General features: G+C 59.0%; 50 protein-coding genes and 2 tRNA genes. 36 read left to right on the top strand and 16 right to left on the bottom strand.

The window, feature by feature from the left end:
* Positions 1 to 290: 290 nt before the first annotated feature.
* The 5 genes from NT137_04175 to mvk all read left to right on the top strand — a co-directional run bounded on the left by NT137_04175 (position 291) and on the right by mvk (position 5,929).
* Complete coding sequence (locus NT137_04175) at positions 291 to 1,994, top strand: FAD-binding protein (protein ID MCX6652535.1); 1,704 nt, start codon at positions 291 to 293, stop codon at positions 1,992 to 1,994.
* Complete coding sequence (locus tag NT137_04180) at positions 1,991 to 3,535, top strand: succinate dehydrogenase/fumarate reductase iron-sulfur subunit (protein MCX6652536.1); 1,545 nt, start codon at positions 1,991 to 1,993, stop codon at positions 3,533 to 3,535. Before NT137_04175 ends, NT137_04180 begins: the two co-directional genes overlap by 4 nt.
* A gap of 5 nt (positions 3,536 to 3,540) precedes the next feature.
* Entirely contained in the window at positions 3,541 to 4,314 is a 774-nt protein-coding gene (rnc, locus tag NT137_04185; protein MCX6652537.1) for a ribonuclease III, read from the top strand.
* A 70-nt stretch (positions 4,315 to 4,384) separates the two neighbouring features.
* Positions 4,385 to 4,933 carry a hypothetical protein gene (locus NT137_04190; GenBank protein ID MCX6652538.1) on the top strand — a complete coding sequence of 183 codons (549 nt, stop codon included), beginning with the start codon at positions 4,385 to 4,387 and terminating at the stop codon, positions 4,931 to 4,933.
* 66 nt (positions 4,934 to 4,999) lie between these two features.
* Positions 5,000 to 5,929 (top strand): mevalonate kinase, encoded by a 930-nt coding sequence (mvk, locus tag NT137_04195; protein MCX6652539.1) that lies wholly within the window; start codon positions 5,000 to 5,002, stop codon positions 5,927 to 5,929.
* A 75-nt stretch (positions 5,930 to 6,004) separates the two neighbouring features.
* Here mvk and NT137_04200 read toward each other — a convergent pair whose 3' ends face one another.
* The 3 genes from NT137_04200 to NT137_04210 are packed head-to-tail and all read right to left on the bottom strand — an operon-like array spanning position 6,005 to position 8,927.
* Positions 6,005 to 7,192, bottom strand: a complete 1,188-nt coding sequence (locus NT137_04200; GenBank protein MCX6652540.1) for an NAD(P)/FAD-dependent oxidoreductase — start codon at positions 7,190 to 7,192, stop codon at positions 6,005 to 6,007.
* Positions 7,189 to 7,380: a 4Fe-4S binding protein gene (locus tag NT137_04205; GenBank protein ID MCX6652541.1), complete on the bottom strand. Its 192-nt coding sequence runs from the start codon at positions 7,378 to 7,380 to the stop codon at positions 7,189 to 7,191. The genes NT137_04200 and NT137_04205 overlap by 4 nt, the downstream gene beginning before the upstream one ends.
* Positions 7,377 to 8,927 carry a radical SAM protein gene (locus NT137_04210; protein ID MCX6652542.1) on the bottom strand — a complete coding sequence of 517 codons (1,551 nt, stop codon included), beginning with the start codon at positions 8,925 to 8,927 and terminating at the stop codon, positions 7,377 to 7,379. The genes NT137_04205 and NT137_04210 overlap by 4 nt, the downstream gene beginning before the upstream one ends.
* Before the next feature lie 77 nt (positions 8,928 to 9,004).
* Here NT137_04210 and NT137_04215 point away from each other — a divergent pair, with 77 nt between their 5' ends.
* From NT137_04215 to NT137_04230, 4 genes are all read left to right on the top strand, one after another.
* Entirely contained in the window at positions 9,005 to 9,763 is a 759-nt protein-coding gene (locus NT137_04215; GenBank protein MCX6652543.1) for a hypothetical protein, read from the top strand.
* 190 nt (positions 9,764 to 9,953) lie between these two features.
* A complete protein-coding gene (locus tag NT137_04220; protein ID MCX6652544.1) occupies positions 9,954 to 14,156 on the top strand; it encodes a lamin tail domain-containing protein in 4,203 nt (1,400 codons plus the stop codon).
* A gap of 80 nt (positions 14,157 to 14,236) precedes the next feature.
* Positions 14,237 to 15,571, top strand: coding sequence for a mechanosensitive ion channel (locus tag NT137_04225; GenBank protein ID MCX6652545.1), 1,335 nt, complete (start codon positions 14,237 to 14,239; stop codon positions 15,569 to 15,571).
* A 74-nt stretch (positions 15,572 to 15,645) separates the two neighbouring features.
* The gene (locus NT137_04230) at positions 15,646 to 16,854 is read left to right on the top strand and encodes a cation:proton antiporter (GenBank protein ID MCX6652546.1); all 1,209 of its coding nucleotides are present in this window, start codon (positions 15,646 to 15,648) and stop codon (positions 16,852 to 16,854) included.
* A 10-nt stretch (positions 16,855 to 16,864) separates the two neighbouring features.
* Here NT137_04230 and serS read toward each other — a convergent pair whose 3' ends face one another.
* Genes serS through NT137_04245 form a run of 3 tightly spaced genes read right to left on the bottom strand, consistent with a single transcriptional unit; the run spans position 16,865 to position 18,750 of the window.
* Positions 16,865 to 18,127, bottom strand: coding sequence for a serine--tRNA ligase (gene serS / locus NT137_04235; protein ID MCX6652547.1), 1,263 nt, complete (start codon positions 18,125 to 18,127; stop codon positions 16,865 to 16,867).
* Positions 18,128 to 18,140: 13 nt separating this feature from the next.
* On the bottom strand, positions 18,141 to 18,428 hold the full coding sequence (locus NT137_04240; protein MCX6652548.1) for a YhbY family RNA-binding protein: 288 nt from the start codon (positions 18,426 to 18,428) through the stop codon (positions 18,141 to 18,143).
* On the bottom strand, positions 18,400 to 18,750 hold the full coding sequence (locus tag NT137_04245; protein MCX6652549.1) for a hypothetical protein: 351 nt from the start codon (positions 18,748 to 18,750) through the stop codon (positions 18,400 to 18,402). The genes NT137_04240 and NT137_04245 overlap by 29 nt, the downstream gene beginning before the upstream one ends.
* Before the next feature lie 237 nt (positions 18,751 to 18,987).
* Here NT137_04245 and NT137_04250 point away from each other — a divergent pair, with 237 nt between their 5' ends.
* The 10 genes from NT137_04250 to NT137_04295 all read left to right on the top strand — a co-directional run bounded on the left by NT137_04250 (position 18,988) and on the right by NT137_04295 (position 27,857).
* Positions 18,988 to 19,506 carry a 50S ribosomal protein L16 gene (locus NT137_04250; protein ID MCX6652550.1) on the top strand — a complete coding sequence of 173 codons (519 nt, stop codon included), beginning with the start codon at positions 18,988 to 18,990 and terminating at the stop codon, positions 19,504 to 19,506.
* A 44-nt stretch (positions 19,507 to 19,550) separates the two neighbouring features.
* Positions 19,551 to 20,537 carry a diphthamide biosynthesis enzyme Dph2 gene (gene dph2, locus NT137_04255; GenBank protein MCX6652551.1) on the top strand — a complete coding sequence of 329 codons (987 nt, stop codon included), beginning with the start codon at positions 19,551 to 19,553 and terminating at the stop codon, positions 20,535 to 20,537.
* A gap of 65 nt (positions 20,538 to 20,602) precedes the next feature.
* A complete protein-coding gene (mtxX, locus tag NT137_04260; protein ID MCX6652552.1) occupies positions 20,603 to 21,367 on the top strand; it encodes a methanogenesis marker protein Mmp4/MtxX in 765 nt (254 codons plus the stop codon).
* 25 nt (positions 21,368 to 21,392) lie between these two features.
* Positions 21,393 to 21,866 (top strand): 6-pyruvoyl tetrahydropterin synthase family protein, encoded by a 474-nt coding sequence (locus NT137_04265; protein MCX6652553.1) that lies wholly within the window; start codon positions 21,393 to 21,395, stop codon positions 21,864 to 21,866.
* A 4-nt stretch (positions 21,867 to 21,870) separates the two neighbouring features.
* Positions 21,871 to 22,557: a 7-cyano-7-deazaguanine synthase QueC gene (queC, locus tag NT137_04270; GenBank protein MCX6652554.1), complete on the top strand. Its 687-nt coding sequence runs from the start codon at positions 21,871 to 21,873 to the stop codon at positions 22,555 to 22,557.
* Complete coding sequence (locus NT137_04275) at positions 22,554 to 23,183, top strand: radical SAM protein (protein MCX6652555.1); 630 nt, start codon at positions 22,554 to 22,556, stop codon at positions 23,181 to 23,183. Before queC ends, NT137_04275 begins: the two co-directional genes overlap by 4 nt.
* A 215-nt stretch (positions 23,184 to 23,398) precedes the next feature.
* The gene (locus tag NT137_04280; GenBank protein ID MCX6652556.1) at positions 23,399 to 24,988 is read left to right on the top strand and encodes a 2-isopropylmalate synthase; all 1,590 of its coding nucleotides are present in this window, start codon (positions 23,399 to 23,401) and stop codon (positions 24,986 to 24,988) included.
* 6 nt (positions 24,989 to 24,994) lie between these two features.
* Positions 24,995 to 26,254 (top strand): 3-isopropylmalate dehydratase large subunit, encoded by a 1,260-nt coding sequence (locus NT137_04285; GenBank protein MCX6652557.1) that lies wholly within the window; start codon positions 24,995 to 24,997, stop codon positions 26,252 to 26,254.
* A gap of 5 nt (positions 26,255 to 26,259) precedes the next feature.
* Complete coding sequence (locus tag NT137_04290) at positions 26,260 to 26,757, top strand: 3-isopropylmalate dehydratase small subunit (protein ID MCX6652558.1); 498 nt, start codon at positions 26,260 to 26,262, stop codon at positions 26,755 to 26,757.
* A gap of 2 nt (positions 26,758 to 26,759) precedes the next feature.
* Complete coding sequence (locus NT137_04295; protein ID MCX6652559.1) at positions 26,760 to 27,857, top strand: isocitrate/isopropylmalate family dehydrogenase; 1,098 nt, start codon at positions 26,760 to 26,762, stop codon at positions 27,855 to 27,857.
* A 45-nt stretch (positions 27,858 to 27,902) separates the two neighbouring features.
* On the opposite strand, the gene NT137_04300 is transcribed toward NT137_04295, so the two are convergent.
* On the bottom strand, positions 27,903 to 29,741 hold the full coding sequence (locus NT137_04300; protein MCX6652560.1) for a threonine--tRNA ligase: 1,839 nt from the start codon (positions 29,739 to 29,741) through the stop codon (positions 27,903 to 27,905).
* A 121-nt stretch (positions 29,742 to 29,862) separates the two neighbouring features.
* On the opposite strand from NT137_04300, the gene NT137_04305 reads away from it, so the two are divergent.
* The gene (locus NT137_04305; protein ID MCX6652561.1) at positions 29,863 to 30,780 is read left to right on the top strand and encodes an FKBP-type peptidyl-prolyl cis-trans isomerase; all 918 of its coding nucleotides are present in this window, start codon (positions 29,863 to 29,865) and stop codon (positions 30,778 to 30,780) included.
* A gap of 64 nt (positions 30,781 to 30,844) precedes the next feature.
* Here NT137_04305 and NT137_04310 read toward each other — a convergent pair whose 3' ends face one another.
* Positions 30,845 to 31,435 carry a hypothetical protein gene (locus NT137_04310; GenBank protein MCX6652562.1) on the bottom strand — a complete coding sequence of 197 codons (591 nt, stop codon included), beginning with the start codon at positions 31,433 to 31,435 and terminating at the stop codon, positions 30,845 to 30,847.
* Positions 31,436 to 31,549: 114 nt separating this feature from the next.
* Here NT137_04310 and NT137_04315 point away from each other — a divergent pair, with 114 nt between their 5' ends.
* A complete protein-coding gene (locus tag NT137_04315; protein MCX6652563.1) occupies positions 31,550 to 32,722 on the top strand; it encodes a glycosyltransferase family 4 protein in 1,173 nt (390 codons plus the stop codon).
* Position 32,723: 1 nt separating this feature from the next.
* Here NT137_04315 and NT137_04320 read toward each other — a convergent pair whose 3' ends face one another.
* Both NT137_04320 and thiD read right to left on the bottom strand, forming a co-directional pair.
* Positions 32,724 to 33,887, bottom strand: a complete 1,164-nt coding sequence (locus NT137_04320) for a glycosyltransferase (protein MCX6652564.1) — start codon at positions 33,885 to 33,887, stop codon at positions 32,724 to 32,726.
* 12 nt (positions 33,888 to 33,899) lie between these two features.
* On the bottom strand, positions 33,900 to 35,210 hold the full coding sequence (gene thiD, locus NT137_04325) for a bifunctional hydroxymethylpyrimidine kinase/phosphomethylpyrimidine kinase (GenBank protein ID MCX6652565.1): 1,311 nt from the start codon (positions 35,208 to 35,210) through the stop codon (positions 33,900 to 33,902).
* A gap of 95 nt (positions 35,211 to 35,305) precedes the next feature.
* On the opposite strand from thiD, the gene NT137_04330 reads away from it, so the two are divergent.
* Positions 35,306 to 35,674 carry a hypothetical protein gene (locus NT137_04330; GenBank protein ID MCX6652566.1) on the top strand — a complete coding sequence of 123 codons (369 nt, stop codon included), beginning with the start codon at positions 35,306 to 35,308 and terminating at the stop codon, positions 35,672 to 35,674.
* A 16-nt stretch (positions 35,675 to 35,690) separates the two neighbouring features.
* A complete protein-coding gene (locus NT137_04335) occupies positions 35,691 to 37,712 on the top strand; it encodes an LUD domain-containing protein (protein MCX6652567.1) in 2,022 nt (673 codons plus the stop codon).
* Here the strand turns inward: NT137_04335 and argH are convergent.
* Entirely contained in the window at positions 37,699 to 39,150 is a 1,452-nt protein-coding gene (gene argH, locus NT137_04340) for an argininosuccinate lyase (GenBank protein MCX6652568.1), read from the bottom strand. The genes NT137_04335 and argH overlap by 14 nt on opposite strands.
* Entirely contained in the window at positions 39,101 to 40,372 is a 1,272-nt protein-coding gene (locus tag NT137_04345) for an argininosuccinate synthase (protein MCX6652569.1), read from the bottom strand. The genes argH and NT137_04345 overlap by 50 nt, the downstream gene beginning before the upstream one ends.
* Positions 40,373 to 40,633: 261 nt before the next feature.
* Here NT137_04345 and argC point away from each other — a divergent pair, with 261 nt between their 5' ends.
* The 7 genes from argC (at position 40,634) to NT137_04380 (ending at position 47,559) form a co-directional block, all read left to right on the top strand.
* Positions 40,634 to 41,653: an N-acetyl-gamma-glutamyl-phosphate reductase gene (argC, locus tag NT137_04350; protein MCX6652570.1), complete on the top strand. Its 1,020-nt coding sequence runs from the start codon at positions 40,634 to 40,636 to the stop codon at positions 41,651 to 41,653.
* Between the two features lie 3 nt (positions 41,654 to 41,656).
* Positions 41,657 to 42,886, top strand: a complete 1,230-nt coding sequence (argJ, locus tag NT137_04355) for a bifunctional ornithine acetyltransferase/N-acetylglutamate synthase (GenBank protein MCX6652571.1) — start codon at positions 41,657 to 41,659, stop codon at positions 42,884 to 42,886.
* A 9-nt stretch (positions 42,887 to 42,895) separates the two neighbouring features.
* Entirely contained in the window at positions 42,896 to 43,771 is an 876-nt protein-coding gene (argB, locus tag NT137_04360) for an acetylglutamate kinase (GenBank protein MCX6652572.1), read from the top strand.
* Positions 43,772 to 43,776: 5 nt separating this feature from the next.
* A complete protein-coding gene (locus NT137_04365) occupies positions 43,777 to 44,961 on the top strand; it encodes an acetylornithine/succinylornithine family transaminase (protein ID MCX6652573.1) in 1,185 nt (394 codons plus the stop codon).
* Positions 44,962 to 45,010: 49 nt separating this feature from the next.
* Positions 45,011 to 45,697, top strand: a complete 687-nt coding sequence (locus tag NT137_04370) for an ACT domain-containing protein (protein ID MCX6652574.1) — start codon at positions 45,011 to 45,013, stop codon at positions 45,695 to 45,697.
* Positions 45,698 to 45,854: 157 nt separating this feature from the next.
* The gene (locus NT137_04375) at positions 45,855 to 47,198 is read left to right on the top strand and encodes an acetyl ornithine aminotransferase family protein (protein MCX6652575.1); all 1,344 of its coding nucleotides are present in this window, start codon (positions 45,855 to 45,857) and stop codon (positions 47,196 to 47,198) included.
* A gap of 10 nt (positions 47,199 to 47,208) precedes the next feature.
* Entirely contained in the window at positions 47,209 to 47,559 is a 351-nt protein-coding gene (locus tag NT137_04380; GenBank protein ID MCX6652576.1) for a cupin domain-containing protein, read from the top strand.
* Positions 47,560 to 47,684: 125 nt separating this feature from the next.
* Here the strand turns inward: NT137_04380 and NT137_04385 are convergent.
* Positions 47,685 to 47,761: transfer RNA gene (locus tag NT137_04385), tRNA-Thr, on the bottom strand.
* Between the two features lie 168 nt (positions 47,762 to 47,929).
* On the opposite strand from NT137_04385, the gene NT137_04390 reads away from it, so the two are divergent.
* The 5 genes from NT137_04390 (at position 47,930) to NT137_04410 (ending at position 52,168) form a co-directional block, all read left to right on the top strand.
* Positions 47,930 to 49,048 (top strand): M42 family metallopeptidase, encoded by a 1,119-nt coding sequence (locus NT137_04390; protein MCX6652577.1) that lies wholly within the window; start codon positions 47,930 to 47,932, stop codon positions 49,046 to 49,048.
* 82 nt (positions 49,049 to 49,130) lie between these two features.
* Positions 49,131 to 49,916 (top strand): peptidylprolyl isomerase, encoded by a 786-nt coding sequence (locus tag NT137_04395; GenBank protein ID MCX6652578.1) that lies wholly within the window; start codon positions 49,131 to 49,133, stop codon positions 49,914 to 49,916.
* A 49-nt stretch (positions 49,917 to 49,965) separates the two neighbouring features.
* Positions 49,966 to 50,040 (top strand) — tRNA-Arg (locus tag NT137_04400).
* Positions 50,041 to 50,380: 340 nt separating this feature from the next.
* Entirely contained in the window at positions 50,381 to 50,707 is a 327-nt protein-coding gene (locus tag NT137_04405) for a hypothetical protein (protein ID MCX6652579.1), read from the top strand.
* Positions 50,708 to 50,770: 63 nt separating this feature from the next.
* Complete coding sequence (locus NT137_04410; GenBank protein ID MCX6652580.1) at positions 50,771 to 52,168, top strand: dihydrolipoyl dehydrogenase; 1,398 nt, start codon at positions 50,771 to 50,773, stop codon at positions 52,166 to 52,168.
* 6 nt (positions 52,169 to 52,174) lie between these two features.
* Here the strand turns inward: NT137_04410 and NT137_04415 are convergent, their stop codons facing one another.
* Positions 52,175 to 53,086 carry a PHP domain-containing protein gene (locus tag NT137_04415; protein MCX6652581.1) on the bottom strand — a complete coding sequence of 304 codons (912 nt, stop codon included), beginning with the start codon at positions 53,084 to 53,086 and terminating at the stop codon, positions 52,175 to 52,177.
* 117 nt (positions 53,087 to 53,203) lie between these two features.
* Between NT137_04415 and NT137_04420 the strand changes: the two genes are divergently transcribed.
* The gene (locus NT137_04420; protein ID MCX6652582.1) at positions 53,204 to 53,857 is read left to right on the top strand and encodes a DedA family protein; all 654 of its coding nucleotides are present in this window, start codon (positions 53,204 to 53,206) and stop codon (positions 53,855 to 53,857) included.
* Here NT137_04420 and NT137_04425 read toward each other — a convergent pair.
* Both NT137_04425 and NT137_04430 read right to left on the bottom strand, forming a co-directional pair.
* Positions 53,845 to 55,614: a ribosome biogenesis/translation initiation ATPase RLI gene (locus NT137_04425; GenBank protein MCX6652583.1), complete on the bottom strand. Its 1,770-nt coding sequence runs from the start codon at positions 55,612 to 55,614 to the stop codon at positions 53,845 to 53,847. The genes NT137_04420 and NT137_04425 overlap by 13 nt on opposite strands.
* Before the next feature lie 85 nt (positions 55,615 to 55,699).
* Positions 55,700 to 55,966 (bottom strand): hypothetical protein (locus NT137_04430; protein MCX6652584.1); only part of this gene is annotated, 267 nt, incomplete at its 5' end.

The raw sequence follows: 55,966 nt of genomic DNA on the forward strand, positions 1-55,966 counted from the left end.
CACATCGCACATCTCTCGCGGTCTGTCGTCGCGCCTACCGTAACCACCACTTCTGGGTTTTCCGTACATTATATTCTACCTATGGTATTATATTCCCCAGTCCGCCTCAAGACGGCTTAAGGAATGATTTGTGATATCTTCTACCTATATATAAAGGTCGGTATGACAGGCAGTTCCGTTCGCTTCCTACCCTCATTGTTCGCAGAGCCTTCGTCTGCCCCAGGCGATGCTTGCAGGAGAAGTTATTTACTGACACCAGCGCCTGCGGAGAGAAGGACTGAGGTCGGAAGATGACCCGGACCATTGAGACGGACGTCCTCGTGATAGGGGGCGGTGGAGCAGGGCTCCGCGCGGCGATCGAAGCAGCCAGGCAGAATGCTCGCGTTCTGATCGTTGCCCGTTCGGTGCTAGGCAAGGCTCACACCACCATGGCCGAGGGAGGGGTGAACGCGGCATTGGGCAACCGCGACCCGGAGGATTCGGTGGAATCGCATTTCCGGGATACGGTGGTGGAGGGTGCATTCCTCAACGACCAGCGTCTGGTGAAGATCCTGGTGGAGCAGATCGCCGATCGCGTCTACGACCTAGAGGAGTTCGGGGCGGTGTTCGACCGAACCCCCGAGGGTGGGATCGCGCAGCGGTCGTTCGGAGGGCAAAGCCACCCTCGCACCTGCTACGTCGGAGACGAGACCGGTCACGAGATGATAATGTCCCTGGTGGAGGAGGTCCGCCGCAGACATATCCGGCACATGGACGAATTCATGATCACCCGGTTGTTCCGAGATGAGACGCGCTGTTCCGGAGCCTTTGGCATCGAGATGAGCTCCGGCGAATACCTGCTGTTCCGCTCCAAAGCGATCGTGTTGTCCTCTGGCGGAGCGGGGAGCCTGTACAAGGTGACCTCCAATCCTGACGAGGCGAACGGGGACGGATACGCCATGGCCTATGACATAGGAGCCGAACTCATGGACATGGAGCAAGTACAGTTCCATCCCACGGGCATGGTCTATCCCGATGCGGTAAGGGGCATCCTTGTGACTGAGGCAGTTAGAGGGGAGGGCGGACTGCTCAAGAACTCTCTGGGGGAGAGATTCATGGGGCGATACAGTCCGGTCCAGATGGAGCTCTCGCCCCGCGACGTGGTCGCCAGGGCGATCTACTCTGAGATCCAGGCCGGCCGAGGGACGGAAAGGGGGGGCGTCTACCTGGACATCACGCACAAAGACCCAGAGACCGTGCGAAGGAAGCTCCCGCGCATGGTCAAGCAGTTCCAGACCTTTGCTGACCTGGACATCACCAAGGCGCCTATGGAGGTCGCGCCTACAGCGCATCATTTCATGGGTGGGGTCAAGATTAGGCCGGAGGACAACCGCTCAACTACCGTCGCAGGTCTATACCTGGCAGGCGAGGTGGAGGGGGGAGTGCACGGTGGCAACCGCCTGGGAGGAAACGCGCTCGCGGAAACGCAGGTCTTCGGTGCGCGCGCTGGTCTCTATGCGGCGCAGTACGCCAAACAGATCGGCATGGTCCACATCGACCCTGGTGAGGTCATGGGGGAGGCAGAGCGACTGGATTCCATGTTCCGTTCGGGTGAGAGGCCCCAAGCCCTGCGGCAGAACATCCGACGCATGATGTGGGACCTTGTTGGCATAGTCCGCAACGAGAAGGACCTAGCGCAGGCGCTGGAAGAAATCCGTTCCATGCAAAGGAAGGCTCAAGAGGTAGGGGTCTCAGGAGGCAAGCGCTACAATCCCGAGTGGTATGACGCCATCGCTCTCGGGCACATGCTGGTGGTGGCCGAGGCCATCATCCTGTCGGCCCTGACGAGAAAGGAGAGCCGAGGGGCGCACTTCCGTTCCGATCATCCGCGCCGGGACGACCAGAATTGGTTCGTCAACCTTAACCTGATCAAAGGAGAAGACGGAGGTATGAAGGTCTTCTCCACTCCCATCCAGGCAGAGAGTATGCGTCCAGAGGAGGCCAGAGAGGAATGAACGACCAGGTCATCCGGTTCAGAGTCTTCCGCTTTGACCCGGCGGTGGACGAGGAGCCCCATTACGATAACTATGATGTCCCGTACGTGCCAAAGATGCGCATCCTGGACGCGCTCAATTACATTCACGAGCACCTCGATGGCTCGCTCTCCTATCGCTACATGTGCCGTGCCAGTCAGTGCGGTTCCTGCACGTTGACGGTCAACGGACGACCAGGGCCGGCATGCAAGACCGAGGTGCCAATCGATGGCAAGGAAGTGGTGGTGGAGCCTCTACGGATCTTCCCGGTCATCAAGGACCTGGTCACGGATATGGAGCGAGGTTACAGCCGGTTCGAGGCCGCCAGACCGTATGTGGAACGGCCCTCCAGACCCTCCAGGCCGGAGGTGGTGAAGGCGGAGGAGATAGAGGAGCTCAAACCCCTCCGCTCCTGCATCGAATGCTGGTCCTGCGTGGCCATCTGCCCGGTGGTGAACGAGATCTCCGACGAGTACCTTGGCCCGATGGGCATGCGTAAGCTGGCCGAGCTCTCACTGGACAAGCGGGATATACTGGACCGCACGAGCATGGCTTTGGTGGAAGGCGTCTACAACTGCACCACCTGCAAGAACTGCTGGGCGGTGTGCCCGCAGGAGATCCGCGTGCCGGAGAAGGCCATCGAGAAGCTGCGCGCCATGGCCATCAAAAAGGGGCTGGCCCCGCTTCCTCCGCACAAAGTGGCCATCGCCTCCATCCGCAACTATTGGAACCCGTGGATGGCACCGCGAGCACAGAGGGCGCGTTGGGCGAGGCCCTTGGACCTACCGGAGAAAGGCGAGACCATGTTCTTCGCTGGCTGCTCTCCCTCTCTGCTCAAGCAGAACTTGGCGGTGGGGACGGTGAAGATACTCAAGCACCTGGGTGAGGACGTGGGCTATCTGAGCAAGGAGGAGAGGTGCTGTTCGTCGCCCCTTCTGAGGGTCGGGGAGACAGCCCTCTTCGAGGAGATGGCCAAGGCCAACATCGAGGCAATGAGGAAAGCGGGGGCGAAGAGGGTGGTGGTCACCTGCGCCGGCTGCTACAAGGCCTGGAAGGAGGACTATCGCGATCATTTCGGGGAGCTGGGGTTCGAGGTCCTCCATATCTCCGAGGTCATAGAGAGAGCGCTGAAGGAAGGGGGGATCAAGCTCAAGGAGGCCGAAGTCAATCAATGCACGATCACCTACCACGACCCTTGTCATCTTGGCCGTGCTGGAGGAGTGTACGAAGCCCCGCGTTTCGTCCTGACCTCCGTTCCAGGCATTAAGCTGGTGGAGATGGAACGCAATCGGGAGAACAGTGCCTGTTGTGGCTCTGGAGGGGGAGTGAAGACCGCTCGTCCCTCGCTGTCGACCACCATCGGTTCCACCAGGTTGAGGATGGTCCAGGCTACCAGGGCGGACGAAGTGGTCTCGTGCTGTCCCTGGTGCGAGCAGAACCTGGAGGACAGCATCAAGGCGGGAGGATATCCTGCCTGGAGGGTGCGCGACCTCGTGGACATCGTCTCAGCGGCGCTGGAGTGAGAGAAATGGGAAGCGCGAACGCAAAGAAGAGGGTCGACTTGGAGGCGGAGCGGGTGTTCTTCGAGCGAGGCCTGGATGAGCTGCAGGGACGCCTGGGCTACAGTTTCGGGCGCAGGGAGCTTCTCCGGCAGGCGTTGACCCACTCCTCTTATGTGGGAGAGACCAAGAAGGGCAAGTCCTACGAACGCCTGGAATTCTTCGGCGACCGGGTAATCGAGGTCACGGTGTGCGAATGGCTCTTCCAGAATCGGCCAAACGACGATGAGGGCGAGCTGAGCAAAGCTCTGGGTTGGATTGCCGACGAAGAGAGCCTGGCGAGGATTGGAGAGGAGTTGGGCCTGAGGAACCTGATAAGGCTGGGACAGGGCCTCAGAGGGAACGGGATATCCGAGAGCGTCTTGGCGGATGCGGTGGAAGCGATCATGTGCGCCGTCTATTTGGACGGAGGGATGAACCCCGCCGCCAAGCTGGTGACCAGGCTGGTGCTGAAGGATGGCAAGATAGGGATCATGCCTGAGGATTTCCTCTCTCGGAGCACGCTCGATGAGGTCTGCTGCAAGCTCGACCTTGATCCACCAGTATTCACCCATGAAGCGCAAGGACCCGAACATCAGAAGGTCTTTCGGTGCACGGTCTCGGTGGGTGGGGTGATCAAAGGCGAGGGCACGGGGAAGACGAAGAAAGCGGCGGAGAGGCGGGCTTCGGCCGATGCGCTGGAGAAGATGCGGCAACATAGCCCTCCGTCCAGCTCTCCAGGCCAGCAAAACTGGTCCATTTAAATACGAGGGAGGCTCTCCACCATTCTGACCAGCGCATCGTCTTCGGGTGATGTGGCACGGAGGTTCGGAAATGGCCGAGAAGAAGTCCAAGACCAAGGCGGGCAAGGGCAAGACAGCGAAGAAGAAAGAGGCTGAGGCTTGCTGCGAGGCGGAACACGAGCATGATGAGAGTTGCTGCGCGGAGCCGGATTTCCTGTCGGGCAACTCCCAACGGTCATTCGCTCTCTACGACCTTTGGTTCGAGACCTTGAGCCAGGCCGTCAATGAGCAGATCGCGCCGGAACAGAACAAGCGCGAGATGATGTTCCTCACCGTCTCCAATGCGGTGCTGGACATGGTGATGGATATCCTACCAGAGGACATGAGCGCAGTGGTGGCGGAGAACATCGACGACTACCTGGCGGTCACCCTGGTCAACAAGAAGTATGGCGTGGACATCCTCAAGACGTTCCAGGATGAATTCATGCAGGCGCATGGCCGTAAATTCGATGACGAGGAGAAGCTGGAGAAGGCCTTGGACGATTTCCAGGATAAGTACTGGAACACGCCCCGCAAGGATCTCCAGGGCAAGTCCCCGAACCAGGCGGTCGAAGAGGCCTTGGCCGAGTTCGAGCTCTAAGCTTCCGGCGATCAACGCAAAACTGAAACCACTTCCCGTTCATTCCTCCATCAGGTGGACACTCACTTGAGCCAAACCTCCTCGGCGCCGGGTAAGATGATTCTGCTGGGAGAGCACGCCGTGGTCTTTGGGCAGCCAGCCATAGCCGTGGCCGTGAATCTGAGGTTGAGGTGTCGCATGGAACCCGCGACCTCATCGACGCTGAACGGGGCGCCGCTTTCGGAGATATCTCATTCCTACGTCCACCACGCCATACGCCTTTCGGGTCATGAGGGCCCCTTGGCCTTGACCACCGCCTCTGAGATTCCCTCGGGTTCAGGTCTGGGATCTTCCGCTGCGGTGAGCACCTCCCTGCTAGCGCTACTTCTCTCCCGCAGAGGGTCGTTCTCAGGGGAGGATGTGGCCAGGAAGGCCTTCGAAGTGGAGCTGGCGGTCCAGGGCCGGGCCAGTCCGGTGGACACTTCGACCAGCGTGCATGGGCGAGGCGTTCTGATCGACAACGCTCCTGGTGAGAACTTGCTCTGGCGCATCCAGAAGGATTCGCGGGAGTGGTACGTTCATCATTGCGACGTTCCCCGGCTCACGTTCGTCATAGGGTTCACCGGGATCCGTGCATCCACCGGTCCGCTGGTGGCGAAGGTTAAGCGTTACCACGACCGCACCGTCTTCGCTAGGGATATCATCCAGGAGATAGGGCAGCTGACGAGGGAAGGGATTACCAGGCTGAGACGAGGCGATGCGGTGGGACTGGGTGAGCTCATGACCAAGGACCATCGCCTGCTGGCCATCCTAGGCGTCTCCTCCCCGGAGCTTGACAGATTGGTATCGGCCGCTCTGCCTGATTCCTATGGCGCCAAGTTGACCGGCGCGGGGGGAGGGGGAAGCATGATTGCGTTGACAGACCGCCCGAAGCAAGTGAGCGAGGCCATCCGCCTCAAAGGCGGCATCCCGTACGAGGTCGCCATCGGGGAGGATGGAGTGCGCATCGAGCATTGAGCCACTGCGTCCGCTGGAATCTTGAGTGGCGGAAAGGGCGAAAGGGAATCGCAGGAAAAGGGGGAATAGAGGAGCTCAGATTAACTCCTCGAACTCCTTGACCAGGTCGGGAAGCTTCCCCTTAAGCGCCGCCAGGAGGTTGTATACGGACATCGACTTGATGTCGCACTCCGAGAGCACCTTCACGACCTCGTCCAGCGTCTTGTCGGAAAGGGTGATGAGCTTCTCCTTGGCCATCCAATTGCGCCAGAGCTTGTTCTCCAGCTGGTCCCGCCACAGCTTCTCATACTTCTGCAAGGCGGCCTCACTGAAGTCTCCAGCTTGAGCGCAATCCCCGAGGACCTCGCCGGCGAACACCGCCTGGATAGTCCCGTTGGCGATGCCCCCTCCAGTGATGGGGTCTATGACCCTGGCCGCATCTCCGACCAGAAGCAGTCCGTCCGCTATCGCCTTCTCCACCGGTGGTGAGACGGAAACGGCTGCGGCCACTGCCTCCAACGGCTGTCCGCATCGTAGCCTCTCATCCTTCTTGATGAACTTGTCCAGATATGCCTTGACCTCTCCCGGGTGCTTGAGCCTGGAGCCAAGGACGCCCAGTCCAACGTTCGCCGTATCCCCTCCTTTGGGGAAGATCCAAGCGTAGCCACCCGGAGCCACCGATCCGATGAGGAACTCACAGAAGTCCGGCTCGGCCTTCAGGTTGGTCATTCGGTACTGGAAGCAGGAGGTGATGTCCGAAGGCTTGATGGTCGTATTGAGGCCGCCCCATCGTCCCACTTGCGATTCGTAGCCATCGGCACCGACCACGCACTTGGCGGTGATCTTGATTGGCTCGCCGAAGCTCGTGCCCACGATGCCGCGCACCTTGCCTTCATCCTTGATCAGGCCGGTGGCAGCGGTCTTGAGCATGATCTCCGCGCCCGCCCGGGCCGCATCCGCCGCCAGAGCCTTGTCGAACAAGTGCCGGTTGAGCACCAGCCCGACCTCGTTGCCGGCGTTCCTTTCGTCCAGGCGGAAGACGTTGCCGTTGGGGGAAACGATCTTCGCACCTGCGATCTCCGTCGAGATCCAGCTCCTGTCGATCTTGAGCTTGGCCTTCTCCAACCCTTCGCGAGAGATGCCTTCTGCGCAACGAAGGGACGCGCCAATCTCCTGGCGCTTCTCGATTAGGAGCACCTTGGCGCCCTTCTTGGCCGCGTGCAGAGCGGTGACGCTACCTGCCGGTCCGGCGCCGACCACGATGACGTCGTAGTCGAACTTCATTTCTTTCCCTCCATCCTAATAGCGCCCACGGGGCACAGCTTGACGCAGCGGCCGCAGCGGTTGCAGGCGTCGCTGAATGCCAGCAGCACCTCGGCCAAGTAGATGGCGTTCTGGGGGCAGGAACCGACGCAAGCCCCACAATGCATGCACTTCTCATTGTTGACCTTCGCCCAGGTCGCCTCGCTCATGTATATTCCGCCCCTCTGGTCTTGCGCCACTCCTCCAATGGCACGGAAAACTTCTTCTCGATCTCCGTGCGGTACGTCGGGCCGCTGTTGTAGGCGCAGAAGGGGATGATGCGGTTGTCCGGCGTGGTGTAATGGATGGCACACCTCTTGACCCGCTCGATATCGTAGTTGTAGCCATCCTGGAAATGCATACCCCCTACGAACATCATGTTCCAGGAGAACTCCGACAAGCTCTTCTTCGACGAATCACCGAGCACGGTATTCATCATCTGCAGGAACTTGACCAAATCCAGTCCTTCCGGAGCTTTGTCTTTGTCGACGTACTTCTTCAGGATGTTGAATGCCTTAACTTTCTGGGGGAATTTGACCTTGGCCTTGTCCGCTTTCAGCGAGAGGGCGTAGAGCTCCTTGAAGAGAGGTTCCACGTCCACGAACCTTGTGAGCGGAATGATGTGGTCCTGGTCCTGGACGAAAAGGTACGTGGCCAAGCCGCAGTGCGGGTGGGTGGTGAAAGTGACCTTCGACTCTCCTAATAGTGCCGAGATCAAGGTGGACACTGGCACTACCGACGGCACAGGGTAAAAGTCCGCTTTGGTCACCTTGCCGGTCTGCTTCTCCAGGTCCTTCACCAGGTCGGGAAGGGTATAGCGCTGCTTGGCCCTCTCATCCTGGTCGATGCGGCCCGTGAATGCCACCGGCTGATAGTTGATGCCTCTGATGACATCTATGTTCTCCACGGCATAGCGGAATATCTCGCCCACCTGATCGTCGTTGATGCCTTTGACGATGGTCGGCACGAGCACGATGGAGGGCTTCTTCTGGAGCTTGCGCACGTTCTCGATGACCTTCTTCTTCGTTTCCACGAGGGGTGCGCCGCGCGAGGCCATGTAGATATCATCGGTCAGACCGTCGAACTGCAGGTAGATGGTGTTCAAGCCTGCGTCCACCGCCTCTCTCAGGAATTCTGGCTCCTTGGCGAAACGGATGCCGTTGCTGGCGGCCTGGATCTGGGAGAAGCCTAGCTCCTTCGCCTTCTTGATGACGTCCACGAAGCGGGGGTAGATGGTCGGCTCACCGCCAGAGAACTGCACCGCCGGGGTCGGGACCGGGCGTTCCTCGCGCAGCATGGTGAGCATTTTCGCAACTTGTTCGTAACTCGGCTCGTAGACGTAGCCGGCGGCGTTCGCGTTGGCAAAACAGATGGGGCACTTGAGGTTACAGCGATTGGTGAGGTCGACGTTGGCCAGGGCGGTATGGGACAGATGCAATTGGCATAACCCACATTCGTTCGGGCAGACCTTGGCGTTGGGGATGGCCGGGTTCTCTACCCCTATACCGTCATAAGCGAAGTTCTCCGCCTTCAGGTACATCTCGACGTCGGACCAGTAGACGTCCGTGGTCTTACCATGCTCCGGGCAGCTCTTCTCGATCATCACCTTGCCATCCCTCTCATAGAGCGAGGCGATGATGATCTTCTTGCACTCTGGACAGAGAGACCCCGTCTTCTTGGGGAGCCCTTTCTGGAGACCGCTCTCTTTCGCGATCATCTTTGTGACACCTTGGACGTTGGTAAAACCAGTGAAGATTTAATACTATTGTAGCTATAGGCGCTACAAATGATAGAATGAATCTCATCGATGTTCTCAGTCTGGACCTCGATTCGATCGGGGAAGAATACAATAAAATCGCAGCGATCCTAAGCAAGATAGGTCTATCCGACTACGAATCCAAGGCCTACGTGGCGCTCATCGCCAAGAACCACGCCACGGCGGAGGAGATTGCGGAGCTGGCAAGAATACCGAGGACCTCGGCGTACAAAGCGCTCCAGTCGCTCAAGGAGAAGAGGTTCGTGACGCTCACCGAGGGAAGGCCGGCGATATTCCACGCCATTCCGATCGAGGAGACAAGGGAGTCCGTTCTCGAAGAGATCAAGGACACGTTCGATAAGTTGCACATGATCCAAGGAATGCTGAGCGAGAGGGGCACGCCTCAACTCGTCTACACGATATCTGGAAGGAAGGGTGTGCTTTCTAAGATCGGGGAGATGCTCGATTCAGCCACCCGCAGTTTCATCATCTCCACTCCGGTGATGGCGGAGATCAGGAATGAGCATGCGCAACGCTTCCGGGACGCGGTCAAGCGGGGGGTGGAGGTGGTGATCATCGCCGAGCCTTCGGTCAAGATGCCGGAAAGCACCCGCGTCCACCGGAGAAAAGACCTCCTGGCGACGGACGTCATAAGCGATGGACGCACAGCCATGATAGCTTCTCCCGACCTATCACTTTGTGGCTATTCTGACAACCCCTTCATCTCTTCCCACCTGGAGAATTTCATCCGCATGTCGGTGGAGAGGCTAGAGAAAGAGGAAGAGCGGAAGGCCTGACGCTTCATCGTCATCCTTCGTGTATCCTCTTTTCATAGGCTTGCCTCCTGCCATACTGTTCGATGAAGGCTGCAGTTAGCTTGTGACGCTTTAAGAAGCGGAGCCTCTCGCCCCACTCATGAGGCGCATTTCCTTCTTTACCAGGCGTGGAACCTTTCTCAGTGGGGCAGATCGCAGCCGACTCGGTCAGATGTCCTTCGCCCTTGCCGCCGTGCTCATCATGGTGCTCGCGGGGGCCAGCGTGGCTGTTCTTTCGAGCATCGAGGATCACGAGCAGAGTTCGCGGGATTTGGACGCCTACCTCGAAGGCATGCTCCGAATGGCGGAGGAAGAGCGAATGGTCCTGGAAAGGAAAGCGTACGCGGAAGCCCTGCGCACGGTCCAGAGCAATCCCTTGGCGAACGAGAGCACGTTGGGTTCGCTTTTCGAGGCAAGTTGGGACGAACGACTGCGGGTGGATTATCCCAGGCATTCTTCCTCTTTCTCTTTGGACGTGCAGCGGAACTCCGTCGCCTTATCGTTCCTCCGTCTGAGCGCTGGCGAGGTGACCCAATGGGGGCAGAGCGGAGGCGGGACCGCTCAGCTGACCAATGTCACGATACCCTCCTACTTGACGGTCACCGGCAACGTCACTTTCAACGTATCCTGCGGGAACGGATACTTGTTGAAGACGGAGGACATGGACAGTCGTCTGTACCTGCCAGTGCCCCTGCTGCAGAACCGCTTGGAGGCGTTCGCCTCTGCCGTCAGCGGCGACAAGAACCACTTCGAGAACATCGTGCGATACGAGCTCTCTGCCCTGGTACAGAAGCGGGCGCTGGCTCGTTTGGACCGATTTGGCCTTTGCTCTCCCACTGCTCTCCTGACAGAACAGGACGTAGAGAACGCTGTCAACCTGGCCGTGGTGCTGGAGGAGGTGCGACTCTTCCGCAACTACGATCTCTCCAACACATTTTCCATACTAGCAGGAATGGCCTCCTCCGAGGAGGCGCTGCAGCTGGCGGAGCGGACGCTCGCATCTCGTGGTCAACTGGACCCGGCCGACCTCTTCCTTTCCCTTCTTGGGGAGGACCAGTTGGACACGAGGACCGTTGTCGCGCAGAGCTTGTTCGCCGCCGCCGATGGCTTGGTGCTCAGGTGGTTGGACTACCTGCACGTGATGGACCTGGGGCGCTTCCTGGAAGGGGCAGTGGAAAGCGTCCAGCTTACGATATCGAACGTGCTCAGCGCGCTGTTCGGGGGCGACCCGACGAATGAGCTCGCCTTGGATTGGATGCGAAAGCGCTTGGACGCCGCTGGTGTTCCCGAGAGCGAGTATCGTTACCTCAACTGTGGTTCCCCGGATTTTCTCATTGAGATACCTCACCGCACCATCTCCGTACTGAACGACGACGGAGAGACCGTGTTGTTTGAGCTAGAGGGGCTCCAGGAACTGGATTTCCCATCCCTCGACCTTATCTCCTCGCCGGAATGGCGTTCGTTCTACGTTGACTACAAGGCCAGCACCTTCGAGATGGGGGAGGCGCTGGAGCAATTCGTCAAGAGCGTTGCCATGGGCGTGGCAGAGAACCTGGACCTGGAGCAAGTGGGGCTCAGGCTCGATCCCATGGACCAGGAATGTTTCCTTTCTGAGCTGGATGAGGCGCTTGAAGGTGCGCTGAGCGCAGGGAATGGTTGGCTGGATCTAGCCGTGGCCAAGGCATCCCACGCCCAGCGACTGCACGACGGCATGGCGCTCGCCTTCGTCACGTTCGTTTCCTCCCGCTGGATGGAGATATTCCAGGCCAACCGTTCGGTCAATTGGGCGCTTTCAAAGATGGCATACCAGCTGGCCAACGACTCCCTGGCAGGAGAGGGGTTCGGGCCGGAGGCGCTGAAGGCAGCCGGCCAAAGCATCGCTTGGGACATGGTGCTGGACACATCCTGGGGGATCAGAGAAACGGCCATGGAGGCCTTCTATCGGAGAGTGGAGGGGCGCATTCAACTGTTCGATGCCGTCTTCAGCAACGTGACCATAGATGGTCATGGATTCTCCCTCAACGATGCCGTGGTGCGCCTGGCCTTGGGCGCGATAGGCATGGTGCCCGGAGCGGGGGAAGTGGTGCGACGTCTTGCCATGCGGATGATCGACGACCTGGAACAAGGCAGCCGCCTACGCGGTGATAAGGTGACGATAGCGCTGCACGGCCTCGGGCCTCTGCCTTTGCGCCTGGAGAACGAGGTGGTGGCCAAGGAAGAACTGCTGCCCCAAGTGCAAATGCCTTGGACGACGGGGGATGGGCTGCTCGAAGTGAGCATCAAGTACCCATTCCAGTACGCCCGTGAGGCGGAGGACTACCCCAACCGTCGTGTCACCGACCTGAACAACCTCACCCTCTGCCCCTTCCAGAGTCAGTTCGAGGTGGCGGTCAGAGGGCAGCTCCAACTGACGCTTGGCTGTTCTGGCGAGCTCTCGTCCATTGCCGGTGGCTCACCTCAGGCAAGCGCCAACGTGCCATTCGATTTCCGTTTCGGGCTCTGCACCAGCAGCGGGTGGCCCTTGGACGGAGTGGACTACCGGCCCACGATGACCGCCCTCAAGCAGATGGAACAGGTCTTCCAGGCCATATGGGATGGCATCGTGGGTGCGCTCCAATGGGCCTGGGATGGGATCAACTCCATCTTCTCCTTCCTCCAGGATGTGGTGTCGACCGTACTCTCCTACGCGATGCAGGCGGTTCAGTGGTTGTCGGACCTGGTGACGCAGGTGGTCCAAGGGATCAAGGACATCCTGGAAAGCGGTTTCTCCTCCTTCGCCGAATGGCTGGGTCGGACGGTCACCGACACGGTGGGCAAGATCAAGGTGTCCTTCAGCCTGCTTGGCATCCAGTTCCTCTTGGAGACGGATGTTAACGACATCCCCTATGGCCGGAGCCGAGACTATCTTCGTTTGACAGGTACCGTGGACTTGGGTGGCACCAAGCTAAGCCTGACCATGCGTGTAGCCAGCATCTACAAGAAAGGCACGGACATCGTCTTCAACAGCACCATGTTGGGAGATGGTTGGGTGGCCAAGGGCACGTTCGATCCGCTCATGATCGTTTGCGACCACCTCTTCGAGCTGGTCGGGTCTTTCCCCAGCTTCGTGATCGAGCTCTGCATGCCCAAGATCGTGCAGTACGATGTCCTGCGGTTCTCCCTGGCGGACGTGCCAGGCATCGGTGCTTTCCTGTCCCGCATCCCCCTTCCCATTCCCGGCCTCACGGGTTCCATCGACGCTGGCTTCGAGCTCAAATACAACCGTCCGATCAATGACCACGTGGTCATAAACGAGGTGGAGCTCAATCCTCAGGGTGCCGATGCTGGAAGGGAATGGGTCGAGCTCTACAATCCATCTGCCATGGACGTGGAGGTCTCCGGCTGGTATCTGGAGACCTCGCACGGCTCGCAGGAAGTGGATGCCATCGAGGACGAGGTCATTCCTCCGCGGGGCTATCTGGTGCACGTGTTCCCGAAATTGATGCTGGACAACGGAGGTGAGCACGACGCCCCGCTGGGTGAATCTGTGGTGCTCCGGGATGCCTCTGGCACCAAGGTCGATTCCACTCAGTTCCTCACCGACTACTACGGCGATGGTCGCACCTGGCAGAGGAAGACCGACGGAGCGGAGAGCTGGACGTTCAAGGATGGGACCCGGGGCAGCAGGAACCACTTCCAGACGGTGGTGATGAACGACCGCGATGTGATGATGCATGCTCTGGGGGAGGCAGCCCTGCGAGCTTTCGGCCGCTTCGCCAGTGCCAACGCATTCAGCCTGGATTCGCTTGCCAGTCTGATCACCGGCGTGATCAAGGAAGTGCTGGACACGGTGATCGACATTCTGGCCGATGCGGTGGTGGAGATGGGCCTGTTCTTGGAACTTAAGCTGCAGGACTGCACTCAGAGCTTCAGCGGTTCCCTGCGTCTCAGCCTCTTGGTCACGGGTGACTTCGTGAGGGAGGGGCTGCAATGGATCGCCGACGCGGTCCGTTCTGCCCTATGCGGTTTCGCCAACCCGGCTGCCGCGATGCCGAAGGCGCACTCTCTGGACGAGTTGCTGGATGATGTGTACATTCGGTTTGGAGCCTACGGTCAGGCGGGGCTTCCCCGCATCCTAGGTTCGATTGGCGATGGGGTCAAGTTCAGCTTCGGCGGGCAGATCCAGGTGAACCTTGCTGCATTCATCCCTCCTAGGCACGGACCTCAGAACTGGAGCGTGGTCTTCGGGGTCTTATTCGAGGGCATCGATGGGCGCTACCTGAGCACGCTCTTCAACACAGATGCGGACAAACTGGTGGACTGCTGGGTGTTGTGGGCTTCACTGCATGCCAACGGGCAGAACCAGGGGAACGCGATCGAGGTGAGGGGCATGTGACCTGCCTGCCGATCATTTCCATCCCTCGAGTGTGCTGGTGCTTGGTAAATGATTTAATACTCTGAGCAAATACGACAGGCGTGGCATCATTGGAGCAGTCCCTACCCGTGGCCGCTGATTCGTCCACGTGGCTGGCAGACTACGGCTGGGCGATCCTGCTATTCCTCATCTTGCTGGTCATATCCCTCTATCTCTGGTCTTATCTGTCCAAGAACCTGGAGCAGCTCAAGGTCAAGGAGTCGGACTACACGGACGACGAGGTGATCACCTACCTGGGTCGCATGGTGAAGGTGGTCCTCGTTATCATCCTGGTGTTCGTGGCCCTGTTCGTCACTGCCCAGGTATGGCAGGAATTCAGAACCGAGGTCTGGGACAAATACCTCGGCTACTTGCTGGACATAGTCTTCATCAGTATCGTCCTCCTGGTGGCCATGCTCATCGTCCGGGTGCTTCGTCGGGTATCGCGCAGGGCCCGAATGACCAAGAAGGACGTTCACGCTCTACACGGGAGCGCCATCGAGTTCACCTCCCTGCTCCTAAGCTACGTGGTCTATGTGACCGCCGCCGGCCTCATCCTCCTGGTGCTCATCTCGTTCGTGCCGAATCTGGAGCCTTTGAAGGGGTTGCGCGACTTCCTGGACAGCAACGTGACCAAGATCGGCTCCACCATCATCCTCGTGCTCGCCATATTCGCAGTGGTGAAGCTGGTGGGGGCGATCTTCGAGGACTACAAGTTCCGAACCAAGAAGTTCAACCCCCAGGTCATAGACCTGTTCAACGACCTGGTGAGGTATGTGTTATATATCATCGCTTTCTTCACGGCCGTCTTCATGTTGTTCTCCATGGCGGGACTGGAGTCGGTGGGCTTCCTCCTCGTCATCGTCACGCTCTTGTTCGTGTCATTGGGCATCGCCATGTCCTACACCACCATCCGCAATATCGTGTCTGGGCTGGCGTTGATGAACAGCGACCCCTTCGATATCGGCGACCGGGTGAAGCTGGGCAAGGACCTGGTCTGTGAAGTGGTGGAGAAGAACCTGGTGTTCACTCGAGTCCGCACCGAGGACGGGGAGACGGTGGAGGTGCCCAACAGCCAGATAATCAGCGGAACGATTCTGAACTTCAGTCGTTCCGGATCGCATGGGCTATCGGTCAGACTGGAGCTGCCGTCATCGATATCGCACAGCGTTGTGGAGGACATCATTGCCAAGGCAGTGACCCGGGAGGAAGGGCTGATGAAGGAACCTAAGCCCGAGATCTTCGCACGGGAGTTCCGGGGCGATAAGATATCCTACGAGGTCATCGTCTATGTCAAGGATTCCATGAGGACCAAGCGGGTCCGGTCCGACCTCATCATCAACATACAGGACGCCTTCGAGGCCGCGGGTTTGAGAGGTCTCGGTGGCGAGAAGTGATGTCTCGCCTGAGGTTTTCCCTGCATCCGAGGTAATACTTAATTCTCCTTGAAGTCATGTAGCCAGAGGTTCCCATGGCTCAGGAGGCGGCGATCTGGTTCCAGATGACTTTTCTCCTGCTTATCGCCGTGCTAAGCCATTTCTTGATCATCCGCATTGGGCAGCCCCTGGTCATCGGAGAGATCATCATCGGGATCATAATCGGACCGAGCGTTGTTGGGACCCTCTTCGGAATCAAGCTCATCGATCCAGCCATGATCTCAGTGTTCGCGCAGCTAGGCGCGATAGTGCTCCTTTTCCTCATCGGCCTTGAGGCTAATCTAAGCCGCATCTACACCAAGCGGAACGCGGCCATTGCATTGGGCGGGGTCTTGGTGCCTTGGGGGGCAGGTTATCTGGTCGCGATCGTCATGCTTCCGGGTGCCACCGTGGCCCAGGGCATATTTATCGGGGCAACCTTAGTGGCCACCAGCGTCTCCGTCACCGCCAGCGTGCTGCTGGAACTGAGGATGATCGACCACGACGTGGGCTGCGCCATCCTGGGGGCGGCGGTGGTGGATGACATTCTGGGTATGATCGTCCTGGGCATCGCAGGTGGTTTCGCGAGCGGAGGCATCGATGCCGGGCACATCCTATATTTGATCGTGGCGGCGGTGGTCTTCATCGCGGCGGCCATCTTCGTGGGCACCAGGGTCTTCTGCCGGATAATCACCAAGGCGGAGGAGGAGGGCAAGGCCAGGGGCATCAAGCACACCGGCTTCATGCTGGCCTTCGCCCTTGCCTTGTCGTACGCCTACATCGCCGAGGTCATCGGCATCTCCGCCATCGTGGGTGCTTTCGTCGCTGGTGCCGTCTTCTCGTCCTTTCCGATCAGAAGGGAGTTCCAGCAAGGTACCGAGTATCTGAGCGTCATCCTCGTTCCAGTCTTCTTCATTTCCCTGGGTGCCCTGTTCGACGTCTCGGGGCTGAGCACGCTCTTGCTCTTCGCGCTCGTGCTGACCGCGGTCGCCGCTCTGACCAAGGTCGTGGGATGTGGCATCCCCGCACGAGCTTTCGGTATGTCCCGCCGCGAGTCGCTGGCCGTCGGATTGGGGATGGTCCCGCGGCTGGAGGTGGCGTTGATCATCGCGCTCTATGGGCTGCAGAAAGGCATCATTGGTCAAGACCTCTATTCGGTGGTAATCTTCATGGGCGTGGCCACCGCCCTGTTCACTCCCACGTTCTTCAAGTGGGCTCTGAAGGGCGTTCCAAGAAGCAGGACAGGGGAAAAGATAGAAGGCTGAGCCGAGCCCTCTACTCAATAGTCTCTTGTCCCTGCAAGTAAGGTCGCAACACCTCTGGAATGCTGACCGATCCATCTTCGTTCTGATTGTTCTCCAAGACGGCCACCATGGTGCGCGGCAGCGCTACCCCGGAACCGTTCAGAGTGTGGACGAACTCGCTCTTCAGGTGCGCCTCGGGTCGGTACTTGATGCGCGCCCTCCTGGCCTGGAAATCCGTGAAGCTGCTGCATGACGAGCATTCGAGCCACTGGTCGCTGCCAGGAGCATGCGTCTCAATATCATAGGTCTTAGCGCTCGCGAAGCCCATATCCCCCGTGCATAGCAGCAGCACTCGGTAGGGCAGGTCGAGGTATCGTATGGTGTCCTCGGCGTCGCAGAGCAGCGTTTCCAGTTCATTGGACGAATCTTCGGGCAGCACGAACTTCACCAGCTCGACCTTGTTGAACTCGTGCACCCGGATGATGCCCTTCATCTCCGCGCTCCTGCCGGCCTCGCGGCGGAAGGAGGGCAGGTAGGCGGTGTAGAGGATAGGCAACTGGTCCTTATTCAATATCTCGTCCTGTAGAAGGTTGGTCACGGGCACCTCGGCCGTTGGATTGAGCCAAAGGTCGTCCCGCTCGCACCAATACATGTCATCCTTGAGTTTTGGATACTGCCCGGTGCCGACGACCGCGGCGCGATTGACCACTATGGGAGGGAAGACCTCAGTATAGCCTTGGTGCCTGTGCAGGTCCAGGAAGAAGTTGATCATGGCCCTCTCCAGGCGCGCTCCGTCTCCCTTGAGCACATAGAACCCGCTTCCTGCCACCTTCGCTCCCCGCTTGAAATCGATGATGTCCAGCTCTTCGCCCAGCTGGATGTGGTCTCTGGGTTTGAAATCGAACTTCCTCGGCTCGCCCCCGGTGCGGACCAAGACATTATCGGCTGGACTGGCGCCGATGGGCACGCTCTCGTGCGGAAGGTTGGGCAGGTTGAGAATGATTTCGCTCCTGGAGGCCTCGAGTTCGGCCACGCGCTTCTCGATCTCGGCGATGCGGGAGGCGACCCCCTTCATCTCCTTGATCTTCTTCTGCTTCTCCGCGTCCTTGAGCTTGGGTATCTGCTCGGACACGGTGTTGCGGAGGCGTCTCAGTTGGTTTCCTTCCTCCACCAGCTTCCTCCACTCCGAGTCGACGCTCAGGAAAGAGTCCAAAGCATCCTCTGGATAGTTGCGGTTGCGCAGCATGGCGCGGATGCGGTCCGGGTCCTCGCGGATGAGATCGATGTCTAGCATATCCCGACCTCGGTCAGGTTGAATCGCCTTTGGCGGCATAGAGTTTTTCGTCGCAGAGCAGGACCGTGTTGCCGCGCAACTCGATCAGGCTGACGCCCGCTCTATCCGCCAACTCCTGTGCAAGATCCTTCTTTTCCTGGGAAGAGGAGGCGAGCACCCTGACCTTCACCAGCTTGTTCTTCTTGATCTGGTTCTTGACCTCTTCCACCAAACCCTCGGTCAAGCCGCCTTTTCCGACGTGGATGGTGGGCGCGAGCTCCGTGCCCATTCCCTTAAGTTCCTTTTTGCTCTTGGTTTCCATGTTCCTTCCTCCTCTCCTTGATGTAAGGGTGGCGGCGGAAGCCCTCGCAAGCGAGGCAGTGCGTCACCACCCGTCGTGACCGCAATCTGACCCGGCAGTTCCGGCCGGGGACGAGGGGCGTCAGGCAGTGACGACAGTACAGGAAACCCCTGGGCAAGGGGGTGTTCGTGCGCATGCTGATGTTCCTAGCCATGCCGAAGTAGCGGCGGCTCCTTTCCAGGTTGCCCCCCACGGCCTCCGCTTCCGACATGCGCAGGAGGGTCTCGATGCGCTCCTCCGCCACATCCCTAACCTCCCGGTTCGTGATCCTCCGTCTGCTCACTGCCTCATCCTCATTTCCAAGCGGTCCGGGGCTTCTGTAAACGCTGATTGATATAATACCTTGCCCGGTATGGAGAGACCTCAGGTTCGGAGACCGAGAGCCGCCCCGAAGCCTCGTTCCGATCGATGCTGGAAGTCTGTATTTTCGATCGAGTTCCACACTCCGTCAGGCCATCATTGTTATATACCGCAATCCTAATGTAGGCACCCCTTAGTGGATTCATTTCGGTGATGTCACATGGCAAGGAAGCCAGCAAGGATGTACACGCAGATCAGGGGACAGGCCTATACCCGCAGAGAGTACATGGGAGGCGTCCCTGCCTTACGCATTAACCAGTTCGACCTCGGGAACCCCAACGGAGATTTCCCGATCGAGTTCACCCTCCGCGTCAAGGAGACGTGTCAGATCCGTCACACCGCATTGGAAGCGGCCCGTGTCACGGCCAACCGCTTGCTGACCAAGAAAGCGGGGGCGAACAACTTCTATCTCAAGATTCGTATCTATCCGCACAACGTGCTACGCGAGAACAAGCTTGCTACCGGCGCAGGCGCTGACCGTATCTCCAGCGGCATGAGGGCGGCATTCGGCAAGGCGGTCGGCACCGCGGCCCGGGTGCATTCCGGCCAGCCGATCATCACGGTTCGGGTACCAGTGAGCGCAGCGCCAGCGGCCAAGGAGGCCATGTGGTCCGCCGCCATCAAGCTCCCCACCCCCTGCTACGTGCAGGTGGAGAAGGGAAAAGAGCTCCTGGTCTGAAGCAGCAAACCATTTAACCCGCTCATCTCCTCTTCTTGCCGTTCATGTACGACTTTCATTTGGCCGATGTGGCCTCTTTCGTCCTCCGGCGCAAAGCCAGGCTAGTGGCATTGCAGCTGCCCGAGGGGCTGATCGCCCAAGTCCGGGCGATGGTGGAGGAGCTGGAGAAGTCGACCGGAGCGAGATACTTGGTGCTCGCCGATCCCTGCTACGGAGCGTGCGATGTGAACCTGCAATACAAGGAGTATTCGGACGCCCTAGTGCATTTCGGACATTCGGAGATGCCCTCTCTCCAGACCGACGAAGGCGTGCTGTTCGTTGAGGTGACGGCCGATTACCACGTGCTGGAGCTCGTCCCGGAGGCGGCGAAGAGGCTTTGCGACCGCGTGGGATTGGTGACCACAGCCCAGCACATCGACAAGCTGGAAACGGTCAGAGCCGCGCTGGAGAGAGAGGGAAAGCAAGTGTTCGTAGGACGTGGAGATGGACGGATCAAGCATCCCGGACAGGTGCTGGGGTGCAACGTGAGCGCTGCATCCTCTCTGGCAGAGAGAGTGGACTGCTATCTCTACATCGGAAGCGGGGACTTCCATCCTCTGGCCGTCTCCCTGGGAACAGGAAAACCCGTGATCGTCCTGGACCCTTTCATACGCCAGATCCGGGACGTGGACGAACTGAAGGACCGCACCCTGCGGCAGAGGCACGGGGCCATCGTTCGAGCGGCGGAAGCCCGATCGTATGGCATCCTGGTCTCCTCCAAGCCGGGACAGAAGCGTCTGGCGTTGGCGCAGGAGCTGCGAGCCAAGCTTGATTCGAAGGGCAAGAAGGCGGTGATCCTGGTGGCGAACAACATCGACCCCGATCGTCTTGCCGGCTATGGCCTGGACGCCTTCGTCTCCACCGCCTGCCCGCGCCTGGCGATTGACGACTATATGCGTTATAAGCAACCCATCCTCACTCCCAAGGAGCTGGAGATCGTCCTCGGCGAAAGAAAGTGGGAGGACTACGTTTTCGACAGCATCTCTGTCTGATGCAGGACCGTCGTCCGGGTAGCCTTGCGACAGTCATAAGAGTCGCGAGCGCGTTCATTTCTCTGATGCTCAGTCCCGAGGCCATCCTGACGAAGGCAAGGAGTCATGATCGGCGTATCGGCATAGGCGCCGTGGAGGATGTGGAGAAGGTGGAGGCCAGCGCCTCGATAGCCAACGCTGCCGACTACGGCAAAGTGAAGGTCTACCGCGATCCGGACGAGCTGATCAAGGCGTTGAAGAGCGGTGAACTGGACGCAGCGGTACGTGGAAGCCTCGACTCCAACGCGGTCATGAGGGCGATCAAACGCGAGTTCTCAGTGGACCACGTCCTGCGCATGGCGATCCTGCAGCCCCGCGTGGGGAAGGTGTTCTTCTTTGCCCCAGTGGGAGTGGACGAGGGCAACAGCGTTGAGCAGAAGCTGGAGCTCGTGACATTGGGGGCGAAGTTGATGAGGCAGATGGGCGTGGAACCCAAGGTCGGGGTCCTCTCCGGAGGCCGCAAAGGCGACCAGGGACGAAGCGCAGTGGTGGACCGGAGCCTGGCCGAGGGGGAGGAGGTGGCGTCCAAGGCCAATGCCATTGGAATATCTGCCAGGCACGCCGAGATATTGATAGAGGATGCAGCCAAGGACTGCAACATGATCATCGCGCCGGACGGGATCTCCGGCAACCTCATCTTCCGCACCTTGCACTTCTTGGGCGAAGGCCGAGCGCTGGGGGCGGTGGTGCTGAACATCGACAAGGTGTTCGTGGACACCTCGCGAGCGAAGACCAGCTACATCGATTCCATAGCTCTCGCCTCCGCACTGGTGGGCAGCAAAAAGATATAATAAGGCCGAGGTTGTGCATCGGTCGATGAGATTGGAGATCGACGGCCGGGAGGCGGGGATCAAGTTCTCTGCGTCCCACATGATCCCAGGGCATAGCAAGTGCGGCCGGTTGCACGGGCATTCCTACAGCATCAGGCTGGTGCTCCACGGCGAGAAGGGTGAGAGGGGCATGGTGGTGGATTTCCTCATCGTCAAGCAGACCTTGCGGGCCATCGCCGAAGAGTTCGATCATCGCGTCATCCTCCCAGGCAACTGTCCCCATCTGAAGCTCAAGTTGGGCGAAGAGGTGGAGGCCACCACCCAAGGCAAGCGCTACATCTTCCCGGCGGAGGACGTGGTGATCATCGATGCGGAGGAATCGAGCACGGAGGAGATGGCGCGGGTCATTCTGGAGATGCTGTTGCAGCGCATGACCTTCCCCCCGAACGTGAAGGAAGTGGAGATCGGGGTCTATGAGGAGCTGGGTCAGAGCGCCTTCGCTTCTAGCAAGCTGAGGTGATTCCTTGGCAAAGGCGGTCGTTCTTCTGTCGGGGGGATTGGACTCAACGGTCACCTTGGCCTATGCATTGGCGCTAGGAGAGGAGGTCGTGCCCGTAAGTTACCGTTATGGCCAGAGGCATTTCCGCGAACTGGAGGCAGCGAAGCAGGTAGTCGCCCACTATCGCCTGAAGCAGCACGTGGTGGTGGACATGGACCTATCTGCCTATCGCACCAACGCGCTGACGTCGACGGAGGTGGAAGTGCCCCTGGGAAGAGACGTCCGGGACATAGGCGGTGACATCCCCCCAACCTACGTCCCGGCCCGGAACATCATCTTTCTGAGCGTGGCCGCCGGTCTGTGCGAGAGCGTCGAGGCCGACCGCATCTACATCGGCGCTAACGCGCTGGACTACAGTGGCTATCCCGACTGCCGGCCGGAGTTCTTTCAGGCGTTCGAGAAGGTGCTTGAGGTCGGCACCAGGCGCGGTGTGGAAGGAAATCCCGTGCGGGTGATCGCTCCGCTGCTGCGCAAGAGCAAGGCGGAGATCGTTCGCTTGGGAAAGGAGCTCGAGGCCCCTCTTGACCTTACCTGGTCATGTTACAGAGGAGGAGCGAAGGCCTGCGGCCAATGTGACTCCTGCCTCCTTCGATTGAAAGGGTTCAAAGAAGCTGGTCATGCGGATGAGATCGAGTACGAGGGATCAAGATGAAAATCAAGGAGATCTTCCGTTCCTTGCAGGGGGAGGGGGTGCTCATAGGCACCCCGACGACGTTCGTGCGCACGGTTGGCTGCAACCTCGACTGCGACTGGTGCGACACCAAGTATGCGAGGGAAGGGGGCGAGGACATGTCCGTGGAGCAGATCATGCTTCGAATAAAGGAGCTGGACACGCCTTTCATCTGCGTGACCGGCGGCGAGCCCCTTTTGCAGAAGGACACCATCAGGCTGCTCAATCTCTTGGTGGAGAGGCTCTACCAGGTCACATTGGAAACGAATGGATCCCTGCCTCTGGACGACGTCCCGTGCGCGGAGAACATGCTCATCTCCATGGACATCAAGTGTCCGTCCTCGAGCATGGAGGAGCGCATGCTATTCAGCAATATCGAGCTGCTCTCGCCCGCCGACCAGCTCAAGTTCATCGTGGCGGACATGAACGACCTCAGTTACGCGGAGAATATCCTCAAGACCAACACGGTCAACTGCAACGTCATCTTCACCCCTGTGGGCGGAATGGACCTGGAGCCGATCGCTCAGTTCGTGCTTGCCAGAAAGATAAATGCCAGGGTATTGCCACAACTGCATAAGCTCATATGGGGCGAAGAGCCAGGAGTGTGAACTGGACCCGTGCTACGACGCGCCCCGGCACATCCTGACAATGATTTTATATAAGGATTCGTTAATTCGTGAAGCAGCCGATTGAGGCCTAGCAATGAGTGGAAACATTCGTAACCAGGACCTGCTTTTGCGCTTGCTTCCAATCTCATTGTTGTAGAGTCCCTCGGTTCGGCGCCTGGTTCTATCGGGCCGGTGTCGGTCTGAAGGTGAATTGAATGTCCAACAAGCCTGACAAGGGTTTCCCGGAGAGAAAAGGGATATACACCAGTCACTTCAACGCCATGATCAGCCATGCCGATGTCCCAGAACAGGTGACGATATTCGACACCACGCTCAGGGACGGAGAGCAGACTCCGGGCGTGGCGCTGTCCTGCGAGGACAAGCTGCGCATCGCAGAGCTGCTGAGCGATCTGGGCGTGGACGTGATCGAGGCAGGCTTCCCCATCATATCAACGGGAGAAAGGCAGGCGGTGAAACGCATCGCCGCCGCGGGACTGAAGCCTCGCATCTGCGGGCTAGCACGATGCCGGCAGGAGGACATCGATGCGGCGATAGACTGCGGACTGGACTACGTGCACACGTTCATCGCCACCAGCGAGATACACATGAAGAACAAGCTGAAGATGACCCCGGACCAGGTCAAGTCGAAGGCGGTCGAGTCGATCGAATACGCCAAGAGCCATGGCCTGACGGTGGAGTTCTCCTGCGAGGACGCGACCCGGACCCAGCTCGACTTCCTGAAGGAGATGCATCAGGCGGTCCAGGGGGCGAAGGTGGACAAGATCAATCTCCCGGATACCGTAGGGACGATGTCCCCGCAAGCGATGGAATACCTCATCCGCGAGGTCATGCCCGTCACCAAGGTGCCACTGAGCATCCATTGCCACGATGATTTCGGCCTAGCGGTGGCGAACTCCCTCGTGGCCGTGCAGAACGGCGCGCAACAGGTGCATGTGTGCGTGAACGGCCTGGGCGAGAGGGCGGGCAACGCCTCCCTGGAGGAGGTGGTGCTCGGTCTGATGGCCTTCTATGGCGCACGAACGAACATCGACACGCGCAAGATCGGCTTCATCTCGAAGACCGTGTCCCGGGTGACCGGCGTCCCCATACCGGACAACAAGGCCATCGTGGGCAACAACGCCTTCGCGCATGAATCTGGAATTCACGTTCACGGCGTGCTCAAGGACCCCAGCACATACGAGGCTATGTCCCCAGAGCTGGTGGGGATGCAGCGCTCCATTGTAATGGGCAAGCACACCGGTGCCCATTCGGTCAAAGAAAAGCTGTCCGAGTACGGAGTGGAGGTGGGCGAGGAGCAACTGACCAGGGTGGTGGACGAGATCAAGAGGCTGGCGGAGAGCGGCAAGCACGTGGACGATGCGGAACTGGTCGCCCTGGCATACCACTTCGCTGGCCAAGAGGACACACCGCGCAAGATAAAGCTTAAGGAATTCGCCGTCTTCACCGGCGTGAACATCACTCCCACCGCCGTGGTAGCGCTGGAGATGGACGGTGAGGTGCATCGGGGTTCGCAGACCGGTATCGGTCCGGTGGACGCCGCCCTCAACGCCATCCGCTCCGTCCTGAAGGACAAGGTCGCCCTGGAGGAGTATCGTCTGGCGGCCATCACTGGCGGAAGCGACGCGCTGTGCGAAGTGAGCGTCAAGGTGAAGCTGGACGGGGATGGCAAGATCATGTCGGTGGGAAAGAGTGTGGGCACTGACATCGTGAATACCAGCGTGGAAGCGACCATCGAGGCCATCGACCGGCTCTACGCGCGAAAGAAAGCTCATGGAAAAGGGTGAAGACCCATGGCCAAGGCCAAAGGCAAGACCATTTCCGAAAACATCCTATCGAAGAAGTCGAACAGCGACGCCTATGCTGGCGATATAGTGGATGCGGAGGTCGACTTCGTCATGGTGAACGACGTCACCGGTCCGCTCGCCTTCCGTGAGTTCGAGGAGCTGCACTGCGAACCGAAACGGGAGAGGATCGTCCTGGTCCCGGATCACTTCGTCCCGAACAAGGACATCGCCTCGGCCGAGCAGGCGGCGGAGATGCGCCGTTTTGCCCGGCGCTGGAAGATCAAGAACTATTACGAGGTCGGGCGAGGGGGCGTTTGCCACCAGGTCATGATCGACGAGGGGTTCGTGGCGCCAGGACGTCTCATCGTCGGCGCGGATTCCCACACCTGCACCTATGGCGCGTTGAACGCCTTCGCCACGGGGGTAGGGAGCACCGAGGCGGCGGCGGTCTTTGCCGAAGGCAGGTTATGGTTCAAGGTGCCTGAGTCCATCAAGGTCTCGCTCTCGGGGAGGCTGGGCAAGTACGTCATGGGCAAGGACCTGATCATCAAGCTCATCACGGACATCGGGGTGGACGGAGCGAACTACAAGACCCTGGAATTCGGGGGAAAGGGTTTGGCGCATTTCCCGGTGGCGGATCGTTTCACCGTTTCCAACATGGCCATCGAGGCCGGTGCAAAGGCGGGCATCTTTCCTGCCGATTCGGAGACCATGCACTTCGTTCGGCGGCATGCGAAAGGCAAGTATCAGGCGGTAGCGCCTGATGCTGACGCGCATTACGTGAGAGATATGGACTACGACCTGACGGAGCTCCAACCGATGGTGGCCATGCCCCACCTGCCGGAGAACGGGAAGCCGGTGAGCGAGGTGGACGTGATCATCGACCAGGCCTTCCTCGGCTCTTGCACCAACGGACGGATCGAAGATCTGAGGATCGCCGTGGAGATCATCAGGGGAAAGAAGGTGGCCGAGGGCGTTCGCATGATCGTCGTCCCGGCGAGCTCGCGCATCTACTGCCAGGCGGACGAGGAAGGGCTGCTGGTGGAGTTCGTGAAAGCCGGGGCGTTCGTTTCCGGTCCGACCTGCGCCGCCTGCCTGGGCGGGCACATGGGCGTCCTAGCCAAAGGGGAGAGGTGCGTCAGCACCACCAACCGCAACTTCATCGGGCGCATGGGGCACAAGGATTCGGAAGTGTATCTGGCAAGCCCGGCGGTGGTGGCGGCGAGTGCCATCGCCGGTCGGATCGTGGCGCCAGAAGGGGCGTGAGGATCATGGCGGAGATCATGCGAGGTAAGGTGTGGAAGTTCGGGGACCACGTGGACACGGACCAGATCATTCCCGCCGAGAGGCTCACCAGTAACAACAACGACCGGCTAGGCACCTTCGTCTTCGAGAAAGCGCGGCCTGAGATCGCAGGCAAGATCAAGAAGGGCGACATCATCGTGGCAGGGCGCAATTTCGGTTGCGGTTCCAGCCGGGAGCATGCGCCCCGAGCGCTGCTGCAGGCGGGCATATCCTGCGCGGTGGCTGAGAGCTACGCAAGAATATTCTACCGCAACTCCATCAATGTGGGGCTTCTGCTGGTGGAATGCAAGGTCGATGTGGACGAGGGTGACGAGCTGTCCATCGACCTGGCGAAGGGCACGATCAAAAACCTCAGGACGGGAAAGGAATGGAGCTTCCCGCCTTTCCCGCCCTTCGTGAAGGAGCTCATCGACAAGGGCGGCCTGATGGCCAAGATCAAGGAGGCGAAGAGAAGTTCAAAGTAGCGGTGCTGCCAGGAGACGGCATCGGACCGGAGGTGGTGAACGAGGGACTGAAGGTGCTCAAGGCGCTAGAGGAGACGCACCAGGTGCAGTTCGACTTCCAGGAGATGGAGATCAACTCGGAGCGGTATCTGCGCACGGGCAAGCTGTTGACGGATGAGGATGTCGAAGCTCTGCGCAAGTTCGACGTCATCTTTCTGGGAGCGATAGGCGACGACCGCATTCCGCCTGGAATCCTGGAGAAGGGCATCTTGCTCAAGCTGCGCTTCACCCTCGACCAGTACGTGAATCATCGTCCAGCACAACTCTGGAAGCCATTCGGTCGCCTAAAGAGGGACGTGGACTTCAAGATCGATGTGTTCCGGGAGAACACCGAGGACTTCTACATCGGAGCGGGGGGCAGGTTCAAGGAAGGTGCGGGCTCCATGACCCTGGACATCGAGCGAGAGCTCTACGACCTCAGCATCGACCTCGAGGCCACGGCCAGCAACACCGACGACTACGCCTTCGAGATCGGTATCATGTCCAAGAAGAATGTGGAGCGCTTCGCTGCCTACGTCATCGAGCAGGCCAAGATGGCGGGGGAGAAGAAGATCACCGTGGTGGACAAGGCCAACGTGCTCAGCAACATCTACTCCATGTGGAGGGAGGTCTGGGACGAGAAATGCAAGCAGGCGGGCATGGAGGTGCAGTACATGTTCGTGGACGCCATGTCCATGGCCTTGGTCAAGAACCCGGACAAGTTCCGGATCGTGGCCACGCCCAACATGTTCGGCGACATCCTCACCGACCTGCTGGCCGAGGTCACCGGCGGACTTGGATTGGCCCCGGGCGGCAACATCAATCCCATGGGCCTGAGCATGTTCGAGCCGGTACATGGCTCCGCTCCTAAGTACAAGGGGCAGGACGTGATCGATCCGGTGGCCACGATCCTGGCGGCCAAGATGATGCTGGACAACTTGGGCAAACCCGAGCTTGGCGACAAGGTGGAGGAAGCCGTCCGTCGCACGTTCGCCAAAGGTATCTACACCCAAGACCTGGGCGGCAAGGCAAGGACGCACGAGGTCGGGGACGCCGTGGCGGCCGAGATCAGAAAGATGTGAACGGGGCGTCCAGCCCCAAGAAACCGTTCCCCTTCGCTTTCCTTACTACGAGAAGTCGACCCGGAGCGATAGCTCGCGTGGCAGGTACATCGGTCGGTTGGGCATGTCCCCCACTTCCGTTTGCACCCGCTGGACCAACTGCTCCAGGGTCATGTCCACGTTCCTGTTCTGCGCTCGGTCGTACACGCTCAGGGTGGCGGAGGTCATCTCTTTTTCCCCGATGACCACGACGTAGGAGACCCAGTCCTGCTTGGCCTCCCTGACCTTCTTGCCCACGGTCTCGCCGCGGTCGTCCACGCCCACCCGGACCTTGGCCTTCTGGATCACGTCGGCGAGTTCCCTGGCCTTGGGCACATGTTGCTCGCCCACGCTGAGCAGGCGGACCTGTTCTGGCGCCACCCAGGTCGGCAGCACCCCGGTCTTCCCCTTGGTTTCCATCTGCACGGCCGTATCGAGGATGGTGTAGATGTAGCGCTCCAGGGTGCCGATGACCGCCGTGTGCAATATGATCGGGTACACCTTTTGCCCCTTCTCATCCGTATAGGTTATTCCGAATCTCTTCGCGTTCCCGATGTCGATCTGAACCGTGCCAATCTCCCGCGCTCGCTTCAGATCGTCCAGGATGTGGTATTCGATGTTCACCGTCCAGTAGTAGTTGATGCCTTCGGGGTAGAAGTGCAGCAAAGCCGGCTTGTTGTGCTTACGCACTATGTTCATGAGCATGTCCTTGTGCTGTCGATAGGCATCTTTGGAGGAGAAGTTCACCAGCATCTCGTAGTCCCGGCCCAGCTTCTCCGCCTCCTCATAGATCCTCCCGTCCAGGTTCTCGAACCATTTCTCGGATTCGGGGATGTCCTTGCAGATGACGTGCAGGTCGGGCATGTTCATGCGCCGAGTGCGGAAGCAGAGCATGGTCTCACCGGACTGCTCCAGTCTATAAGCATCCGCCACTTCGAAAGCGCCATAGGGCAGCTGCTTGTAGGAAATGTTCCAGTTGCGCATCATGGCGAACTGCTGGTGGCAGGCCGCGTAACGCATTACGAAATCGCGCTTCTCGCCCGGTATCATATACAGGCGGTCGCCGAAGAGGGCCGCATGCTCCTTCACCGGCGGCTCATCAAGAGAGAACATGTTCGTTCCCTTTACAGTGTACAGAGGCAGACCGAGCTCGTTCACCACCTTGCTTGAATAATCGGAGACCAGGTCCATGATGAGCGCGCCCTTGGGAGTGAAGCACATGTGTCCCACATCGCTCATCGGCTCCCACTGGATGCCGAACTTCTTGCACAGGCGCAGGTACTTCACCTCGCCAGGCAGAGGCTGCTCCTTTTTCAGAGCTTCCTTCTGCATCATGATGCGGAAGCACTCACTGCCACCCTCGAAGCCCTCCGGGTCGTGCTCCATACCATCAGGGGTGAGGACGATGAAGCTCTCCTTGCCCCTCGGCTCAGCCTTGACCTCCTCTCCTAGGATCTCTCGTGAGAGCTCGGACAAAGGATGGCCCTTGCAGCTGATGCGGAAGGCCTTGTACCAGCCGAAGGGAGCGCGCATCACCTCCACGTCCATTCCTTTGAGCTTGTTCTCTAAGGCTCGTAGCACATCCTTAGCGGTCTTGGGGTCGGAGAGCTGTGGGCTCAGGTGAGCGTAGGGGTAGAGCATGATGCGCTGGGCGTCGATCTGCCTTGCGGTCGCAGCCAGGTCCTGAGCGGCCTCCAAGGCCACCTGCTCGACCTTGCCCTCGTCCTGCTTCTCGACGGTGATGAAAGCCACGAGAACCTCTTCGAGCCTACCCTTACGGTGGTCCTCGTCGATCTCCTCGGCCACGGGGGTTGGCTTCTTGACCTCGAATTCCATATAGTCAGCGTGGATGTAGAGGGTCTTCATCGAGTCCGAAAGTAACGGTTGTCGGATATTTAAGTTAGAGGCGAAGGTTGGTTCTCTTCACACCCTCGCCCCAGTTGGCAAGGTTTATAAGAGGAAAAGGGATTCGCAGGGAAGTATCAGCATGATTTCCAAGAAGCTCAGGCGGGACGTCCTGGCGGCGGCCAACGTCACCCTCATCGTCCTCGTAGCGGTCCTGATGGTGAGCGCCAGCAGTGTCGTCATCCTCCTGGTCCAGGGAGGTAACAGCTCGCAGGGCGCGAACGTGAGGAGGGTGAATGTAGGGGATGTTATCAAGGTGGACTACATCGGCAAGCTCTCCGATGGTAGGGTGTTCGACACATCCCTCTACTCCGTGGCATCGGACGATGCTCGCTATCCCAAATCACTCACCTTCCAGCTGCGTCAGGCCAGCCAATACCTGCCTCTCCAGTTCACCGTGGGCGCTGGAACCATGATAAAAGGCTTCGATCAAGGGGTCGTTAGTATGACAGTGGGGCAGACAAAGGTCATCGCCGTACCGCCGGAGAAGGGCTACGGGCCCATGGACCAGAGCAAGCTGAAGTATGTGCCCTTGACCCAGGTGACTTCGGTGTTCGAGTACATGAACTACAGCGTCTTCACCTCTCGGTACGCGGAGGCGCCGGTGGCGTTCAAGACCGTGGTGGACCCTACCTGGCATTGGGAGGCCATCGTCCTCAGCGCCGACCCGAATGCGGACCTGGTGTGCGTGATGAACTCGCCGCGCCTCGGACAGAGAGTGGCGATGTATGGAGAGCCCCTCGGCAGTCCGTCCACTGGCTGGTATGCGGAGGTCACCTCCATCGACTCCACCGCCAACGGCGGGCAGGGAGTGATCCAGGTGCAGCATCTGTTGACCCCTGCCAACGCGGGCAAGATCAAAGGCGTCGGACCGGGAGTGAGCACGTTCATAGTGGATATGGTGGACTCGGCGGGAGGCACCTTCCGGATGAACTACAACGGCGAGCTGGTGGGCGTGACGATATACTTCACGGTGACCATGGTGGCATTCGTCTCGTGATCCAAACCCCTTTCACCTCTCCTTGACTTTGCACTGGATAGAATTCTAGTCAGCCTCATGTCGGTCATTTCAGATCGCACTTTATCGGCGGGTGCTTCCTGCGCCAATAACTGACCGCGAATGAGATGGCTATGATTATGATGATCAGGGCCAAGGTTACAGTCTGCGCCATGCCGCTGGAGAGGTAGACGAAGAATAGGTTGCTCATTGCCAGGATGGCGCCGTACTTGAGGAAGCCCCCGGCGAAGGTGTACAAGACGCATTTCTTGTAGCTCCACTTGAGCACGGCCGCGAAAGCCCCGATGAAAGGCACCACCGGCGCAATGCGATTCACCAGCACCACCTTCTCATCCTTGACGATGAGGAAGCAGGTGTAGCGGGTGATCACGTTCTGGATCCAGCGTGGCACCTCGATTTTGGTCATAATGAAATAGAGCGTGCTGAAGCCCAGGAATTCCGCCAGCAAGATGACTACCAGTATCGCGCCGGCGAACCAGGCTTGAGGATGGACCATGAAGACGATAACCGTGAACAGCTCCGGCAGGGTTGGAAAGACAATGGAGTCGATGAAGAACAGCAGGAAGATGCAGATGAGCAGACCCTCGATGCCCAGAGGCGAAAGAAGATCGTGGATCCACTCCCCGATGTCGAACATTCGAGCTAACTGAACTCCTGCTGGGTATTATTGTTTTCGTCCCGGATGCTGGGAAAGAGGCCTAGGAACTAGCTCAATAATATATCCGGACAAAACGATGACCGGGCCATCCCGGTGGTCAGTCTGAAGGTATGCATGCTCGATCCTCTGTTCTTCCCCTACTTCGGAGGCACGGAGAAGGTGGTACTGGAAGTGGGCAGCCGACTGGTGAGCAACCACGGATATCAAGTGCAGGTGCTCACTTCCATGATCCCCCAGGCAAAAGGGGTGAAGAGGGAGACGATCCAAGGCGTCGAGGTTATCCGCTCTCTCTCCCTCTACTTAGAGCATCTGCCAGGCTTCCTGCCACCGCCTTACACACTGGTTCCACGCCTGAATGCGGACCTGAAACGGGAGTGCAGAGGGGCGGAGATATGCCACGTGCACAATCGCTTCTGGTATTCGCCCAGGACATACTTCACCGTCAAACGGTCGTTGAAATCGCATCTGATGCTCACGATACACAACGCTCGGCCCAGGAACATCTCCAAGAGCGTGGACTACTGGGGTGGGGTCTTCGACCAGGTCATGGGCCGGATGGTGTTCAAGAGCTGTGACCGCATCAACTGCGTGAGCAAGGCGGCCATGGAGGACACCATTCCTCCCGAGCACCGACACAAGTGCACGGTGGTCTACAACGGCGTCGACACCAAACGTTTCCGGCCAGGACTCGACACTAGCGAGGTCCGCGAGAAATTGAGGATAGGACCGGGGCCGGTCGTGCTCTCCAATGGCCGGTTGATCGAGCAGAAAGGCTTCCCGGTGCTACTGAAGGCCATGTCCATGGTGCGGAAGGAGGTCAACGACGCTCAATTGGTCGTCATCGGCAAAGGCCCCCTGAAGAGCATGCTCATGCGGGAAGCCGCGGAGCTAGGGATGCGGGACGAGGTGCATTTCGTCACGGGCATACCGGAGGAGGAGATCCCTAAGTACTACTGCCTGGCCGACGTGTTCGCTCTGGCCTCTCTCTACGAACCGAGCGCGGTGGTGCTCTACGAGGCGCTAGGCTCCGGAAAGGCCATCGTGGCCACCTCAGTGGGAGGAAACCCGGAGATAGTGTCCGAGGACTGCGGTTTCATCGTTCCACCGAGGGACCCACACAGATTGGCAGAGAAGTTGCTTCTCGTCCTCAAGGACCAACAGCTGAGAGGCAGACTGGAGGAGGCATCCAGGGAAAGGGCGCTGAGTCACTTCGATTGGGATGTGATAGCCAAGGAATGGGTGCGCTCCTACGAGGCTCTGGGCTAGTTCAGTCCAGCCCGACCCGCTGGAGCTTGGAACGGATCGCCTGTTCGTACACTTCCACGAGCTTCCTGGTCGCTCCGTGGATGGAGAACTGCTCCGCCCTCATCCTGGCGTTCCGCCTTAGGCGATCGTCGGCCGCCAGGGCAAGCTTGATTGCCCCGGCCCATTCACCGGGTTCTTCCGAGAAAAGGTAGCCGTTCTCCTCGTCGTGGACGATCTCCGCCACCGCCCGGTAGTCGATCCCCGCCACCGGTTTGCCGCTGGCCATGGCCTCCAAAGCCACCAGCCCCTGGGTCTCGAACTTCGAGGCGATGGTGAAGACATCGCAGGCTGCGTAGTAGGAGGGTAGCTCATCATCCGGAACGAAACCGGTGAAGATCACCCTTTCCGCAAGGCCCATTTCCCGACTCATCCGCACATAGTGGTCCTTGGCCGGTCCCTCCCCTACGACCATCAGCACTGCGTTCTGGTCATCTTGGCTCAGCTCGGAGAAGCCCTTCAGGACCAGGTCCATGTTCTTCTCCCAGGCGATACGTCCCAGGTTGAGGATGACCCTCTTCCCCTCAAGACCATATTTCGCCCGGATGACTGAACCATCGTTCCTTGGATGGAATCGTTCCGAATCCACGCCCGTGGGGATCACCTCTATCCGTCGCATGTGCGGCGCATATCGCCTCAGCTCCTGCTCTATGGCCATGGTAGGCGCGATGACCGCCTCTGAGCGCTGCAGCAGGTTGCGCAGGTAGATCCACATCAACCGGCTCACCATCCCGTCGGGGAAAGGCGTGAAGTTGTAGTACTGGGCCGCGTCAGTCACCATGGTGTGGAATGAAGTCACCACAGGCAGCTTGAGTGTGCGTCCTGCGAACATGGAGCGCAGGGCCATGAACAGCAGACCCTGGGAATGAATGACATCGACGTCCAGTTCACGCAGGAGCTCGCACTTGTTGGTCGGGAACAACGGAATGCGATATCCGGAGTAGCGGCTGAAGCTCATGGACCGGAAGTAGCGGACCCCTTCCTCCTTGCACTGGCCCGGACTGGGATCGGGCGCGAAGATGAAGACCTCGTGCCCAAGGCTCCTGAGCTCGGCGCTGGTGGTGAGGACCGAGGTCACCACCCCATCGCGGGAGGGCAGATATGTGTCCGTGAACATCGCAATCTTCAATCGCACCACCAATCAGCGGATCGCTCTCTTCAGCTTGCGGAGCACGTCCTGGGGGTCGTGTCCCAACAATCTGATCATGGCTTCTTTCCCCACTCCACCCCGGTCGAAGATCACGTCAGGCACCTTCCCGGTCCGCTCGATGACGGTCCGAGTGCCCCATTCCATGGTCTTCTCTCCCTCAGGCTCATCCTCCCGATCGAAACTGGCAACCTTCAGTCTGGATTCCTTCATCTGATCCACGTGGGTCTGAGAATAGCGTAGGTTGAGGGCCGAGCGAGCTTTTGGATCGAAATGCATGGCCGTGAGCACGATCCTGGAGACGTGTCTTGACGCTCCGAAGGCGAAGCAGCCCGAACGAGCGACCTTCTTTCCTGAACCGACGATCCTCCCTTCAAGCGCGCAGACATCCTCAAAGTAGCGCGCTTGCGGCAGAGCGTAGACGAAATTGATGCCCACCTCTGGCACCCATTCCCGGGAAAGGATGCGCTCCAGCTCATCGGTCGCCTCCTTGAGCGACAACATCACCGAGTATCGCTGTTCCTCCCTTCTCAGACTGGCCAGGGGGTCCGCGATCTCCAGCCCCTTGCCGACCGGGTAATGCGATTCGATGGCCTCGGCGATGCGCCCTTTGGCCTGCACCACCGCTTCCTTCAGCTCGATCCCCTTCGCAAGGTAGGCCGTGATGAAAGATGATAGGTCGCACCCGCTCCCGTGGACCTTGATCAGAATGCGTGGATAGCGAAGCTCGGTGAACTCGTGCTCGGAGTACAGAATGTCGACGGCTGCTTCCCCTTCGAAGTGCCCGCCCTTGAGCAGCACTGCTTTCGGGCCATGGCGGGAGATGCGTTCGCACGCCTTCCTCGCCTCCTCCCGGTCGACGATCTTCAGACCCGAGAGCACCTCCGCCTCGTGGCGGTTGGGGGTGACACAGCTGGCCAGGGGCAGCAACTCCCTCTTCAGCGTCTCCACCAGGTTCTCCTGGTGCAGCGAATCCCCCACTCCCGCCACCAGCACCGGGTCCACGACCAAAGAGAATCCTTTCCCTTTGAGCCTGGAGGCCACCAGGTGCGCAATGCCCCTATTGTAGAGCATGCCGGTCTTGACCGCTTTGACCTTGGCATCGGCCAGCACCATCTCCAGCTGCGATCGCACATGCTCTAAGGGAATGGGTAGGATGTCCGAGACCCGTTGGGTGTTCTGGGAGGTTATGCAGGTGATGACCGTGGCGGCATGCACTCCCACCGCGGCCATGGCCTTGATGTCCGCCTGGATGCCCGCCCCACCGATGGAATCGGAGCCTGCTATGGCGAGAGCCACGACCATGAACCTCTATCGACTCCAGCGATTTAAAGTCAATCGCGCCAAGAGGAGGGTTCGCCACGGAAAAGTTAAGTATCCTCCGCCTCATCAAAATGCTAATGAAGGCCATTAGCGGGCATTTCGTGCTGAAAGGCAGAAAAGACTACCGCGATATAGCCAAGGTGTTCCCCGAGGTCCTCACCACCTTCCTAGAGGAGACGGACCAGATGCCTGAGGACAAGGAGGTGTTGGAGATGTTCATCCACCTCAACCAAACGGAGCTGCAGCGGAACAGCAAGCCCGAGGGCTACAACCGCAAGGGCCGGATGAGATTGGTCTTCCCATTGACGCGCAAGGAATTCTACGTACGGGGCACGGCCAGCAGCAGCGAAGTGGTGAGGATAACAGAGAAGATCAGCAAGATCCTCAGTAAGGGCGGAGTGGACCACGAGGTGGAGTGGAACGCCCTGTCCTCCGTCGAAGAGTGATGCTCCGGGGAATGGCATGCGCTCCGAAGACATAGCATGGAGGAAGCGCATCGATAGGTGCGTGGACGACCCCCATTCCCTGGATGGGATGCGGGCGGCCTTCAGGACCACGATCGACCGTCAAAAGGAGAACGTCTCGAAGATATCGGACCTGGAGGGGCGGAGGAAGAGGGCGAAGGACGTCCGTCGCCTCTCTCTTGCGGACGGGAAGCTCTTGGCGCAGGCGATGGAACGCATGCGAGCGAACCGCCTACGCGTGCTCGGTCCATTCTCCAGGGCGGAGGCCCAGGAGGCGGTGCTGCGCGAGCTCGGGGATGAGGTTCTGGTCGTCAAGTCGAAGTCCAACGTCACCAAGGAGATAGAGCTCACCAAGTTCCTAGAGAAGCACGGCAAGAAGGTCATCGAGACAGATGCCGGGGACCGCATCATTCAGATCGCCGGAAGGAAGCCAGCACATCCTACAGGTCCGGCCGTGGACCTCACCCGTTACCAGGTGGCGGAGATCATGGGCAAGCACTTCGGAGAGGATATCGATCCCGACCCGGAGATACTGACCCACATCATCCGGGATGAGGTCCGGTCATACATCGACAAGGCGAAGATAGGCATCACCGGTGCCAACTATCTGACCGCCGAGGAAGGGGCGGCGCTCATAATCCACAACGAGGGAAATGCGGCGGAATGCGCCCGCCGTCCGCTCAAGCATATCATCGTCACCGCCACGGACAAGGTCGTGCCCGACCTGGATGAGGCCATCAACCTGGCAAAGCTGCAGACCTATTACGCCACCGGCAAACTGGTCAGCCAGTATATCAACGTCATCAGTGGACCAAGCATGACCGCGGACATCGAGAAGAAGACCTTCTACGGCATGCACGGGCCGGAGGAGGTGGTCGTGGTCTTGGTGGACAACGGACGTTCCTCAGTGCCGGACGAGGAAATACTGGATTGCATCAACTGCGGCAGCTGTCTGCTCCGTTGCCCGGTGTATGACATCGTGGGGAAGGAGTTCGGAGGGCCCGCCCACCTAGGGGGGAGGGGCGTGTGCTTCACCGCCAGCACCGATTCCATGGAGTCCTCGGTCAAAGGCGGTCTGGCGCTGTGCACGAGCTGCGGGCTCTGCACTGAGATGTGCCCGGTGAGCATCGATATCCCTAAGCTCATGCGTGAGACCAGAACATCGGCTGTGAATGGCCTAGGCCCGTTGGCGCCGGAGCACGACGTCCTGGCCAAGAGCGTGCGCAACTATCACAACCCCTGGATGCAGCCCAGGGCGATGAGGGCGAAGTGGGCCCGGGGATTGGAGCTGAAAGACAAAGGCCCGGTGCTCTATTTCGCCGGTTGCTCGCATTCGCTTCTCAGCCCAGAGGTGTCTCGAAGCACCATCGCCCTGCTTCGCCGCGGCGGTTTGGATGTTTCCTATCTTGCTGGTGAGGAGCTGTGCTGCGGTTCAGTGCTTCTGAAGACCGGGCAGCGAGAGGCCTACGAGCGGGTGCGGGACGAGAACGTCAGGAAGATATTGGCCTCTGGCGCCAGCAAGGTGATCACCGCCTGCCCTGGTTGCTTCAATGCCCTTTCCCATTATCGAGACGAAGTCGATGGATTCAAGATGGAGGTCGAGCACGTCACCCAGACGCTCGCCCTTCTACTGGAGGAAGGCAGGCTGCGCTTTGGTGGTGCACCTGTCAAAGTCACCTACCATGACCCCTGTGACCTGGGCCGTCATGGCAAGGTGTTCGAAGCTCCCCGGAATATGCTGAGGTCGATGCCCGGGGTGGAACTGGTGGAGATGGGCGAGAACCGCGCTCGGTCCGTGTGCTGCGGTTCAGGAGGGGGCGTGAAGACCGCCTTCCCGCGGCTGGCGACCTCCATCGGCGCGAAGCGCATCGCTCAGGCACAGGAGACAAGGGCGCAGCTTCTGCTGACCGCCTGTCCGTGGTGCGAGGCGAACCTCCGCGATTGCCAGAGGGGCGATGAGAACAAGCTGGAAGTGGACGACCTAGTGAGCTTCCTGGAGTCGCGGCTCATTCCTTCGTGAGCAGTCGGGAGTATGCGCGCAGCAGTCTCCGCTTCTCCTTTCTTGCTTTGGTGCGAGTGGCCATTACCTCATCCTCCGCCCGTTCGATCTGCCTGCGCACGGTCACGGGCGAAGTCCCTCCATAGGAGCACCGGCGGTCCATGCAGCTCCTCAGCGGAAGCACCTGATAGATGTCTTCCTCGATGCGGTCGCTATACTTTCGCATCTCTGCCAGGCTCATCTCCTCGAGTCTCTTCCCTTGGTCGATGGCCTTCCGTACCACTCTGCCAGTGATCTCGTGCGCCGTACGGAAGGGGATGCCCTTGGTCACGAGATAGTCCGCGAGCTCGGTGGCGTTCAGGTGGCCCCGCTCGCAGGCCGCGAGCATCCTCTCCCGGTCGAACTCGACCGTCGAGAACATGCCCTCGGCGATCTCCAGACTGGGGAGCAGCACGTCCAAGGTTGAGAACGTCAGCGCCTTGTCCTCCTGCAGATCGCGGTTATAGGTCAATGGCAATCCCTTGAGCAGGACGAGCATCGAACCTAGGTCCCCGATGACCCGGGCGGAACGTCCACGCATCAGCTCGGCCACGTCCGGGTTCTTCTTCTGTGGCATTATTGAGCTCCCAGTAGCGTAGGCGTCGCTCACCTCGGCGAACCCGAACTCAGGCGAGGACCAGATCACCAATTCCTCGCTCATGGAGGAGAGATGGGTCATGGTGCTGGCACAGCAGAACAACAGCTCCGCCGCGAAATCGCGATCGCTCACCGAGTCCATGGAGTTGCTTGTCGGGGCCGCGAACCCCAAGACTTTGGCTGTGTGGTGTCGGTCGATGGGGTAGGTTGTGCCGGCTAGAGCCGCTGCTCCCAGGGGGCAGAGGTTGAGCCTCTGGTAGGAGTCGAGGAAGCGCGAGGCATCGCGCTGCAACCGGGCCTCATGCGCCATCAAGTGGTGCGCCAAACTCACTGGCTGAGCGTGCTGCATGTGCGTGAAGCCGGGCATCACGGTCTCCAGGTTCTCCTTTGCTCTCTTGATGAGCGTGAGCTGCAGAGCCCCGACCAGCTCCACTGCCTCCAGGGTCGCATCCCTTAGATACATGCGGAGGTCCGTCGCCACTTGGTCATTGCGGGAACGGGCGGTATGCAGTCTCGCCCCTGCCTCTCCGATGCTCTCGGTGAGCAGGAACTCGATGTTGGTGTGGACGTCCTCCAGCTTCTCTGATAATGTCAGCTGTCCCTGCTCGATCTGCTTCAGGATGGAACGCAATCCCTTCACTATCTTGTCGACATCGACCTGGGGCAGGATGCCCTGCCGCCCCAGCATCTGCGCGTGGGCCACCGAGCCCACGACGTCATACCAGGCCAGGCGGTGATCGACAGAGATGGAAGAGGTGTATGCGAGCGTCTGATCACTCGCTATTCGTCTGAATCTCCCCGACCACAGGACCTGTTTGCTCACCTACATCCACCTTCTCCTTGTGCGCTGCGGCGACGGTCTTCAATGGCAGTCCCCAGACATAAATGAAGCCCTTGGCGCAGCTATGATCGAACTGATCCCCTTTGGCATACGTCGCCAGTCCGATATCGTACATGGAGTACGGCGAAGTGCGTCCCACGACCACTGCGCTTCCCTTGAAGAACTTGATCCTGACCGTTCCGGTCACATACTCCTGCGTCTTCTCCACGAAGGCATCGAGCGAAACCTTGAGCGTGCTGAACCAGAGCCCATCATAAGCAAGCTGTGAGTACCTCTGCTCTACTCCCTGCTTGAACGCCAGCACGTCCTTCGGAAGCACGAGCTTCTCCAGGTCCCGGTGCGCCGTTATGAGGGTGAATGAGGCAGGGCACTCGTATACCTCTCTGGACTTTATGCCGACCAGCCGATCTTCTATGTGATCGATGCGGCCCACCCCTTGCTTCCCCGCCCGGGCGTTCAAGGTCCTCACCAATTCCACCGGCTTCATCCTGACTCCGTCCAAGCTGACCGGGATGCCCTTCTCGAAACCGATCTCGATGTAATCTGGCTCCTCAGAGGCATCGTTCGGGGAACAGGTCCACTCGAACACGTCCTCCGGCGGCTCGTGATAGGAATCCTCCAGAACGCCGCATTCCACGCTCCGTCCCCAGAGGTTCTCATCAGTGGAGTAGGGGCTCTCTTTCTTTACCTTGATAGGTATCTTGTGCACCCGGGCGTACTCTATCTCCTCCTCCCGGGTCATGACCCATTCCCGCATGGGGGCTATGATCTCGATGTGCGGTGCCAGAGCGCCGATGGAAACGTCGAAGCGAACTTGGTCGTTCCCTTTGGCGGTGCAACCGTGGGCAATGTAGGACGCTCCCTCCTTCCTGGCCACTTCCACAAGCAACTTGGCGATCAACGGGCGAGCGATGGAGGTGCATACGGGATACGAACCCTCGTACATGGCGTTGGCCTTGAGGGCGGGGAAGCAGTACTCCTCCACGAACTCCTCCTGAGCATCGATGGCGTAGGCCTTGACCGCCCCGATTTTCTTCGCCCGGTCGATGTTCTCCTGCATGTTGCCCGGCTGGCCGATATCGACCGAGACGGCTATGACATCTACCTTGTACTTATCCTGAAGCCAGCGGATGGCCACCGAGGTGTCCAATCCGCCCGAGTAAGCGAGCACCACCTTCTTGCGCTCTGACTTGCTGGATTCCATTGAAATCTTCGGTGCTACTTGGGCATCTTTATTAAGGCTTGTTGCCGACCTTCCGACAGACATCCGACGCTGAAGTCTCACACGAGACACGCCTTGGGCCAGATATCGACCGTCGCTGCGAAAACAGGGCTGCGCTCAAATGTCTAGAATCGGTCATCACGATTTTAATAGAACCTCTTAATCGGCAGACTTCATATTTCCGACCCCATCCTCACCTGGCAAGCTAGATGCAGATGGAGAAGGATCGAAGAGGAAAGACCAATGATCAAGGCAGCCATCGTCGGCGGTTCCGGCTATACTGGAGGAGAACTAGCTCGCCTTCTATGCCGTCATCCTAAGATCATGCTTGAGGCGATTACTTCCAGGCAGCTGGTGGGGACCAAGGTGTCACAGATCCATGCGAACCTCGAAGGGTTCGTGGACCTGCGCTTCGAAGAGAGCCTGTCCGCCAGCTCCAAGTACGACCTGGTGTTCGTGGCTGCTCCCCACGGGGCTTCCATGGGTATCGTGCCCGATATGCTCAGGAAGGGAGCGAGGATCATCGACCTAAGCGGCGACTATCGCCTCCCGGACCCCTCGCTGTACGAGAGATGGTATGGACTGAAGCACAAGGACCCCAGCAATCTGGATGAGGCCGTCTACGGCATCCCCGAGCTTTTCGGCGAGAGCGTCAAAGGAGCGCAACTGGTCGCCAACCCAGGATGCTATCCCACCTGTTCCTTGCTTGGCCTAGCCCCTCTGTTCGCGCTCGGTCTCGTCGAAGGAAGAGCCATTGTGGACGCCAAGAGCGGTACCTCGGGAGCGGGTCAGGAACCAACGAAGATGACCCATCATCCTACCTGCGGTGCGACTTTGATCCCCTACAAAGTGGGATGCCACCGCCACACACCGGAGATCAAGATGGTGCTGGAGCGGCTCTCTGGTACCTCAGTGGACGTGGTGTTCACCCCTCATCTCATGCCCATCGTTCGGGGAATGCTTTGCACCTCCTACGTTCGCCTCAAGCGGAAGATGAAAAAGGAGGAGCTTAGGGCTGCCTACGACGAGTTCTATCACGGGAAACACTTCGTGCGCGTGGTGTCCGTTCCTTCTATTCCAAATGTGGTCGGATCCAACTTCTGCGAGATTGGCCTCGAGCTGACAGGAAAGGACAGCGTGGTTGTCATGAGCACTCTGGACAACCTGGTGAAGGGAGGGAGCGGCCAGGCGGTGCAGAACGCCAACGTGATGTTCGGTCTGTCGGAGAAGATGGGTCTGGACTTTCCAGGACTGGGGGTGTGAGAGATGAGCGTGCAGGTCATTGAAGGGGGCATCACCTCGCCCAAGGGTTTCAAAGCGGCGGGGGTCAAGTGTGGCATCAAGAAGGATAAGCTGGATTTGGCGGTGATCTACACCGAGATGCCGGCAGTGGCGGCCATGGCCTACACGCAGAACAAGGCTAGGGCCGCGCCCATCGAGGTCATGATCAGGGATAGCCCGCGCACCCTCCGGGCTTTCGTTATCAACTCCGGGAATGCCAACGCTCTCACCGGGCCCAAGGGCATCGAGGATGCGGAGGCCATGCGGACGTCGGTCGCTCTGCCTCTTGGTCTCGAACCAATAGAGGTGGGTGTTGCTTCAACAGGAGTGATCGGACGCTTCCTGCCGATGGACAAGGTGACATCGGGCATCGTCCAGGCGGTCAAGCAGTTGGACCGGGGCACCGAGGCGGACATGGAGGCGGCCAAGGCCATCATGACCACCGACACCAGGGTGAAGAGCTTCGCCTGCCATGTCACCCTGCGCGATGGCACCGTAGCCACCATCGCGGGCATAGCCAAGGGCAGCGGCATGATATCGCCTGCCATGCGCACTATGCATGCCACGACCCTCAGCTTCATCACCACCGACGCCTGCGTCCAGGGGGATGTGAGCATACAGTGGCAGAGGATCATGGATTCCAGTTTCAACGTCATCAATGTGGACGGGGACCAAAGCACCAACGACATCTCCGCCTTCATGGCCAATAGCGCGGCTGGCGGAGCCCCGGCGGATGATGACCCCGCCCTTTGGGAGGGGGTGTTGCACATCGCCCAATCGCTCTCCAAGGCGGTGGTGGTCGACGGCGAGGGAGCGACCAAGCTCATCGAGGTGGTGGTCACAGGCGCAAAGGACGACAATGAGGCCCGGGTGGCGGCCCGGTCCGTGGTCGCTTCGAACCTGGTCAAGGCAGCGGTGTTCGGGGCGGACCCGAACTTCGGGCGCATTCTTGCCGCATTGGGCAACTCGGGCAGCGAGTTCGACATCTCTAAAGTGAAGCTGACCCTGAAGAACGGCCGGACCGTCGTTCTGTTCGAGCAGGGTTCGCCGGTCATCATCCCCGGATCGCCGGACGAGAACGTGGCCAGAGCGATCCTCCGTGAGAAGCGTATCATGGTCCTGCTGGAGCTGGGTGTCGGCAATGGAAAAGGAGAGGCCTGGGGCTGCGACCTGAGCTACGAATATGTGCATATCAATGCCTCCTATACCACCTGAGGCCTCAGGATGAATGGGGAAAAAGAACTTCATCCGCGCGCAGGGACGCTTGCGGGAAAGAAGGTCGTCATCAAGATCGGCGGCAGTTCGATCGCGGGGGTGGAGCGCATGGACGCTTTCGCTGCGGAGGTCGCTATCCTGAAGGGAGAAGGTCTGAGACCCATCGTCGTCCATGGAGGAGGACCGGAGATCTCCGAGGAGATGAAGCGGCGGGGGCTGCCGGTGAAGAAGGTGTCCGGTCTGCGGGTGACCGATGAGATGACGCTCGAAGTGGCGATGGACGTGCTCTCGGCCATCAACGTCTCCATCGTAAGCGCCTTGAAGCGTGCTGGTCTGCAGGCCACCGGGATGATGGGCGCGGAGGGCGATTCGGTCCAGTGTCGGAAGATGGCGCCTGCTCGGGTCAAGGACGAGGACGGCAAGGATGTCGAAGTGGACCTGGGGCTCGTGGGAGAGATCACCAGGGTCGAACCGTCGCGCATCCTACAGCTGTGCGAAAGCGGTTTCGTGCCGGTCATCTATCCAATATGCGTGCAGAGGGACGGGCAGCTCATGAACGTCAATGCAGACACGGCCGCCGCGCACATCGCCATGGCCGTCAAAGCGGAGGAGCTCGTCCTCATCACGGACGTGCCAGGGCTCATGCGCGAGTTCGGGAAGGCAGAGACGGTGATCCCGATCCTGAGGACATCGAACATCGCGGAATTGGAACGCCAAGGGATCGCGAGCGAAGGCATGATTCCAAAATTGGAAGCCTGTCAATTGGCTGTCGAAGGAGGGGTGAAGGTGGCGCACATGATCGACGGCAAGGAGAAAGGTTCGATAGTGCATCAGTTGCTATCCGGGGATTATCACGGTACTAGAGTGGTGCTCGGTCAGGAGTGAAGAAGATGATGCTGGAAGATGTGAAGCAGCTGTACGCGTCCTACCTGTTCCAGAACTATGCCAGGGAGGATATCTGCTTTGAACGAGGAGAAGGCGAGTACCTGTTCGATCTAGGCAACTGCCGCTACATAGATTTCGTGGCCGGGATCGCCGTGAACGTCCTGGGTCACAATCATCCCGCCATCGTCGAGGCGGTCACTAGCCAAGTGCGCAAGCTGGTGCACGTCTCCAACCTCTATTACGTCAAAGAGCAGGCGGAGTTGGGGGAGGCCATAGCATCCATAGTGCCTTGGCCGCTGAGCGTGTCGCTCTTCGTCAACAGCGGCGCCGAGGCGAACGAGGCGGCGCTCAAGCTCGCCTTCAAGAGGACGGGACGGACGAAGTTCATCGCCACCAAGAACTCATTCCACGGTCGTACCGCCGGCGCTCTCTCTGCCACGGGACAAGTCAAGTACCAGGCGGGCTTCGAGCCGCTTCTCTCGAAGGCTTTCCAATTCGTGGACTATGGAAGCATCGAGCAGCTCAAGTCGGCGGTGACGAAGGAGGCCGCCGGCCTGATACTGGAGTCGGTGCAAGGTGAGGGAGGCATAGTCCTGGCCAGCCGGGAATTCATGCGCACCGCGCGCGACCTTTGCACCGATACCGGGGCATTGATGATCATGGATGAGGTGCAGACCGGTTTCGGTCGCACTGGCCGCTGGTTCGGCTTCGAACACTATGGCATCGTGCCCGACGTGGTCACCATGGCCAAGGCATTGGGAGGGGGATATCCCATCGGTGCCATCGTATCCTCGCTCGAGATATCCAGAACGTTCACGCCTGGCTTGCACGGCACCACCTTCGGAGGGAACCCCCTCGGATGCGCGGTGGCCACGGCGGTCATCCGCACCCTCAAGCAGGAGAAGCTGGTGGAGCGCTCCGCCCTCAAAGGCGAGGAATGGATGGCCAGGCTGCGCTCGATCGCCAAGGACAAGTCAATGGTCAAAGAGGTGCGTGGAAAGGGCCTGATGATCGGCATCGAGATGGAGGGCGAACGGGCAAAGGAGCTGCAAAGGTACGCCTTCGGGCGCAAGCAGCTGGTCAATGTGGTGCATGGAAATGTCATCAGGCTCGTGCCTCCATTGATCATCAGCGATCAATCGATCAAGGCCTTCAACATGACCCTGGAATCCTTCCTGACCAGGCCGTGAATGGGAGATGTAAAAGCTTTAATACCGTCACTCTTTTCGTTCTCTCCTTATGAAGGAGCAGGCCCAGAAGGAAAGTGTAGCCGAGCGGACGCGCGCCTACATCGACGCTCATCCTTCCATCAAGGACTGCATCTCCAAGGACCTCATCAACTACTCATCCCTCGCTCGCCAGATCATGAAGGACCGGGGTATCAAGAACGAAGAGGCGGTCATGATCGCCTGCCGCCGCTACGCCGTCAAACTGGCCAAGCGGGACCACGAGCGCGACATCCTTCGCATCTTGGCCGGCAGCCGCCTGGAGGTGAAGACCAAGATCTGCATCGTCACCGCCAAGAACGACTGGACCGTGCTGCAGCGTCTCGGGACGGTCTTCCAGAAGCTCATCAACGAGAAGGCCATCATGCAGGTGATCCAGGGGGCACAGGCCATCACGATCATCGCCGACGAGAAGCTGAAGAGCGAAGTGGTGAACGCGGTCGGCCGGGAGAACGTCCTCAAGGTCAGGCAGGACCTGGTCGAGATCACGGTCAAATCGCCAGAACGGATCGTGGAGACGAGCGGGGTCTTCGCCTTCCTGGCCTCGAACCTGGCCGAGAACAACGTCAATGTGGTGGAGACGGTCAGCTGCTACACCGACACCATCTTCATCGTCAACGAGGCGGACATGATCTGTGGCTATTCCCTTCTAACCAAGATAATCGAGTCCGCGGAAGAAGTGGAGAACACGGAAGAGTAGGCTCTGCGCAATTCGCAGCTAGTTACGATTTTCGAAGGGCATTCTTGACACTCAGCGGACATCGGTTCCTCTGGCATTCCGCGCAGAGCCATGCGTTTTTCGAATATTCGACAAGCATCATATAGCCGCAATGGCATGAGATTGTCAGCGTTGAGGAATGACCATGGCCAAGGTTCCAGACATCAAGGTAGAGCCCCCAGGCCCGAGGGCGAAAGGGATCATCAGCGTGGACACGGAGTACCTCGCTACCTCTACCAAAGCCTCTCCTTTGGCGGTGGAGAGAGCTCAAGGCTCAGTGGTCTGGGACGTGGACGGCAACAGCTACTTGGATTTCGCAAGCGGCGTGGCGGTGCTGAACGTCGGTCACTCGCATCCGCGGGTCACCAAGGCGGTCTGCGATCAGCTGGCCAAGTTCAGCCATTTCGCCGGCACCGACTACTACTACGACGTCCAGTCGAGACTGGCCAAGAGGCTTTGTTCGATCTCTTTGGGAAGCGAGAGGAAGAAAGTATTCTTCAGCAACTCCGGGGCCGAGAGCATCGAGGCGGCTATGAAGGTCGCCCGCTGGTCCACGCAGCGGAAACAGTACATCTCCTTCTTCGGGGCGTTCCACGGACGCACATTCGGGGCGCTATCGCTCACCGCTAGCAAGAGGGTGCAGCAGGAGCGTTACTTCCCCAAGGTGCCCGGTGTGACCCATATCCCCTTCGCCAACTGCTACCGTTGCCCCTACCATCTCGAGTATCCCCGCTGTGACATCTGGTGCGGAAAGATCCTGGAAGAGGTCTACTTCGATACCATGCTCCCGCCCGAGGAGGTCGCCGCGCTGTTCATGGAGCCGATCCAGGGTGAAGGAGGGTACATCGTTCCGCCGAAGGAGTTCGTGCAGCACATGGCCCTCATGTGCAAGAAGCACGGCATTCTACTTGTGGATGATGAGGTGCAGGCTGGAATCGGCCGGACGGGCAAGATGTGGGCCATCGAGCATCACGGGGTCGTTCCGGACGTGCTGTGCTCCGCCAAGGCCCTGGGCTCGGGCCTGCCCATCGCCGCCACCATCTTCCGCAGGGAACTGGATTGGGGGAAGAAAGGGGCACATTCCAACACCTTTGGCGGCAACGCCCTGGCATGCGCAGCCTCTCTGGCCACTCTCGATGTCATCGAGGAGGAAGGGCTCATCAAGCAGGCGGAGAAGAAGGGGAAGCACCTGCGCAAGCGCCTTGAGGAGCTGAAGGATAGATACGAGATCATCGGCGACGTGCGGGGCTTCGGCCTGATGCAGGCCACAGAGTTCGTCAAGGACCGCAAGACCAAGGAGTACGCTGTCAAAGAGCGAGATGAGATCGAAGACATGGCGTTCAAGCGAGGCCTGATCCTTCTCGGCTGCGGCCGGTCCGCCATCCGCTACATACCACCGCTGACCACGAGCTTGGAGCAGATTGACACGGGCGTGGACATCCTGGAGGGCGCGATACGAGACGTTTCCAAGGGAAGGTCGTGAGCGGAGCGGGATGAAGCTCTACCGTTCCGCGAAGAGGGAGTGGGCCGAGGGCAAAGGCTACGACAAGCGCGTGCTTCTAGAGGAGAAGCAGCTCGGCATCCCTGGTTCTTTCATTCAGGAGGTCAGGTTCCATGCAGGCGAAAAGGTCCCGCAGCACTACCATGAGCACACCACGGAGATATTCTTCGCTCTGGACCGGGCATTGTTCGAGATCAACGGGAAGGCGGTGATCATGGAGCCCGAAGACGTGCTGGTCTGCGAGCCGGGCGACGTGCATGGGAACCCCATCATCGATTCTGCATTCAGGATTCTGGTCATTAAGGTCGGCTTCTGTCCAGAAGACACGGTTTGGATGAATTGAATCTCTCTGATTCTCAAGGTTTGCGAGCGCGCAACATGAACGGCGATCACTTCGTCCCAATGCCTCCTGTTCGCTTCTACCTCCTCATTGCTCGTGTGTCGTTCCCCAGAATCGATTGAAGGTGATGGAGCCACCAGGGAGAGTTGAACTCCCGACCTGCTGATTACAAGTCAGCCGCTCTGCCAGACTGAGCTATGGTGGCCTTGTCGCCTCCTAGGCGACACCAGGGATTTATCATTTTTCTTGTCTAGGTCCCTTGGATTCTCCAATACAGGAGAGTCATGCAAGCATGCCAGTTATTGACATTGGCAAGGTATATTACCGGTGGCTTCGCATTCCCCGCCATATTCGCAACGGAAGATGATTCGAGATGGACAGCAAAGCGATGAAGTTTCTGGAGAAGCTATGCAACAGTTCCGGTCCCTCAGGTTTCGAGCGCGAGCCCATCCTACTTATGAAGGAATACCTGGCCCCATACTCCGACAAGATCTACAACGACAAGCTCGGCAACCTGTTCTTCGAGAGGGTCGGGAACAAAATAGGTCCGACCGTGCTCATCCCCGCGCACATCGATGAGATCGGGTTCATCATAACTGCCATCAACCCCATAGGATACCTGAGCTTCCATCAGCTTGGGGGTTGGTTCGATCAGGTGCTTCTGGGTCAGAGGGTCAAGATCATGTCGAGAAAAGGCATGGTGCGCGGTCTGGTCGCATGCAAGCCGCCCCATGTCATGGACGCGGAGGACCGCAAGAAGGTCATAACCAAGGACAAGATGTTCATCGACGTGGGAGCGTCGAACCGAGAGGAGGCGGAGGCCATGGGCATCCGCATCGGGGACGCGGTCGTCCCGGATTCCTCTTTCTACAGCATCACCAAGAAGGCCTTCAAGGATGGAAAGGGGAACGGTGAACGGACGCTCATCTTCGGCAAGGCCTTCGACAATCGTATCTCTTCTTACATGGCCGCAGAGCTGATGCGCGAGCTGAAAGAGGGAAAGGTCAAACACCCCAATCGAGTCATCGCTGCCGCCACGGTCCAGGAAGAGGTTGGCCTCAGGGGTGCGCGCACCGCCGCAAGTTATGTGAAGCCTGACGTGGCGATCGTGCTCGACGTCGACGTGGCGGGTGATGTGCCAGGCATCGAGCCGCATATGGCCCCCGCCAAAATGGGCGAGGGCATCGCCATCACCACATTCGATGCCAGCATGATCCCGAACCAGCCTCTGAAGGAGCTAGCCATCTCCGTATGTGAGAAGAACAAGATACCGTACCAGCTGACGCACACCATCGGAGGGGGAACGGACGCGGGGCAGATCCATCAGTCCAACATCGGCTGCCCGAGCATCGTCATCGGAGTGGCCATGAGGCACATGCATTCCCACGTGGGCGTCATCGACATGGTGGACGTAGAGGGTGGACTTCGGGCGGTCAAAGAGCTGATCAAGGTCCTGGACCGCAAGAAGGTGGATTCGCTCACAGCCATCTGAAAGAAGGTGGCCAAGCACCAAAAGATATAAGAGCGATTAACAAATGACGAATCCTGCCTAATAGCCCCTACTGGTGAAGCTTATGTCCGATGACAAGATCGAGAAGACCATCAAGATCAACAAGGGAGACATAGTCCGCCTGGAATACAGTGCTTGGATCGCTGACAGCAACGAGATGTTCGACACCTCCATCGCCGAGGTAGCGAAGGAGAGCGGGCTGTTCAACGAGAACGTCACCTACGGTCCGATCCCGGTGCTGGTCGGCTCCGGCCGGCTGTTCGAAGGACTGGACGAGGCCATCATGAACTCTTACGTGGATGAGGAGCGTGAGGTCGATATCGCCCCGGAGAAGGCTGCCGGCCCCCGAGACCCCAAGCTGGTGGAACAGATCCCGGTGCGCGAATTCCTGCGCCAGGAGATCGAACCGAAGATCGGCATGGATGTCAATATCAAGAACCGGGTGGGGATCATCACCGGCATCACCCCCCGCATCGTCCGGGTGGACTTCAACCGCCGTTTCGCTGGCAAGAGCCTGAAGTACAAGTTCAAGGTCACCTGCAAGCTGATCGAGGACGCGGAGAAGGTGCTCGCGCTCCTGGAAATGGACTACGGCACCGGGAACGGCTTCGTCCCGACCATTGAAGGGGAGAGCTTCAACATCGTCGTGCCGGACGTCTGCAAGTACGATCAGAAATGGGTATTGGTCAAGTACAAGATCGTGGCCGACCTGCGCGAAGCCCTTGGCGCGAAGACCATTCGCTTCATCGAAGAGTACGTCAAGAAGGACGAGGAGATCAAGAAGGACGAGGAGAAGAAGGTGGAAGAGGGTAAGGAGGAGCGCGAGCCGGAAGAGCTTCCGGTCCAGTGATCTCTTTTTCTTTCCCTGGTCTCGTCTTTTCCAGATCATTATCTTCCCAGGGCGAGTGGCCTAGACTGGATATGGCAGCAGCCTCCTAAGCTGCAGGTCCGGGGTTCGAATCCCCGCTCGCCCGCTCCCACTTATTAGCCAGACAATTATTCTGATTCAATTAAAAAAAGCATTGGGCCAATAAACCCTTTGATTGTTTTTTTCTTTTTTTGTCCAACACCTCTCTTCTTCTATGTTAGCATGGGTCTTTCTACACATTACTCCTGGATATTCGACCCCTTTATGCCATCCGTGAGCCTGCTGGCTATCATTCCCTCATCCATACGGACAATTCATTTGAACATCAGGCAGAGGTCTAGGACGTATCGGGATGCGGTGAGGTTCGGGCTTTAGAATTCTGACTAATTAGATGAGAGAATGAGTGGACAAAGGATTTTCTTGCGTAACAACATTCTGGAGTAAGAATGTCATCTCAGGTCAAGGTAAACATGAAAGTGTGCGGCAAGGTCCATCTGATCGAGGTGGTCATGCTTCCGGACGGCAACTTCGAGGTCACGGCGGAGACCAAATGCGACAACGTCAAGGAGTTCGTCGAAATGATCAAAACGCTCTCAATAGCGGACCTCACGGATAAAGCCAACAGCAAAGTGTGGGAGAGCGTGAAGCATTCCAGGATGAGCGCCACCTGCTTGGTTCCCGCAGCGGTCTTTTGCGCTGCCTGGATGGAGGCCGGTCTGTTGTCAAAGAACCTGGCCAAGGCGGCGGGGAGCAACAGCGTGGAGTTCTTCTGACCTCGGCGAGACGAAGAGTCATTAAGACCACCAATCTCCAATAGTCGCCCGGAGCGTTCCCAGATGAAGGATTATGATCTCATCGTAATAGGCTCAGGCGCGGGCATGAACGTGGCCGCGAAGGCCCGGAGCCACAATCTCAAGGTCGCCGTGGTCGAGGATGGGCCTTTGGGAGGGACCTGCCTCAACCGGGGCTGCATTCCCAGCAAGATCCTGATCGAACCCGCCACCTTGATAAGGGAGATCGAGGACGGCAAGCTCATCGGAGTTATGGCCCGGGTGGAGAGCGTGGATTTCAAGCTGATCCGGGAGCGCATGTGGAGCCTGGTGCTCCAAGACCGAAAGCAGATGGAGGCTGGGGTGGCTCAAGATACCGGATTGGATTTCTACCACTTGCGGGCGCAGTTCGTCGGCACGAAGGTCCTTCAGGCGGGGGCAGAGCAGATTCGCGCCCCCAAGATCATGATCGCCTGCGGCGTTCGCACCTCAGTGCCGGACACACCCGGTCTGGCGGAGACCGGTTACCTGACATCGGAGACCGTCTTCGATATCGACAGGCTACCCAAGAGCCTGGTCATCCTGGGTGGGGGCCACAAGGCCTGCGAGTTCGGGCACTTCTTCTCCGCTCTGGGAACGGCGGTCACTATAGTCGGTCACAACCCGGCGCTCCTGCCTAGGGAGGAACCAGAGGTCAGCGATCTGGTGGCGACGAAAATGGGAGAGCACGTTCAGATCCGCACCAACCGGGATGTGTTAGAGGTTCGGCGTGTGGAAGAAGGGAAGACCGTCCGATTCCTTGACCGAGCATCAGGCAAGATCGAACAGGTGCAGGCCGAGGAGATCATGCTCACCACCGGAGTGAAGAGCAACGCCGACCTGCTGAACGTATCCGCAGCGGGCATCAAGACCGACGCCAAGAACTACGTGGTGGTGAACGAGTACCTGGAGACCTCGGTGCCTGGCATCTGGGCCTTCGGGGACGTCATCGGACGCCACATGTTCCGCCATACCGCCAATTACGAGTCGGACGTGGCCTGGTTCAACGCCTTCGGCAAGGTGAAGGTGAAGCTGGACGAGCACGCGGTGCCTCATGCTGTCTTCACCTATCCCGAGGTCGCTTCCGTAGGCATGATCGAGACGGATGCCAGAAAGCGTGGCCGCAAGTACTTCGTCGGCTTCAGCAAGTTCCGCGATTGCGCCAAAGGCTACGCCATGGGGGACGAGGACAGCTTCGTCAAGGTCCTGGTGGATGCGGAGACATTGCGCATCCTGGGAGCGAGCATCGTCGGGCCGCAAGCCTCGATACTGTTGCAACCCATCGTCTATCTTATGAACTGTGCTGACCAGACGTACACCCCGATCGCTCGCAGTCAGGTCATACATCCGGCGCTCAGCGAAGCGGTGGTCAATGCCTTCGCCAATCTCATGGACCCAGAGCACCACCACGAGCGTTCGAGGTAGGATCGCTCAGAGGAGGCCGCGCGAGCCATTCTCCTCGTGGACCGGCACGCTATTCATGATTCGCACGTGCCTCTGCCCGATCATTCCCACTAGGAATGGTACGGGGGGCGTGAAGTAAATGAGCGAACCCATCAGGGCCAGCAGCTTCTTGCCAGTACCTATCTCCTTGACCTTGTTCAGGGTGGGGTTGAAGCTGTCACTATCATCTAGACCGCCAAAGAATGAGCGGAGGATCAGACGGTCGGAGGCAAGGGTCACTCCCATGCTCCATGCCACCACCTTGTACATCGGCATCGGTTCTCCGCCCACGTCAGTGCGCTTGGCCAGGATCTCGCGCCTCAGGTCCTCCGCCCTGCTACCTTCGAAGATGGTGTGGGCGCAGCCGATGGTGTTGAGGGCGTGCGAATCGCTGCCTGCCACCTTTGCCCATCTGCCGGAGCGACAATGGTCGGCCGCCTTCTTGTTGGCATAGCCGTCCACATGGCCTGCATTGAGGATCTCCAACGCATCCAGGTCCAATTGGTCAACCTTCAAACCCAGGGCGGGCACGTGCATGCTGAAGGGGTGCGGAGCGATCGACAAACCTCCTTGGCTCCGGATGCGTTGGATGGTCTCTGCGGCGGACAAACCCCTGGGCACGTCCTCGTTCAGGAACAGGCCGATGATCTCGCCGTCCGAGGAGCTGACCTCTTCCCCAATTACCACTTCCGTCCCTGGGAAGTCCTTGGCCGTCTCGCTTGCCTTGAGACCGCCGTGGATGGTGTTGTGATCGGTGATGCAGACCACCTGCAGGCCAGCGCTGTTCGCCTGCTTGACCACGTCCCTAGGCTCGTTCACCGACTCCGGGAATCTCAAGAAACCGAGGCGGGCAAGTCCAGAATATTTGGTATGCACGTGCAGATCGGCCCGGCTTGGCATCTGGGTGAGGAAAAGGCTACCACATTAAAAAGCATTCGCCCCAATCCCTTGCCTACCTGAAGGCCAGAAGAGCGAACGCCGAAATTGCTTAAGTGGGAATCACATTACACCGCCACAATGGACCTTATCGCCTGGGGCGTGCAAGTGCTCAAGGACATCATCGAAGGCCTCGGTTATCCGGGCATAGTGATGTTGATGGGATTGGAGAGCGCGTGCCTACCGGTGCCAAGCGAGATCGTGATGCCCTTCGCCGGTTGGCTGGCGTACGAGGGCAAGCTGGACCTCGTCCTGGTCACGCTCATGGGAACGCTGGGATGCACCCTCGGGTCGGTGGTCGCCTACAAGGTGGGAGAGCACGGAGGGCGGGCCTTCATCTGCCGTTATGGCAAGTACATGCTGCTCAGTGAGAGGTCAATCGAGAACAGTGAGCGTTGGTTCCGGAAGTATGGCGATGTGGCCGTGTTCGGTAGCAGGCTGCTGCCTGTGGTTCGTACCTTCATATCCCTGCCAGCTGGCATAGCGAAGATGCCCTTTTGGCGGTTCGTTGTCCTGAGCACGATCGGCTCGCTGCCCTGGTGCCTCTTCCTCACGTATCTCGGCTACGTGCTGGGAGCCAACTGGCAAAGCATCGAAGGGGCGTTCCGAGGCTTCGAGGTGGTGGTGGTGCTGGCGGTATTGGTAGCGATCATCTACTTCTTCATCCACCGACGCAGGAGGAAGCGCAAGCCAGAGTTCTGCCCTCCTGAACTCAAGAGCGATCAGACAGAGTAGTAGTATTCGCCCTTCTCCTTCTGCTCCTTATCCAGGCGAGAACCGGGCTTGTTTATTCGCGGTCGGTTGGTGTCGTTGTCCCGACGGAAAGTGACGTCCACAGCGCTCAAGAACATATTCATGCCTCGGCGCATCTCGAACGGCCCTCTGCCAAGACCCTCCGAACCCGGCTTCCCGGAGAATACCATCATCGCGTCCGAGACCATGTCCAGGAAGTAGATGTCGTGGTCCACCACCAGGGCGCTGCGTCCCCGTTTCTCCATCACCCGACGGATGGTCTTGGCGGCCTCCATGCGCTGGTTTGAGTCAAGATAGGCGGAAGGCTCATCCAGCAGATAGACATCCGCTTCTCGAGACAGGCAGAGAGCAATCGCCACCCGCTGCAGCTCCCCTCCGGAAAGGTTGACGACCTGCTTCTCGTACAGGTTCTTCATCGTCAGGGGATTGGCGATCTCCGATTCGAAAAAACTGGAGTGGAAGAAGTCCTTGACCGTATTGTAGAAAAGGTCACTGACCGTGCCTTCGAACTCCGGGTTGATGTATTGCGGCTTGTAGCTCACAGGCACCTTCTTCTCGATCACTCCGGAGGAAGGCTGCAGTGTTCCGGCCAGCACCTTCACGAAGGTGGTCTTCCCTATGGCGTTCGGTCCGACCACTCCCACCGATTCACCTACCCGGATCGTCCCCCCTTCCACCTTCAGCTTGAAGCCAGGATATTCGCACTCTATCTCTGGGTAGTCGAGCAATGAGACCGTCTGCCATTGACCTCGCGGCGGCCGATCCTCGAAGACGATGGGATAATCCCGGAAACGGATGTTCTCCTCCCTCATGTAGCCATCAAGGTAGGTGTTGATCGCCACTCTCACCTGCCTCGGCTGGGCATACACTCCGAACGCTCCCTCGCTACCATAGACCAGATAGGCGTTGTCGGCCAGGAAATCGAGAATGGCCAGGTCATGTTCGATGACTATGACATGCTTGCCATGGCTGAGGGAATGGATGATCCTCGCCACTTTGATCCTTTGGTAGATGTCCAAATAGGAGGAGGGCTCGTCGAAGAAATACACGTCCGCGTCCTTGAGCACGGTCGCCGCGATGGCCACTCGCTGCAGCTCCCCCCCAGAAAGCTCGCTCAGAGGCCGGTTCACCACCTCTGTCAGCTCCAGCATCTCCGCCACCTCCCCCACCGTCATCCTCTCCGCCACCTTGTCCAGCAGTTCGTGCACCATTCCCTTGTGCACGCCTGGTAGCTTGTCAACGTACTGGGGCTTGAGGGCCGTGGCCACTTTGCCATCGTACACTCGCTGCAAGAACTCCTTGAGCTCGGTGCCCGCAAAATGGTCGAGCACCTGCTCTTTGGTCGGCGGCTTCTCGTAATTACCAAGGTTCGGCACCTCTTGGCCAGAGAGCAACCGGAACGAAGTGGATTTACCTATCCCGTTCGGACCGAGGACGCCGGTCACCAAACCGGACTTGGGCACGGGCAACCGGAACAGACGAAAGCCGTTCAAGCCGTACTGATGCACGATCTCGCCTTCCAGCTCGTCCGGCAGACCGATGATCTTGATGGCCCCGAAGGGGCACTTGTGCACGCAGATCCCGCAGCCGACGCACAGTTCCTCCACTATCTCTGGCTTGCCTTTATCCCCGATGACCACGGTTTGAACTCCCGTGCGGACCTTGGGGCAGTACTTGAGGCATTCGGTGTTGCACCGCTTCGGCTGGCAATGGTCCTTCAGCAGGACGGCGATTCGCATGATAGACCAAGCAACAAGCAGGACCGATAAAAAGGTGATTGTAAGTTGGAAAAAAGGAAAAAGATGAAGAAGTGGGTTCGCCAGCTCAATGGCTGTAAACCCAGTTCATGTTTTTGCCTTTGGTGACCTTATAGACCCAGTACTCCTTGCCGCCGAACTTCACGACGTCGAACTTCGCGCGGGGGTCCCCCCATGCATAGTAGGGCGGGTTCAACGGCTTCGCCTTGGTCACACGAAGGTTGTTCTCCTTCTCATCTGCATACTTCTTCTTCAGCTCGGCGACGATCTCGTCGGGGACACCGAAGGTCATTTCCACTTCTACCAAATTCTTTCCTCCTAATAGGGCGTTCCA

The sequence above is a fragment of the Methanomassiliicoccales archaeon genome, from assembly GCA_026394375.1.
Taxonomy (GTDB): domain Archaea; phylum Thermoplasmatota; class Thermoplasmata; order Methanomassiliicoccales; family UBA472; genus JAJRAL01.

Bases quoted from the DNA above. Each gene is read 5' to 3' on its own strand.
- NT137_04175 (MCX6652535.1), top strand. From the start codon at position 291: ATGACCCGGACCATTGAGACGGACGTCCTCGTGATAGGGGGCGGTGGA.
- NT137_04180 (MCX6652536.1), top strand. From the start codon at position 1,991: ATGAACGACCAGGTCATCCGGTTCAGAGTCTTCCGCTTTGACCCGGCG.
- rnc (MCX6652537.1), top strand. From the start codon at position 3,541: ATGGGAAGCGCGAACGCAAAGAAGAGGGTCGACTTGGAGGCGGAGCGG.
- NT137_04190 (MCX6652538.1), top strand. From the start codon at position 4,385: ATGGCCGAGAAGAAGTCCAAGACCAAGGCGGGCAAGGGCAAGACAGCG.
- NT137_04200 (MCX6652540.1), bottom strand. From the start codon at position 7,192: ATGAAGTTCGACTACGACGTCATCGTGGTCGGCGCCGGACCGGCAGGT.
- NT137_04205 (MCX6652541.1), bottom strand. From the start codon at position 7,380: ATGAGCGAGGCGACCTGGGCGAAGGTCAACAATGAGAAGTGCATGCAT.
- NT137_04210 (MCX6652542.1), bottom strand. From the start codon at position 8,927: ATGATCGCGAAAGAGAGCGGTCTCCAGAAAGGGCTCCCCAAGAAGACG.
- NT137_04215 (MCX6652543.1), top strand. From the start codon at position 9,005: ATGAATCTCATCGATGTTCTCAGTCTGGACCTCGATTCGATCGGGGAA.
- NT137_04220 (MCX6652544.1), top strand. From the start codon at position 9,954: ATGTCCTTCGCCCTTGCCGCCGTGCTCATCATGGTGCTCGCGGGGGCC.
- NT137_04230 (MCX6652546.1), top strand. From the start codon at position 15,646: ATGGCTCAGGAGGCGGCGATCTGGTTCCAGATGACTTTTCTCCTGCTT.
- serS (MCX6652547.1), bottom strand. From the start codon at position 18,127: ATGCTAGACATCGATCTCATCCGCGAGGACCCGGACCGCATCCGCGCC.
- NT137_04240 (MCX6652548.1), bottom strand. From the start codon at position 18,428: ATGGAAACCAAGAGCAAAAAGGAACTTAAGGGAATGGGCACGGAGCTC.
- NT137_04250 (MCX6652550.1), top strand. From the start codon at position 18,988: ATGGCAAGGAAGCCAGCAAGGATGTACACGCAGATCAGGGGACAGGCC.
- dph2 (MCX6652551.1), top strand. From the start codon at position 19,551: ATGTACGACTTTCATTTGGCCGATGTGGCCTCTTTCGTCCTCCGGCGC.
- mtxX (MCX6652552.1), top strand. From the start codon at position 20,603: ATGCTCAGTCCCGAGGCCATCCTGACGAAGGCAAGGAGTCATGATCGG.
- NT137_04265 (MCX6652553.1), top strand. From the start codon at position 21,393: ATGAGATTGGAGATCGACGGCCGGGAGGCGGGGATCAAGTTCTCTGCG.
- NT137_04275 (MCX6652555.1), top strand. From the start codon at position 22,554: ATGAAAATCAAGGAGATCTTCCGTTCCTTGCAGGGGGAGGGGGTGCTC.
- NT137_04280 (MCX6652556.1), top strand. From the start codon at position 23,399: ATGTCCAACAAGCCTGACAAGGGTTTCCCGGAGAGAAAAGGGATATAC.
- NT137_04285 (MCX6652557.1), top strand. From the start codon at position 24,995: ATGGCCAAGGCCAAAGGCAAGACCATTTCCGAAAACATCCTATCGAAG.
- NT137_04290 (MCX6652558.1), top strand. From the start codon at position 26,260: ATGGCGGAGATCATGCGAGGTAAGGTGTGGAAGTTCGGGGACCACGTG.
- NT137_04300 (MCX6652560.1), bottom strand. From the start codon at position 29,741: ATGAAGACCCTCTACATCCACGCTGACTATATGGAATTCGAGGTCAAG.
- NT137_04305 (MCX6652561.1), top strand. From the start codon at position 29,863: ATGATTTCCAAGAAGCTCAGGCGGGACGTCCTGGCGGCGGCCAACGTC.
- NT137_04310 (MCX6652562.1), bottom strand. From the start codon at position 31,435: ATGTTCGACATCGGGGAGTGGATCCACGATCTTCTTTCGCCTCTGGGC.
- thiD (MCX6652565.1), bottom strand. From the start codon at position 35,210: ATGGTCGTGGCTCTCGCCATAGCAGGCTCCGATTCCATCGGTGGGGCG.
- NT137_04330 (MCX6652566.1), top strand. From the start codon at position 35,306: ATGAAGGCCATTAGCGGGCATTTCGTGCTGAAAGGCAGAAAAGACTAC.
- NT137_04335 (MCX6652567.1), top strand. From the start codon at position 35,691: ATGCGCTCCGAAGACATAGCATGGAGGAAGCGCATCGATAGGTGCGTG.
- NT137_04345 (MCX6652569.1), bottom strand. From the start codon at position 40,372: ATGGAATCCAGCAAGTCAGAGCGCAAGAAGGTGGTGCTCGCTTACTCG.
- argC (MCX6652570.1), top strand. From the start codon at position 40,634: ATGATCAAGGCAGCCATCGTCGGCGGTTCCGGCTATACTGGAGGAGAA.
- argJ (MCX6652571.1), top strand. From the start codon at position 41,657: ATGAGCGTGCAGGTCATTGAAGGGGGCATCACCTCGCCCAAGGGTTTC.
- argB (MCX6652572.1), top strand. From the start codon at position 42,896: ATGAATGGGGAAAAAGAACTTCATCCGCGCGCAGGGACGCTTGCGGGA.
- NT137_04365 (MCX6652573.1), top strand. From the start codon at position 43,777: ATGATGCTGGAAGATGTGAAGCAGCTGTACGCGTCCTACCTGTTCCAG.
- NT137_04370 (MCX6652574.1), top strand. From the start codon at position 45,011: ATGAAGGAGCAGGCCCAGAAGGAAAGTGTAGCCGAGCGGACGCGCGCC.
- NT137_04375 (MCX6652575.1), top strand. From the start codon at position 45,855: ATGACCATGGCCAAGGTTCCAGACATCAAGGTAGAGCCCCCAGGCCCG.
- NT137_04380 (MCX6652576.1), top strand. From the start codon at position 47,209: ATGAAGCTCTACCGTTCCGCGAAGAGGGAGTGGGCCGAGGGCAAAGGC.
- NT137_04390 (MCX6652577.1), top strand. From the start codon at position 47,930: ATGGACAGCAAAGCGATGAAGTTTCTGGAGAAGCTATGCAACAGTTCC.
- NT137_04395 (MCX6652578.1), top strand. From the start codon at position 49,131: ATGTCCGATGACAAGATCGAGAAGACCATCAAGATCAACAAGGGAGAC.
- NT137_04405 (MCX6652579.1), top strand. From the start codon at position 50,381: ATGTCATCTCAGGTCAAGGTAAACATGAAAGTGTGCGGCAAGGTCCAT.
- NT137_04410 (MCX6652580.1), top strand. From the start codon at position 50,771: ATGAAGGATTATGATCTCATCGTAATAGGCTCAGGCGCGGGCATGAAC.
- NT137_04415 (MCX6652581.1), bottom strand. From the start codon at position 53,086: ATGCCAAGCCGGGCCGATCTGCACGTGCATACCAAATATTCTGGACTT.
- NT137_04420 (MCX6652582.1), top strand. From the start codon at position 53,204: ATGGACCTTATCGCCTGGGGCGTGCAAGTGCTCAAGGACATCATCGAA.
- NT137_04425 (MCX6652583.1), bottom strand. From the start codon at position 55,614: ATGCGAATCGCCGTCCTGCTGAAGGACCATTGCCAGCCGAAGCGGTGC.